General features: G+C 66.7%; 55 protein-coding genes. 23 read left to right on the forward strand and 32 right to left on the reverse strand.

All coding sequences use genetic code 11. The features are described from left to right. The 8 genes from HMPREF3014_RS16825 to bioB form a co-directional block, all read right to left on the reverse strand. A partial coding sequence (locus tag HMPREF3014_RS16825; protein ID WP_177344424.1) for an acyl-CoA dehydrogenase family protein occupies nucleotides 1–782 on the reverse strand: 782 nt, incomplete at its 3' end. Nucleotides 783–994: 212 nt separating this feature from the next. After that, nucleotides 995–2,800, reverse strand: coding sequence for a phenylacyl-CoA dehydrogenase (locus tag HMPREF3014_RS16830; protein ID WP_003103341.1), 1,806 nt, complete (start codon nucleotides 2,798–2,800; stop codon nucleotides 995–997). Between the two features lie 339 nt (nucleotides 2,801–3,139). Beyond that, nucleotides 3,140–3,370 (reverse strand): hypothetical protein, encoded by a 231-nt coding sequence (locus HMPREF3014_RS16835; RefSeq protein ID WP_003113246.1) that lies wholly within the window; start codon nucleotides 3,368–3,370, stop codon nucleotides 3,140–3,142. Between the two features lie 108 nt (nucleotides 3,371–3,478). Next, on the reverse strand, nucleotides 3,479–4,165 hold the full coding sequence (gene bioD / locus HMPREF3014_RS16840; RefSeq protein ID WP_023086919.1) for a dethiobiotin synthase: 687 nt from the start codon (nucleotides 4,163–4,165) through the stop codon (nucleotides 3,479–3,481). Between the two features lie 3 nt (nucleotides 4,166–4,168). Next, nucleotides 4,169–4,993, reverse strand: coding sequence for a malonyl-ACP O-methyltransferase BioC (gene bioC, locus HMPREF3014_RS16845; protein ID WP_003113247.1), 825 nt, complete (start codon nucleotides 4,991–4,993; stop codon nucleotides 4,169–4,171). Then, nucleotides 4,986–5,708 (reverse strand): alpha/beta fold hydrolase, encoded by a 723-nt coding sequence (locus tag HMPREF3014_RS16850; RefSeq protein WP_003117932.1) that lies wholly within the window; start codon nucleotides 5,706–5,708, stop codon nucleotides 4,986–4,988. Before HMPREF3014_RS16850 ends, bioC begins: the two co-directional genes overlap by 8 nt. Next, nucleotides 5,701–6,906 carry an 8-amino-7-oxononanoate synthase gene (bioF, locus tag HMPREF3014_RS16855; protein ID WP_003084826.1) on the reverse strand — a complete coding sequence of 402 codons (1,206 nt, stop codon included), beginning with the start codon at nucleotides 6,904–6,906 and terminating at the stop codon, nucleotides 5,701–5,703. Before bioF ends, HMPREF3014_RS16850 begins: the two co-directional genes overlap by 8 nt. A gap of 105 nt (nucleotides 6,907–7,011) precedes the next feature. Further along, nucleotides 7,012–8,070, reverse strand: a complete 1,059-nt coding sequence (gene bioB / locus HMPREF3014_RS16860) for a biotin synthase BioB (RefSeq protein ID WP_003103330.1) — start codon at nucleotides 8,068–8,070, stop codon at nucleotides 7,012–7,014. 565 nt (nucleotides 8,071–8,635) lie between these two features. Between bioB and HMPREF3014_RS16865 the strand changes: the two genes are divergently transcribed. From HMPREF3014_RS16865 to HMPREF3014_RS16875, 3 genes are all read left to right on the forward strand, one after another. Continuing rightward, nucleotides 8,636–9,337, forward strand: coding sequence for a fimbrial biogenesis chaperone (locus HMPREF3014_RS16865; RefSeq protein WP_003118852.1), 702 nt, complete (start codon nucleotides 8,636–8,638; stop codon nucleotides 9,335–9,337). 15 nt (nucleotides 9,338–9,352) lie between these two features. Continuing rightward, on the forward strand, nucleotides 9,353–10,360 hold the full coding sequence (locus HMPREF3014_RS16870; RefSeq protein WP_003118851.1) for a fimbrial protein: 1,008 nt from the start codon (nucleotides 9,353–9,355) through the stop codon (nucleotides 10,358–10,360). Nucleotides 10,361–10,437: 77 nt separating this feature from the next. Then, complete coding sequence (locus HMPREF3014_RS16875) at nucleotides 10,438–11,439, forward strand: fimbrial protein (RefSeq protein WP_003117930.1); 1,002 nt, start codon at nucleotides 10,438–10,440, stop codon at nucleotides 11,437–11,439. Nucleotides 11,440–11,485: 46 nt separating this feature from the next. Here the strand turns inward: HMPREF3014_RS16875 and HMPREF3014_RS16880 are convergent, their stop codons facing one another. The 5 genes from HMPREF3014_RS16880 to HMPREF3014_RS16900 all read right to left on the reverse strand — a co-directional run bounded on the left by HMPREF3014_RS16880 (nucleotide 11,486) and on the right by HMPREF3014_RS16900 (nucleotide 15,803). Next, nucleotides 11,486–12,463, reverse strand: a complete 978-nt coding sequence (locus HMPREF3014_RS16880; protein WP_003084819.1) for a 5-oxoprolinase subunit C family protein — start codon at nucleotides 12,461–12,463, stop codon at nucleotides 11,486–11,488. Further along, on the reverse strand, nucleotides 12,453–13,331 hold the full coding sequence (locus HMPREF3014_RS16885) for a 5-oxoprolinase subunit B family protein (protein WP_003117928.1): 879 nt from the start codon (nucleotides 13,329–13,331) through the stop codon (nucleotides 12,453–12,455). The genes HMPREF3014_RS16880 and HMPREF3014_RS16885 overlap by 11 nt, the downstream gene beginning before the upstream one ends. Nucleotide 13,332: 1 nt before the next feature. After that, entirely contained in the window at nucleotides 13,333–14,709 is a 1,377-nt protein-coding gene (locus HMPREF3014_RS16890; protein ID WP_003113254.1) for an acetyl-CoA carboxylase biotin carboxylase subunit, read from the reverse strand. Between the two features lie 10 nt (nucleotides 14,710–14,719). Continuing rightward, nucleotides 14,720–14,968, reverse strand: coding sequence for an acetyl-CoA carboxylase (locus HMPREF3014_RS16895; protein WP_003084813.1), 249 nt, complete (start codon nucleotides 14,966–14,968; stop codon nucleotides 14,720–14,722). Between the two features lie 76 nt (nucleotides 14,969–15,044). Then, on the reverse strand, nucleotides 15,045–15,803 hold the full coding sequence (locus HMPREF3014_RS16900; protein ID WP_003103315.1) for a 5-oxoprolinase subunit PxpA: 759 nt from the start codon (nucleotides 15,801–15,803) through the stop codon (nucleotides 15,045–15,047). 117 nt (nucleotides 15,804–15,920) lie between these two features. Between HMPREF3014_RS16900 and HMPREF3014_RS16905 the strand changes: the two genes are divergently transcribed. From HMPREF3014_RS16905 to rarD, 7 genes are all read left to right on the forward strand, one after another. After that, nucleotides 15,921–16,847 carry a LysR family transcriptional regulator gene (locus HMPREF3014_RS16905; RefSeq protein WP_003118849.1) on the forward strand — a complete coding sequence of 309 codons (927 nt, stop codon included), beginning with the start codon at nucleotides 15,921–15,923 and terminating at the stop codon, nucleotides 16,845–16,847. Nucleotides 16,848–16,900: 53 nt separating this feature from the next. After that, complete coding sequence (locus tag HMPREF3014_RS16910) at nucleotides 16,901–17,194, forward strand: hypothetical protein (RefSeq protein ID WP_023086814.1); 294 nt, start codon at nucleotides 16,901–16,903, stop codon at nucleotides 17,192–17,194. Between the two features lie 138 nt (nucleotides 17,195–17,332). Beyond that, nucleotides 17,333–18,058: a ComF family protein gene (locus tag HMPREF3014_RS16915; RefSeq protein WP_003117927.1), complete on the forward strand. Its 726-nt coding sequence runs from the start codon at nucleotides 17,333–17,335 to the stop codon at nucleotides 18,056–18,058. Between the two features lie 41 nt (nucleotides 18,059–18,099). Further along, a complete protein-coding gene (locus tag HMPREF3014_RS16920) occupies nucleotides 18,100–18,420 on the forward strand; it encodes a YfiM family lipoprotein (RefSeq protein WP_003103307.1) in 321 nt (106 codons plus the stop codon). A gap of 67 nt (nucleotides 18,421–18,487) precedes the next feature. Beyond that, complete coding sequence (locus HMPREF3014_RS16925; RefSeq protein WP_003103305.1) at nucleotides 18,488–19,246, forward strand: TOBE domain-containing protein; 759 nt, start codon at nucleotides 18,488–18,490, stop codon at nucleotides 19,244–19,246. A gap of 61 nt (nucleotides 19,247–19,307) precedes the next feature. After that, nucleotides 19,308–20,282, forward strand: a complete 975-nt coding sequence (locus HMPREF3014_RS16930) for a serine/threonine protein kinase (protein WP_003084794.1) — start codon at nucleotides 19,308–19,310, stop codon at nucleotides 20,280–20,282. Between the two features lie 202 nt (nucleotides 20,283–20,484). Next, a complete protein-coding gene (gene rarD, locus HMPREF3014_RS16935; protein WP_003103301.1) occupies nucleotides 20,485–21,381 on the forward strand; it encodes an EamA family transporter RarD in 897 nt (298 codons plus the stop codon). A gap of 689 nt (nucleotides 21,382–22,070) precedes the next feature. Here the strand turns inward: rarD and HMPREF3014_RS16940 are convergent. Both HMPREF3014_RS16940 and HMPREF3014_RS16945 read right to left on the reverse strand, forming a co-directional pair. Further along, nucleotides 22,071–22,586 carry a glycine cleavage system transcriptional repressor gene (locus tag HMPREF3014_RS16940; protein WP_003084789.1) on the reverse strand — a complete coding sequence of 172 codons (516 nt, stop codon included), beginning with the start codon at nucleotides 22,584–22,586 and terminating at the stop codon, nucleotides 22,071–22,073. Nucleotides 22,587–22,617: 31 nt separating this feature from the next. Then, the gene (locus HMPREF3014_RS16945) at nucleotides 22,618–23,061 is read right to left on the reverse strand and encodes a GNAT family N-acetyltransferase (protein ID WP_034016703.1); all 444 of its coding nucleotides are present in this window, start codon (nucleotides 23,059–23,061) and stop codon (nucleotides 22,618–22,620) included. A gap of 305 nt (nucleotides 23,062–23,366) precedes the next feature. On the opposite strand from HMPREF3014_RS16945, the gene HMPREF3014_RS16950 reads away from it, so the two are divergent. Further along, complete coding sequence (locus HMPREF3014_RS16950; protein WP_003105217.1) at nucleotides 23,367–25,544, forward strand: malate synthase G; 2,178 nt, start codon at nucleotides 23,367–23,369, stop codon at nucleotides 25,542–25,544. A 47-nt stretch (nucleotides 25,545–25,591) separates the two neighbouring features. Here HMPREF3014_RS16950 and HMPREF3014_RS16955 read toward each other — a convergent pair whose 3' ends face one another. Both HMPREF3014_RS16955 and pcaD read right to left on the reverse strand, forming a co-directional pair. Next, entirely contained in the window at nucleotides 25,592–26,035 is a 444-nt protein-coding gene (locus HMPREF3014_RS16955) for a hypothetical protein (RefSeq protein WP_003105223.1), read from the reverse strand. A gap of 42 nt (nucleotides 26,036–26,077) precedes the next feature. After that, nucleotides 26,078–26,875 carry a 3-oxoadipate enol-lactonase gene (pcaD, locus tag HMPREF3014_RS16960; protein WP_003105224.1) on the reverse strand — a complete coding sequence of 266 codons (798 nt, stop codon included), beginning with the start codon at nucleotides 26,873–26,875 and terminating at the stop codon, nucleotides 26,078–26,080. Nucleotides 26,876–26,978: 103 nt separating this feature from the next. Between pcaD and HMPREF3014_RS16965 the strand changes: the two genes are divergently transcribed. After that, nucleotides 26,979–27,929: a LysR family transcriptional regulator gene (locus HMPREF3014_RS16965; protein WP_003160882.1), complete on the forward strand. Its 951-nt coding sequence runs from the start codon at nucleotides 26,979–26,981 to the stop codon at nucleotides 27,927–27,929. Nucleotides 27,930–28,007: 78 nt separating this feature from the next. Here the strand turns inward: HMPREF3014_RS16965 and HMPREF3014_RS16970 are convergent, their stop codons facing one another. Continuing rightward, complete coding sequence (locus HMPREF3014_RS16970; RefSeq protein ID WP_023086917.1) at nucleotides 28,008–28,484, reverse strand: GNAT family N-acetyltransferase; 477 nt, start codon at nucleotides 28,482–28,484, stop codon at nucleotides 28,008–28,010. Between the two features lie 87 nt (nucleotides 28,485–28,571). On the opposite strand from HMPREF3014_RS16970, the gene HMPREF3014_RS16975 reads away from it, so the two are divergent. Continuing rightward, nucleotides 28,572–29,498: a LysR substrate-binding domain-containing protein gene (locus HMPREF3014_RS16975; RefSeq protein ID WP_003105226.1), complete on the forward strand. Its 927-nt coding sequence runs from the start codon at nucleotides 28,572–28,574 to the stop codon at nucleotides 29,496–29,498. Nucleotides 29,499–29,845: 347 nt separating this feature from the next. Continuing rightward, nucleotides 29,846–31,573: an NCS1 family nucleobase:cation symporter-1 gene (locus HMPREF3014_RS16980; RefSeq protein WP_003117922.1), complete on the forward strand. Its 1,728-nt coding sequence runs from the start codon at nucleotides 29,846–29,848 to the stop codon at nucleotides 31,571–31,573. 33 nt (nucleotides 31,574–31,606) lie between these two features. Here HMPREF3014_RS16980 and HMPREF3014_RS16985 read toward each other — a convergent pair whose 3' ends face one another. The 3 genes from HMPREF3014_RS16985 to HMPREF3014_RS16995 all read right to left on the reverse strand — a co-directional run bounded on the left by HMPREF3014_RS16985 (nucleotide 31,607) and on the right by HMPREF3014_RS16995 (nucleotide 33,519). After that, nucleotides 31,607–32,176 carry a TetR/AcrR family transcriptional regulator gene (locus tag HMPREF3014_RS16985; protein ID WP_003084771.1) on the reverse strand — a complete coding sequence of 190 codons (570 nt, stop codon included), beginning with the start codon at nucleotides 32,174–32,176 and terminating at the stop codon, nucleotides 31,607–31,609. Nucleotides 32,177–32,225: 49 nt separating this feature from the next. After that, the gene (locus tag HMPREF3014_RS16990) at nucleotides 32,226–32,630 is read right to left on the reverse strand and encodes a PaaI family thioesterase (protein ID WP_003118845.1); all 405 of its coding nucleotides are present in this window, start codon (nucleotides 32,628–32,630) and stop codon (nucleotides 32,226–32,228) included. 139 nt (nucleotides 32,631–32,769) lie between these two features. Next, a complete protein-coding gene (locus HMPREF3014_RS16995) occupies nucleotides 32,770–33,519 on the reverse strand; it encodes a glutathione S-transferase family protein (protein ID WP_003105233.1) in 750 nt (249 codons plus the stop codon). Between the two features lie 168 nt (nucleotides 33,520–33,687). Here HMPREF3014_RS16995 and HMPREF3014_RS17000 point away from each other — a divergent pair, with 168 nt between their 5' ends. The 3 genes from HMPREF3014_RS17000 (at nucleotide 33,688) to HMPREF3014_RS17010 (ending at nucleotide 37,692) form a co-directional block, all read left to right on the forward strand. Continuing rightward, entirely contained in the window at nucleotides 33,688–34,206 is a 519-nt protein-coding gene (locus tag HMPREF3014_RS17000) for an RNA polymerase sigma factor (protein WP_003084762.1), read from the forward strand. Next, complete coding sequence (locus HMPREF3014_RS17005; protein ID WP_003113263.1) at nucleotides 34,203–35,174, forward strand: FecR domain-containing protein; 972 nt, start codon at nucleotides 34,203–34,205, stop codon at nucleotides 35,172–35,174. The genes HMPREF3014_RS17000 and HMPREF3014_RS17005 overlap by 4 nt, the downstream gene beginning before the upstream one ends. A 103-nt stretch (nucleotides 35,175–35,277) precedes the next feature. Beyond that, nucleotides 35,278–37,692: a TonB-dependent siderophore receptor gene (locus HMPREF3014_RS17010; RefSeq protein ID WP_003142701.1), complete on the forward strand. Its 2,415-nt coding sequence runs from the start codon at nucleotides 35,278–35,280 to the stop codon at nucleotides 37,690–37,692. A 172-nt stretch (nucleotides 37,693–37,864) separates the two neighbouring features. Here HMPREF3014_RS17010 and HMPREF3014_RS17015 read toward each other — a convergent pair whose 3' ends face one another. Next, a complete protein-coding gene (locus tag HMPREF3014_RS17015) occupies nucleotides 37,865–38,722 on the reverse strand; it encodes a PP2C family serine/threonine-protein phosphatase (protein ID WP_003099950.1) in 858 nt (285 codons plus the stop codon). 85 nt (nucleotides 38,723–38,807) lie between these two features. On the opposite strand from HMPREF3014_RS17015, the gene HMPREF3014_RS17020 reads away from it, so the two are divergent. Both HMPREF3014_RS17020 and HMPREF3014_RS17025 read left to right on the forward strand, forming a co-directional pair. Further along, complete coding sequence (locus HMPREF3014_RS17020) at nucleotides 38,808–39,758, forward strand: Vgb family protein (RefSeq protein ID WP_003099948.1); 951 nt, start codon at nucleotides 38,808–38,810, stop codon at nucleotides 39,756–39,758. An 18-nt stretch (nucleotides 39,759–39,776) separates the two neighbouring features. Continuing rightward, nucleotides 39,777–40,397 carry a glutathione S-transferase gene (locus tag HMPREF3014_RS17025; protein ID WP_003113265.1) on the forward strand — a complete coding sequence of 207 codons (621 nt, stop codon included), beginning with the start codon at nucleotides 39,777–39,779 and terminating at the stop codon, nucleotides 40,395–40,397. Here the strand turns inward: HMPREF3014_RS17025 and HMPREF3014_RS17030 are convergent. The 6 genes from HMPREF3014_RS17030 to HMPREF3014_RS17055 form a co-directional block, all read right to left on the reverse strand. Next, nucleotides 40,360–40,545: a hypothetical protein gene (locus tag HMPREF3014_RS17030; RefSeq protein WP_003084739.1), complete on the reverse strand. Its 186-nt coding sequence runs from the start codon at nucleotides 40,543–40,545 to the stop codon at nucleotides 40,360–40,362. The genes HMPREF3014_RS17025 and HMPREF3014_RS17030 overlap by 38 nt on opposite strands. Next, nucleotides 40,542–40,844: a hypothetical protein gene (locus HMPREF3014_RS17035; protein ID WP_003084737.1), complete on the reverse strand. Its 303-nt coding sequence runs from the start codon at nucleotides 40,842–40,844 to the stop codon at nucleotides 40,542–40,544. The genes HMPREF3014_RS17030 and HMPREF3014_RS17035 overlap by 4 nt, the downstream gene beginning before the upstream one ends. Before the next feature lie 49 nt (nucleotides 40,845–40,893). Continuing rightward, nucleotides 40,894–42,252 (reverse strand): cell envelope integrity protein CreD, encoded by a 1,359-nt coding sequence (gene creD / locus HMPREF3014_RS17040; protein WP_023086916.1) that lies wholly within the window; start codon nucleotides 42,250–42,252, stop codon nucleotides 40,894–40,896. Between the two features lie 102 nt (nucleotides 42,253–42,354). Then, the gene (gene creC / locus HMPREF3014_RS17045; RefSeq protein WP_003123892.1) at nucleotides 42,355–43,779 is read right to left on the reverse strand and encodes a two-component system sensor histidine kinase CreC; all 1,425 of its coding nucleotides are present in this window, start codon (nucleotides 43,777–43,779) and stop codon (nucleotides 42,355–42,357) included. After that, nucleotides 43,779–44,468 carry a two-component system response regulator CreB gene (gene creB, locus HMPREF3014_RS17050; protein WP_003084734.1) on the reverse strand — a complete coding sequence of 230 codons (690 nt, stop codon included), beginning with the start codon at nucleotides 44,466–44,468 and terminating at the stop codon, nucleotides 43,779–43,781. Before creB ends, creC begins: the two co-directional genes overlap by 1 nt. Before the next feature lie 84 nt (nucleotides 44,469–44,552). Beyond that, the gene (locus HMPREF3014_RS17055) at nucleotides 44,553–45,062 is read right to left on the reverse strand and encodes a retropepsin-like aspartic peptidase RloA2 (protein ID WP_003113269.1); all 510 of its coding nucleotides are present in this window, start codon (nucleotides 45,060–45,062) and stop codon (nucleotides 44,553–44,555) included. Nucleotides 45,063–45,204: 142 nt separating this feature from the next. On the opposite strand from HMPREF3014_RS17055, the gene HMPREF3014_RS17060 reads away from it, so the two are divergent. Further along, complete coding sequence (locus tag HMPREF3014_RS17060; RefSeq protein WP_003099939.1) at nucleotides 45,205–46,092, forward strand: acyltransferase; 888 nt, start codon at nucleotides 45,205–45,207, stop codon at nucleotides 46,090–46,092. 197 nt (nucleotides 46,093–46,289) lie between these two features. Here HMPREF3014_RS17060 and HMPREF3014_RS17065 read toward each other — a convergent pair whose 3' ends face one another. Continuing rightward, nucleotides 46,290–46,868 carry a DUF2780 domain-containing protein gene (locus HMPREF3014_RS17065; protein WP_003084725.1) on the reverse strand — a complete coding sequence of 193 codons (579 nt, stop codon included), beginning with the start codon at nucleotides 46,866–46,868 and terminating at the stop codon, nucleotides 46,290–46,292. A 101-nt stretch (nucleotides 46,869–46,969) separates the two neighbouring features. Beyond that, a complete protein-coding gene (gene clpG / locus HMPREF3014_RS17070; RefSeq protein ID WP_003117917.1) occupies nucleotides 46,970–49,768 on the reverse strand; it encodes an AAA family protein disaggregase ClpG in 2,799 nt (932 codons plus the stop codon). 373 nt (nucleotides 49,769–50,141) lie between these two features. Between clpG and mdtD the strand changes: the two genes are divergently transcribed. Together mdtD and HMPREF3014_RS17080 are read left to right on the forward strand one after the other, a co-directional pair. Then, nucleotides 50,142–51,575 (forward strand): multidrug transporter subunit MdtD, encoded by a 1,434-nt coding sequence (mdtD, locus tag HMPREF3014_RS17075; RefSeq protein ID WP_003084717.1) that lies wholly within the window; start codon nucleotides 50,142–50,144, stop codon nucleotides 51,573–51,575. A gap of 1 nt (nucleotide 51,576) precedes the next feature. After that, entirely contained in the window at nucleotides 51,577–51,951 is a 375-nt protein-coding gene (locus HMPREF3014_RS17080) for a YkvA family protein (protein WP_023086915.1), read from the forward strand. Here HMPREF3014_RS17080 and HMPREF3014_RS17085 read toward each other — a convergent pair. After that, nucleotides 51,945–52,469 carry a retropepsin-like aspartic peptidase RloA3 gene (locus HMPREF3014_RS17085; protein ID WP_003099931.1) on the reverse strand — a complete coding sequence of 175 codons (525 nt, stop codon included), beginning with the start codon at nucleotides 52,467–52,469 and terminating at the stop codon, nucleotides 51,945–51,947. The two genes, HMPREF3014_RS17080 and HMPREF3014_RS17085, sit on opposite strands and share 7 nt — an antisense overlap. Before the next feature lie 150 nt (nucleotides 52,470–52,619). Further along, nucleotides 52,620–52,829, reverse strand: coding sequence for a cold-shock protein (locus HMPREF3014_RS17090; protein ID WP_003084710.1), 210 nt, complete (start codon nucleotides 52,827–52,829; stop codon nucleotides 52,620–52,622). A gap of 347 nt (nucleotides 52,830–53,176) precedes the next feature. On the opposite strand from HMPREF3014_RS17090, the gene dbpA reads away from it, so the two are divergent. After that, a complete protein-coding gene (dbpA, locus tag HMPREF3014_RS17095) occupies nucleotides 53,177–54,553 on the forward strand; it encodes an ATP-dependent RNA helicase DbpA (protein ID WP_003113273.1) in 1,377 nt (458 codons plus the stop codon). Nucleotides 54,554–54,567 lie beyond the last annotated feature (14 nt).

The raw sequence follows: 54,567 nt of genomic DNA on the forward strand, positions 1-54,567 counted from the left end.
GCCTTGATCCCCATCTTGTGCTCGATGGAGCCACAGGAGACCGCATTGCGCGCGCCCACGTTACCTTCGGCGTCGGGAAGGAACTTCGGCACGATGAACAGCGAGATACCCTTGGTCCCGGCCGGCGCATCGGGAAGCTTGGCCAGCACCAGGTGGACGATGTTCTCGCTCAGGTCGTGCTCGCCGGCGGAGATGAAGATCTTCGTCCCGCTGATCGCATGGCTGCCGTCGGCGTTCGGCACCGCGCGGGTCTTGATGATGCCCAGGTCGGTGCCGCAGTGCGGCTCGGTCAGGCACATGGTGCCGGTCCAGGTGCCGGCGGTCATCCGCGCCAGGTAGAGGTCCTTCTGCGCCTGGCTGCCGTGGGCGTGGATCGCCGACATGGCGCCGCGGGTCAGGCCCGGGTACATGCCCCAGGAGACATTGCTGGCGCCGATCATCTCGCTGAGCAGCAGACCCAGCGAGTGCGGCAGGCCCTGGCCGCCGTACGCGGGATCGCTGGCGACACCGTTCCAGCCACCCTCGACGTACTGTGCATAGGCTTCCTTGAAACCCTTGGGCGTGGTCACCACGCCGTTGTCGAAGTGGCAGCCCTCTTCGTCGCCGGAGCGGTTCAGCGGCGCCAGAACCTGTTCGCAGAATTTCGACCCTTCATCGAGGATCGCCGCCACCATGTCCGGGGTCGCGTCGCTGGCGCCGAGCGCCTGGTAGCGCCCATGGAAGTCGAATACCTCATCGATCAGGAAGCGCATGTCGCGCAGCGGAGCCTTGTATTCCGGCATCTCTGTTCTCCTCGGCAGGGGCGCCCCACAGGCGCGAATCCCTCGAAGCTACTGCGCCGGGCGGGCGCCTACAATCACGCTGCGGACGCTGAATGCAACGCCATAACCCCGAGGTCGGAAGGCCAGGATGCAGCGGATCGCAGGCATGAAAAAGCCCGCCGAAGGGCGGGCTCTTTCTCACCTGGGGAACGGGCCGCCAGCGGCCCGTGCCATCAGTAACCGAGGGCGAAATCTTCCTCGGCCATCTCCATCAGGTTGCTGGCGCCGGACAGCATGGCGGCGACGTGGGCGCGGGTACGCGGCAGGATGCGCTGGAAGTAGAAGCGCGCGGTCTGCAGCTTGGCCTTGTAGAAGGCTTCCTCGCCGGTGCCGGCGGCCAGCTTCTCGGCGGCCAGGCGCGCCATGTCGGCCCAGAAGTAGGCCAGGCAGGCGTAGCCGGAGTACATCAGGTAGTCCACCGAAGCGGCGCCGACTTCCTCGCGATCCTTCATGGCGGCCATGCCGACCTTCATGGTCAGGTCGCCCCACTCCTTGTTCAGCTGCGCCAGCGGAGCGACGAATTCCTTGACGGCTTCGTTGGCTTCGTTGGCCTGGCAGAACTTGTGCACGATCTTGGTGAAGCCCTTCAGCGCCTCGCCCTGGGTCATCAGCACCTTGCGACCCAGCAGGTCGAGGGCCTGAACGCCGGTGGTGCCTTCGTACAGCATCGAGATGCGGCTGTCGCGGACGTTCTGCTCCATGCCGTGCTCGGCGATGAAACCGTGGCCACCGAAGATCTGCACGCCGTGGTTGGCGGACTCGAAGCCGACTTCGGTCATGAACGCCTTGGCGATCGGCGTGAGGAAGGCCAGCATCGAGTCGGCGGCTTTCTTCTGCTCTTCGTCCTGGCTGCGCTGGACGATGTCGACCTGCTTGGCGGCGAAGTACAGCATCGCGCGGTTGCCTTCGGCGAAGGCCTTCATGGTCAGCAGCATGCGGCGCACGTCAGGATGCACGATGATCGGGTCGGCGGGCTTCTCGGGCGCCTTCGGACCGGTCAGCGAGCGCATCTGCAGACGCTCGCGAGCATAGGCGATGCCGCCCTGGAAACCGACTTCGGCATGGGCCAGGCCTTGCAGCGCGGTACCCAGGCGAGCGGTGTTCATGAAGGTGAACATGCAGTTCAGGCCCTTGTTCGGCGGGCCGATCAGGAAGCCGGTGGCGGCGTCGAAGTTCATCACGCAGGTGGCGTTGCCGTGGATGCCCATCTTGTGCTCGATGGAACCGCAGGAAACCGCGTTGCGCTCGCCGGCGTTGCCTTCGGCGTTGGGCAGGAACTTCGGCACGATGAACAGCGAGATGCCCTTGGTGCCCTGCGGGGCGTCGGGCAGGCGGGCCAGGACGATATGGACGATGTTGTCGGCCATGTCGTGCTCGCCGGCGGAGATGAAGATCTTGGTGCCGGTGACCTTGTAGCTACCGTCGGCCTGCGGCTCGGCCTTGGTGCGCAGCATGCCCAGGTCGGTGCCGCAGTGCGGCTCGGTCAGGCACATGGTGCCGGTCCACTCGCCGGAGACCAGCTTGGTCAGGTAGGTTGCCTGCTGCTCGGCGGTGCCGTGGGCATGCAGGGTGTTCATGGCGCCGTGGGACAGGCCCGGGTACATGCCCCAGGACCAGTTGGCCTGGCCGACCATCTCGCTGATGGCCAGGCCGAGGGATTCCGGCAGACCCTGGCCGCCGTGCTCGACGTCATGGGCCAGGCTCGGCCAGCCGCCTTCGACGAACTGCTGGTAGGCCTCCTTGAAGCCGGTCGGGGTCTTCACGCCGTCGGCGCTCCAGGTGCAGCCTTCCAGGTCGCCGACGCGGTTCAGCGGAGCGATCACCTGTTCGCAGAACTTCGCACCTTCCTCGAGGATGGCGTTGACCATGTCGGGAGTCGCGTCTTCGGCGCCCGGCAGGCTCTGGTAGTGCGCTTCGTAGCCCAGCAGCTCGTCGCGAACGAAACGGATATCACGCAAGGGGGCCTTGTAATCAGGCATAGCAGTCAACCTCTACGAAGGGTTCTGGTTAATCGGCGACCGGACGGATGTCCAGAGTCTGCGGTCGCAGTGCGGGATCGCTCCCGGTCGCCTTGCCGGACGCACTCATGCGTCCCGGCTCTCAAACAGGCGTTTGAAACATACGTTTACGCCAATCCCTTGTCAAGCATCCGAACCGACCGCTCGGTCATGCCCGAAATCACTGGCAGCCACGTCCTTCCAAAGCACTTTCGTCTCTCTCAGTAAAGCCCATGGCGAAGCGCCCGGCAGGCTTCAGGGGCCGCCGGGTGACAGTCGGAAAAGGAAGGGTCGGGGCGGCCGCTGCCGGCCGCCAGGAAGTCAGGCGTGGGTATCGATCAGGGTACCGAGGGTCTCGTCGGCTACCTCGATGACCCGGGCGCCGCTCTGCGCCTCGAGCTTGCCGCGGGTCAGTTCGACCATCTGCTCGGCCTGGGCCGAACGGGCCTCCACGGTATTGCGGGCGATCTCGCTGCCGGCCTGGGCGACGCGGGCGCTGCCCGACTGCACCGCGTTGAGACCACTGACGAAAGCGTTGCCGGAAATTTCCACCCTCTACTCCTGGGGACGCGCACGCGCCACTGCGATAGCAAGTGGCTTCTATTCAAGCAGACTTGGCCGGCGCTGGGTACCGCCCGTTGGTTATGGACGGCCCGCTGTTTATAGCCCGATACCCAGGGGCCGCAGGTCGAGGTGCGCGGCCACGGCCGCGGGAGTGGCTTCCTCCAGGCGCGGTACCCGACCCAGGCAGGGCGCCGGCAGGCGTTCGGCGAGGGTCGCCAGGTTCTCTTCCAGGCGCGAGGTAGGCGGGTCGACGACGTTGGCCACCCAGCCGGCCAGCGCCAGGCCGTCGCCCAGGATCGCCTCGGCGCTGAGCAGCGCATGGTTGATACAGCCCAGGCGCACGCCGACCACCAGCACCACCGGCAGCGCCAGCAGGCGCGCCAGGTCGGACAGGTTCTCGCGGCCCAGCAACGGCACGCGCCATCCGCCGGCGCCCTCCACCAGGGTGAAGTCGGCCTGTAGCGCCAGCACCTCGCGCACCGCCTCGTGCAAGCGTGCGGCGCTCAGTTCGACGCCAGCCTCGCGCGCCGCCAGGTGCGGGGCGATGGCCGGTGCGAAGGCCAGCGGGTTGACCTGCTCGTAGGCCAGCGCCAGCGAGCACTGGCCGAGCAACACCAACGCGTCGCCATTGCGCAGGCCTTGCGCCGTGGGCTCGCAGCCGGAGGCCACCGGCTTCGCCGCGGCGGTGCTCAGGCCGGCACTCCGGGCCGCGTGGAGCAGGCCGGCGGCGATGGTGGTCTTGCCGATCTCGGTGTCGGTACCGGTGACGAAGAACGCCGGCATGGTTCAGGAATCCTTGCGCAGCACGCCGAAGACGACGCGGTAGGTAGCGGGCAGCCCCTCGGGCTGGCGGAAACGCTCGTAGGCGGCGACCAGCGCGCGGATGCGCTGGCGCCCGGTCAGGCCGTCGGGCCGCCCGGGGTTGAGGTTGTGCGCGCCCAGGGCCTTGAGTTCGTGGGTCAGGCTGCGCAGGTCGGGGAAATGCAGGAGCCGGTCCTCGTGGCGCAGGGTCAGCGGCAGCAGGCCGCTGCCGGCCGCGTGTTGCAGGTAGTCGGCGAAGGCGCGGAAGCGATTGACGTGGACGAAGCCGTCCACCACCCGCCAACTGTCGCGCAACTCGCCCAGGGTACCGACGCACAGGCTGCTGAACGCCAGCACGCCGCCCGGCCGCAGGACCCGCCGCGCCTCGGCCAGGACCGCCGGGAGGTCGGCGCACCACTGGATCGCCAGGCTGGAGAACAGCAGGTCGCAACTGCCGTCGCGCAACGGCAGCCTCTCGGCGTCGCCGCCGATGAAATGGCTGGCGCCGCCGCGCGCGCGGGCATGCCGCAGCATGCCTTCGGCGATATCCACGGCTAGGCCCTCGGCCGCACCGAAGCGTCGTTCCAGGGCCCGGCTGAAATAACCGGTGCCGCAGCCGAGATCGACCCAGCGGCGCGGCGAGAAGCCTTCCGGCAATGCCGACAGCAGGCTCTCACCGACGCCGCGCTGGAGTTCGGCCACCGCGTCGTAGCTGGCCGCCGCGCGGGAAAACGACGCGGCGACCTGGCGCTTGTCGGGCAGCGCGGCAACGCCATGGGGCGCCAGCAGCGGCGAGGAATCGTCAGGCATCGTCACCCTCGCGAAGGAATCTCAGGATTGCGCCGGCCACCTCGTCCGGGCATTCCAGCGGCAGGCCGTGACTGGCCGCCAGGGTCGAGACCTCGACGTCCGGCAGCCACTCGAGCAGGGCCTCGGCGGCGGCCAGCGGCACCAGCGCATCGGCTTCGGCGAACAGGTGCAATTGCGGCCCGCGGAAGTTTTCCAGGGCGGCCCGGGTATCCAGTTGGCCGAGCAACTGCAGGCCGGCGACCAGCGCCTCGCGCTCCAGTTGCGGCAGCGCCACCTGCAGTTGCCGCGCCAGGGTCCGAGGGTCGCGCGCACCCTGGCTGACCAGCAGGGTGAAACGCTTGCGGGTCAGGTGCGGTTCGAGCAGGAAAGCCTCGAAGAAGTCCTCGAAGGTTTCCGCCGGCATCGCGTTCGGCCAGTCCTCGCGCACGCGGAAGCACGGATTGCTGGCCAGGGTCAGCAGTCCCCGGCAATCGTCGCCGCGGCGCGCCGCCAGTTCGCCGGCGAGCATGCCTCCCAGCGACCAGCCGGCCAGCCAGCTATCGCGCGGCAGGTTATCGTCGAGTTCGTCGAGCCAGTCGGCGGCGGCGTCCAGCGACGGCAGCGGCTCGATCAACACGTTCAGGTGCGGCTCGCGCTCGTGCAGCGCGTCGCGCAGCGGTTCCAGCGGTGCGCTGCCCAGGCCCCAGCCCGGCAACAGGATCAGGTGGTCACGCATCGTCTCCCTCCTCGGCTTCGATCTCTGCCAGAAGGCTAGACGACAGCTGTCGCCAGCTTTCGCCGAGGGCTTCGAGCAAGCGGTCGACCTGCGCTTCGCTGTGCGCGGCGGACAGCGTGACGCGCAGCCGCGCGCTGTTGGCCGGCACGGTTGGCGGGCGGATCGCGCCGACCATGATGCCACGGGCTCGAAGCATGCCGGCCAGGGCCACGGCCTGGCGGCTGCCGCCGACCAGGATCGGCTGGATCGGCGTGAAGCTGTCCATCAGGGTCAGGCCAAGCGCCTCGGCGCCATGGCGGAAACGGGCGATCAGCGCCGCCAGGTGTTGCCGCCGCCAGCTTTCGCGGCGCAGCAGCTCCAGGCTCTTCAGGGTGGCGCAGGCCACCGCTGGCGGCTGGCTGGTGGTGTAGATGTAGGGCCGGGCGTACTGGATCAGGGTCTCGATCAGTTCCTCGCTGCCCGCTACGAAGGCGCCGGCGGTACCGAAACCCTTGCCGAGGGTGCCGATCAGCACCGGCACCTGCTCCTGGCCGAGGCCGAAATGTTCGACGATCCCGCCGCCGCTGGCGCCCAGCGGGCCGAAGCCATGCGCGTCGTCGACCATCAGCCAGGCGCCGCGGGCCTGCGCGACGGCGGCCAGGGCCGGCAGGTCGGCGAGATTGCCGTCCATGCTGAAGACCCCGTCGGTGACCACCAGGGTATTGCCCTCGGCCTTGTCCAGGCGCGCGGCGAGGCTTGCCGGGTCGTTGTGCAGGTAGCGCGAGAAACGCGCGCCGGAGAGCAATCCGGCATCCAGCAGCGAAGCGTGGTTGAGGCGGTCCTCCAGCACCGTGTCGCCCTTGCCGACCAGCGCGGTCACCGCGCCGAGATTGGCCATGTAGCCGGTGGAGAACAGCAGCGCACGGGGCCGCCCGGTGAATTCGGCGAGGGCCAGCTCCAGTTCGTGGTGCGGGCCGCTGTGGCCGACCACCAGGTGCGAGGCGCCACCGCCCACGCCCCAGCGCTCGGCGCCGGCGCGCAGCGCGGCGATCACCTCGGGATGGTTGGCCAGGCCGAGGTAGTCGTTGGAACAGAAGGCCAGAAGCGGCTGGCCGTCGACCACGACGTCCGGGCCCTGGGCCGACTCCAGCAGCGGCCGCTGGCGGTAGAGGTCTTCCGCGCGCCGGCTGGCGAGGCGGGAAGCGAGATCGAAGGACATGGCAGGTCGCTCGTGTTGCTGGACGGACGCAGGCGCACCCGTCCACGCAGGGCCGACATCAGCGGCTGCAACGAAGGGACGGCGGCGCCCTCCCTTCCAGTATGGTCAGGCGGAAGCGGCGTTATAGAACAGCTTCGATTCGCGTTGTTCCACCAACGCCTGCTCGATGGCGGCCTGGTGCACTTCGTCGGCGTGCTCTTCGCGCTCTTCCGGCTTGATGCCGAGACGGGCGAACAACTGCATGTCCTTTTCGGCCTGCGGGTTCTTCGTGGTCAGCAGCTTTTCGCCGTAGAAGATCGAGTTGGCCCCGGCCATGAAGGCCAGCGCCTGCATCTGCTCGTTCATCTGCTCGCGGCCGGCGGACAGGCGCACGTGGGACTTCGGCATCATGATCCGGGCCACCGCCAGGGTGCGGATGAAGTCGAAGGGATCGACGTCCTTCTCTTCCGCCAGGGGCGTGCCCTTGACCTTCACCAGCATGTTGATCGGCACCGACTCCGGGTGCTCCGGCAGGTTCGCCAGTTGGATCAGCAGGCCGGCGCGGTCGTCCACCGACTCGCCCATGCCGAGGATGCCGCCGGAGCAGATCTTCATCCCCGCCTCGCGCACGTAGGCCAGGGTCTGCAGGCGCTCGCTGTAGGTGCGGGTGGTGATGATGTTGCCGTAGAACTCCGGCGAGGTATCCAGGTTGTGGTTGTAGTAGTCGAGGCCGGCGTCCGCCAGCGCCTGGGTCTGTTCCTGGGTCAGGCGACCGAGGGTCATGCAGGTCTCCAGGCCGAGCTTCTTCACGCCCTTGACCATCTCCAGGACGTAGGGCATGTCCTTGGCCGACGGGTGCTTCCAGGCAGCGCCCATGCAGAAGCGGGTCGAACCGATGGCCTTGGCCTCGGCCGCCGCCTCGAGGACCTTCTGCACCTCCATCAGCTTCTCCTTGTCCAGGCCGGTGTTGTAGTGGCCGGACTGCGGGCAGTACTTGCAGTCCTCGGGGCAGGCGCCGGTCTTGATCGACAGCAGCGTCGAGACCTGCACGCGGTTCGGGTCGAAGTGCGCGCGATGCACCGTCTGCGCCTGGAACAGCAGGTCGTTGAACGGTTGCTCGAACAGGGCACGGACTTCGGCGAGGGACCAGTCGTGACGGGTGGCGACGGAAGCGGTTGCACTCATGGGGAAGATTCCTTCGACGCTTGTATGGCGCCTTTTGTCGGGGAGCCCCGGCACGCCGGGGGTCAGGCTCAAGGGCATCATAAGTGGCTGTATGACGCTGTCAACCCAACCCAGGGCACAGGACTACATCTGATCAATATTTGATCATTCATGTAGAAGCCAGTAGTCATCGACTGCTCCAATCGGCCTCGTCCTCTATGTGGCATTCGGCTCCCTAGAAGAAACGGCGCAACTACCTCGGAAAACTACAAGTAATGCTTAGGATATTTCCTACAAGAAATAGGAAATATCTTATTTATATATTCCCTGGCAGGTTTCTAACATGGAGAAACATTGAATCTCTTGCCACCCTAGCGGTGCGCAACGAAAACAAGTTATCCAGACTTGAACCATGAACGCAACCAACCACCCTAAATATAGCCATTCAAAGCGCAGCGGAAGTATAACGAAAAATATATTCGACCCTTCCGACCAACCACTTTCCAAAACACGATACGGGTTTCATTCGGGCACATTCAGGAATATGAATGGAAAGCGCCTCTTCCAGGTCCGAAGTTGGCTTCGGATGGTTCTTGCATCGATATTCGCCTGGCTGTGCATGTCCGCCCATGCCGATCTCTCGTTCGACGGCCAGAACCGTTTCGTGATGAAAGGCAAGCGCCTGCCGATCACGCTGGTCAACGAGGGCAAGGAGCCGGCCCTGGCGGAAATCTCCCTGGATTGGGGTACCGACGGCAAGGGGCAGGCGCTGCCCTTCGCCGTGTCCAGGCCGCTGCTCCGCCTGGGCGCCGGCCAGCGGGCCAAGGTGGAGGTGCTCTACCAGGGCCAGGGCCTGCCCACCGACCGCGAGACCTACCTGCTGTTGAGCGTGCTGGACGTGCCGCACGCGCCCAGTACTCCCGAGACCCTGCAGATCGCCCTACGCCATCGCTTCAAGCTGTTCTATCGGCCGCCCCTGGAAGCCACCGTCGAGCAGGCGAACGAGGGCGTGACGTGGACGCTCGGCACCAGCGGCAATCCGAAGGCACACAATCCTTCGCCCTACCACATCACCTTCAGCCAGTTGGAGTTCCTCGACGCATCGGAGCGGAGCTGCGGCGAAGCCATCGAACACCTGATGCTGGCGCCCTTCTCCAATCACCAGTTCGACATCGCCGCCTGCCATCCCGACAAAGTGCGTTACGCGATCGTCAGCGACGGAGGGAACCTCCACCCTTATCACGGCGCATTGAAATCAGGCGTAGAGACCAACGCCAAACACCCATGAGGCCCGGAATACACCATGAATGCAATTACCCGAACACTACTTGTGGGAATGCTGGTTGCGTTGGCGCAGAAAGGTTATGCGCTGACCTGCGAAAGAGCGGACAACAAGGCAACGATCGACTATGTCAACATCGACACGAGCATCGCCGTGCCTTCGGCTCTGCCCAAGGACACCGTGCTCTGGCGCTCTCCAACCTACGATTTCTCCGTCAGGTGTTACCAGGAGCGCGAAAACACCGGACCTGAGGACGTCTATTTCTATCTCAGTCCGGACGGCCAGGGCGCATTGGGCTCGGACCTGGAGGTGGGCATCAACCTGAACGGCGAGGACCTCCGTTGTTCCTCGCTCCCCGGCTGCCGGCAGAAGATAGGCATGCATTTCGATGGTTGCTGGACAGGAGGACGGGGGGGATGCGAAGGCATGGCTCAGACCAAGCAGGTCCGTTTCCAGATCTTCCTCTCCAAACTCGCCGCCCCCACTCCCGGCAAGGAAGGTCCCATCACGGGCGTAAACTCCTACGCACTGTTCCAGTTCGATGGAGTGGGAGGCATCAACAACCTGGGGGGCCGGAACCTACGTATGTATGCCCTTGGCATGAACAACCTCCGCTACGTCGCCTGCACCTCCACGCTAAGCATTTCTCCAAAGACCCTCAACTTCCAGATACTGCAATCGCAATTTGCCGCACAGAATCTGGTCATCAAAGAACTTCCCTTCAGCATCACCGCCAATAAGAGCTGCAACAGCGCCTATGGCCTGAACGCTATGTTCATTCCCGCCAGCAATACCACCCTGTCGAGCACGGATACGTTGCTGGCCAAGGACAATCCAACAGTGGGCATCAGGCTCCTCAATGAGGATCGCAGCGTCATCAGTATCGGTAAGGAGTTCGAGTTCATTCCCTACGCCCCAACCCAGACGACGGTGACGAAGAACTTTCTCGCCCAACTGAGGTGGATGACGAGCAGACCCATTCTAGGCCCGTTCAACGCCACCGCCGCGATAGAGGTCTATTACAAGTGACCGCTAGGCCGCACCTGCAACAGGCGCGGCATGCTCTGCAAAAACAAGAATCGATTAACAACCTGCAGAAGAACCCCATGAATGCCTTCATCCGTTACATGCTTGTCGCAATGCTGCTCGTCCTGTCGCAGAAAAGCTTCGCCTTGATGTGCTGGAAATCGGACAACAAGCAAACCGAAGATTATGTCTACATCGATACGAGCATCGCTGTTCCATCGGTCCTCCCCAAGGACACCGTACTCTGGCGGTCTCCGAACTACTCCATATCGATCACTTGCTTCCAGGATCGCGACTGGGGGCCAGAGCAGGTCTATTTCTACCTGAGTCCAACCGGTCAGGGCGCGCTGGGTTCGGACCTGGAGGTGGGCATCAACCTGAACGGCGAAGACCTGCGCTGCTCGACACTCGACAAGTGCCGAAAGGAGATCGGCATGCACTTCGATGGTTGCTGGACGGGACGAGGTTGCGAAGGCAGGGCGAAGAAGATGACCGTCAACTTCAACTTCTTTCTCTCCAAGCGGGCAGGTCCCAGTACCGGTAAGGAAGGTCCTATCACAGGGGTAAACGCCTACCCGATTTTCCAGTTCGATGGCGAGAGCGCTATCAATAACATAGGGGGGTACAACTTCCGCATGACCCTCCACGGCTTGAATAACCTTCGCTACGTCGCCTGCGCGTCCACAATCAGCCTTTCTCCGAAAACCGTCGACTTCCAAAGCCTGCAGGCCTATTTCGCCAGCCGGGACCAGATCCTCAAGGAACTTCCGTTCAGCGTCACCGCCAATAAGAACTGCAGCAGCGCCTATGGCCTGAACGCGATGTTCCTCCCCTCCGGCAACACCTCCCTGTGGGGTTCGGACACTCTTTTGGATAACAACAACAAGTCCGTGGGAATCCGACTTCTCAAGCAGGAAGACCGCAGCATCATCGATATCGGCAAGGAGTTCGTACTGGTGCCCAATAGCCAGAACCAATTGGTGGTCATAAGAAACTTCCTCGCCCAGGTGAGGTGGATGACGGGCACTCCAACGCCAGGCCCCTTCAACGCCACCGCCGCGATAGAGGTCTACTACAAGTGACCGCCCGGGGCCGCTTCGCAGACCGAAGCGGCCCGGTATCGACGACTCAGCGCAGGAAGAAGTGCTGGAGTCGTTGCACTTGCCAGTTGTAACGGCGACGCGCCTCGAGACCTTCCTCCAGGCTGACGGCGACGAAACGCGCCTTCTGGTTCGGTTGCATCTGCGCCAGCCGGTTCAGGTCGGGGCTGATCACCGTGCCCAGCGTGGCATATCCCCCACCGGACACCGCATCGCGATGCAGGACGATGGGTTCGAGCCCGCCCGGTACCTGGATCGAGCCGATGGGATAGCAGGCGTCGACGATGTTGGACGGGTCCGAGCCTGCGCCGAATGGCTGTTCGCGCGGCTCGAACCGGAGCGCCGTGCCGCCCTTGAAGCGGTAGCCGGTGCGGTCCGCCTCCGAACCGACGGTCCAGGTCTCGGCGAAGAAACGCTCGACCGCGTCGGGGGTCAGGCGATGGACGTAGAGTCCGGGAACTACCCGCAAGCTCACCTCGCCGCCGACCTCCACCTGCAGCGAACGCGGCAGCGCCAAGCCCTCCACGGCAGAGGGCGAGGCAGGCCCCAGGGGCAGCAGGTCGCCCTCCGCCAGCCGTCGTCCCTGCAAGCCACCGATCGCCCCCAGACCGTAGGTCGAACGGCTGCCCAGCACCTCGGGCACCGCGATGCCGCCGTCGATGGCGAGATAGCCACGGGCGCCGGCACGGATGAAATCGAACCCCAGGACCTGGCCGGCGCGAACCCGGAAGGAAGTATCCAGCGGCATCTCCGCGCCCTCCAGACGAGGCGTCATGCGCGCCCCGCACACGGCCACCAGGGCGTCGCGCTGGAACTCCAGCTGCGGCCCCAGCAACGCGCACTCCAACACGGCGGCGGTCGGTGCGTTGCCCACCAGCAAGTTGGCAGCGCGCAGGGCATACTGGTCGAGCGCGCCGGACGGCGGGATGCCCAGGTGATAGTGGCCTTCGCGGCCGGCGTCCTGCACCGAGGTGGCGAGGCCGGGCTTGAGCACCTTAATCGACATGCAGTACCTCCTGCAGATGTTGCGTGCAGCCTCGCGGATCGGCGAGGAACGCGTCGAGATCGAAACTCACCGGACGGATGCGCAGGTCGAATGTGCCCGATTCGACTTCGGCCGCCATGCGCTCGTACTCGGTCCGCTCGATGGGGCGGAACTGGACGATGTCGCCAGCGCGGAAGAACACCATAGATTCCTCGAGATAGGGCAGGCCCTGGCGGGGATCGAAGATCGGCGCCGGAGTCACGCCGAACATCTGATAGCCGCCGGCACCGCGCACCGAATAGATGCAGCCGAAGCAACCGCCGTGGCCGAGGGTCAGCTTCGGCGTGTCGATGCGCGGACGCAGGTACTTGGGCACCTGCAACTGCCGTTCGCGCTCGACCATCTGGTACATGAACGGCAGGCCGGCGACGAAACCGACCATCGAGACGAACCACGGCGTGCCGCTGTGCGCCTGGATGAACGCCTGCACGTCGGCGTAGCCGTTGATCCGCGCGGCGTACTCGAGGTCGGTGGAGTCCGGGTCCTGGTGACGGTCGCGGAAGCGCATCAGGGTCTCGTGGGTCCAGGGATCGTTGTACAACACCGGCACTTCGACGATACGCGTCTCGATGCTGCGCGCGGCGACCGCCTCGGCTTCCAGGCCGCGCACGGTCTCCAGCAGCGCCTGCGGGGCCAGCCGGTCGGGGTCGAAGCGGACCTGGAACGAGGCGTTGGCCAGGCACACGTCGAGCACCCCGGGCAATTGCAGGGCCTCGATCGCGCGGGTGATCGCCATGCCGCGAAAGAAGGCTTCCAGCGACATGGCTTCGGCGACCTCGGCGAACAGGTGCTCGTCGCCGCCGAAGCTGTAGCGGATGTTGGCGTGCATCTCAAACCTCCTGCGCGGCGGCGGTCCGCTCGGCGAGCCAGGTTTCCAGGGTAGCGGTATCGAACTGCGCGGCCTGTACCCGCGCATCGGCGAGCAGCCAGCGGTGCAGCGGCAGGGTAGTGGCCATGCCGGCCAGCACGGTGCGCTCCAGCGCCTGGCGCGCGCGGGCGAACGCTTCGTCGCGGTCGCGACCATGGACGATCAGCTTGGCCAGCAACGAATCGTAGTACGGCGGCACCCGGTAGCCGGGATACAGGTGGCTGTCCACTCGCACGCCCTCGCCCTGCGGCCATTCCAGGCGCTCCACGGTGCCGGGGCTGGGGAAGAAATTGCGCGCCGGGTCTTCGGCGTTGATCCGCATCTCCAGCGCCGCGCCGTTCAGGCGAATGTCCTCCTGGCGCCAGGGCAGCGCCTCGCCGGCGGCGATGCGCAGCATGGCCTGGACCAGGTCGATGCCGGTGACCATCTCGCTGACCGGATGCTCGACCTGGATACGGGTGTTCATCTCGATGAAGAAGAACTCGCCGCTGTGCGCGTCGAACAGGTATTCCAGGGTGCCCGCGCCACGATAGCCGAGACTCTGCGCCAGGCGCACCGCGCTCTCGCAGAGGGCCTGGCGCTGCGCGCCGTCCAGCGCCGCCGAAGGTGCCTCCTCGAAGACCTTCTGGCGCCGCCGCTGCAGCGAGCATTCGCGTTCGAACAGATGCACCGCGCGCTCGCCATCGCCGAGGATCTGCACTTCGATGTGCCGTGCCTGGCGGATGAAGCGCTCCAGGTACACCGCCGGCGAACCGAAGGCGGCCTGCGCCTCGCGCTGGGCGATGGGGAATTCCCGACGCAGTTCGTCGGCGTCGTGGGCGATACGGATGCCACGCCCGCCGCCGCCGGCGGAGGCCTTGACCAGCAGCGGATAGCCGACCTCTTCGGCGCAAGCCAGCGCCGCGTCGAGGTCGCCCAGCTCGCCGGGCGAGCCCGGCACCACCGGCACCCCGGCGGCCATCGCGGTACGCCGCGCCTCGGCCTTGTCGCCCATGCGGCGGATGGTCTGCGCCTCCGGACCGACGAAGACCAGGCCGGCCGCCTGCACCGCTTCGGCGAAGGCGGGGTTCTCGGAGAGGAAACCGTAGCCGGGATGGATCGAGTCGGCACCGGTTTCCCGCGCCGCCATGAGAATCGCCTCGATATCCAGGTAGCTCCGGTCGGCCCGCGCAGGGCCGATCAGGCGTACCTCATCGGCCAGCCGCGCGGCCAGCGAATCGCGATCCGCCTCGCTGCACACCGCTACCGTGGGAATGCCCAGTGCCTGCGCGGCGCGGATGATGCGCACGGCGATCTCGCCGCGATTGGCCACCAGCAGCTTGTTCAGTCGCTTGTGCATGGCATCCTCCTCAGGTAGCGCTGGCGATCACCGCCAGCACCTGGCCCGGCTCGATGGCCTCGCCATCTTCCACGTGGAACGCCTGGAGTATGCCGGCCTGCCCGGCCTGCACTTCGGAAAACTGCTTCATCACCTCTATCAGCCCGATCACGCTGCCGGCCTCGACCGCCTGCCCGACCTCCGCGTAGGGCGGCGCGTCGGGGCTGGCCTTGCGATAGAAGGTGCCGGGCAAGGGGGACTGCACGTTATGTTCGGCCATGACGAATCCTCATTATTCGAACGTTGTAGGAAATGGCAGAAAAGCTTGTCGCGAGGCTCGCCGAGGCGAGCGGTGCTCAACGCGGCGCCTTGATGCGGATGCCGGCGCCCTCCAGGCGCGCACGGGTGCTGGCGACCAGCTCCAGGGCACCGGGGGTATCGCTGTGGATGCACACCGAGTCGAAGGCGATGTCGAGGTCCTCGCCCTCGACGGTGCGCACCTTGCCCTCGCGGCAGGCGCGCAGGACCTTGTCGGCGACCTGCTGCGGATCGAGGGCGGCGACCCGCCGGGTGAAGACGATGGAGCCGCTGCGGTCGTAGTCGCGGTCGGCGTAGAACTCGCGCACCAGCGGCTGGCCCAGTTCCCGGCCGATGCGCCAGGTGGCCGAACCGGGCATGCAATAGAGCAGCAGTTCCGGTTCCAGGCGTTGCAGGGTCTCGACGAACAGGCGCGCGGCGACCTCGTCCCGCGCCAGGTGCATGTAGAGCGCGCCGTGGGGCTTGACGTGTTGCAGCGACAGGCCCTGCAGCCGGGCGAATTCGCGCAGTGCGCCAAGCTGGTAGAGCATGTCGTTGACCAGCTCGATGGCCGGCGCGGCGATGTGCCGACGCCCGAAGCCGACCAGGTCGCGGAAGCCCGGATGGGCGCCGATGGCCACGCCATGCTCGGCGGCCATCTCCACGGTGCGGCGCATGCTGCTCGGGTCGCCGGCATGGAAACCGGTGGCGATGTTGGCGCTGCTGATCAGCGGCATGATCGCTGCGTCCACGCCATCGCCGATGGTCCATGGGCCGAAGCCTTCGCCCATGTCGGAATTGAGGTCGACTTCAGTCATTGCCCGCAGGCCTCATCTGTCTTGTTGTTGGATGGAGCCACGGTAAAAGCCGGGAAAGGTATTGGGTAGATTTATTATTCGATAGACTGGTTTCTGAAAAACAGATACCTCCTCCGGATGCTCCCCATGGCCCTGACCCTCCGCCAGGTTCGCTACTTCATCGCCACCGCCGAGTTCGGCCAAATATCCCAGGCCGCCATCCACCTGAACATCTCGCAGTCGGCGGTGACCAGCGCGATCCAGGAACTGGAGGGCATGCTCGGCGTCGCCCTGTTCACCCGCACGGCCCAGGGCATGAACCTGACCGACAGCGGCCGGCACTTCCTCAACCACGCCTATTCGATCCAGCGCAGCGTCGACGACGCGCTCAACAGCCCGCAACCGGACACCCGGGTCGAAGGCACCCTGAAGGTCGCCGCCAGCTATACCGTGATGGGCTATTTCCTCCCCCACCACCTGCAACGCCTGGCGCAGTGGTACCCGGAACTGGAGCTACAACTGTTCGAGGACGAGCGCGCCAGCATCGAGCGCGGCCTCCTCGACGGTCGCTACGACATCGCCGTGCTGCTCACCGGCAATCTCACCGAGCCCGGGATCGCCGCCGAAACCCTGTTCAACTCCGAGCGCCGGTTGTGGCTGCCCAGCCGCCATCCGCTGGGCGAGAAGGCCGACCTGGGCCTTGCCGACGTGGCCGGCGAGCCCTACATCATGCTCACCGTCGACGAGGCCGGGCAGAGCGCGCTGCGCTACTGGCAACAGAGCGGACACCGGCCACAGGTGATCCTCCATACCAGTTCGGTGGAAGCGGTGCGCAGCATGGTCGCCAACGGCTCCGGCGTGGCCATCCTCTCCGACCTGGTGTACCGGCCCTGGTCGCTGGAAGGCAAACGCATCGAGACGCTATCGCTGGTCGACCCGGTGCCGTCGATGAGCGTCGGCCTGGCCTGGCGCCGCGACACCGAAGCGAGCGCCGGGATGCGCGCGTTCCGCGAATACTTCCGCCAGTCGTTCCTCGCTCCGCAGCAAAGCAGCAGCCGGCGCTGAACCCGGCGGCTAATCTCTGATCCAACGCTGGGAACACTCAGGACAGGACACTCATGGGTACAGAAGGCTTTTTCGACGGACTGGGCGAGATGCTGGGCAGGGCGATCCGCTTCGTGGTGGACCTGCTCTCCGGCCTGCTGGGCGGCATCTGGGGCGCCATGGACGACTTCCTCCACGGCCTGGCCAGGGCCATCGGCATGGACGCATCGCTGTTCAGCTTCGTCTTCCTGGTGCTCGGCCTGTTGCTGCTCTACAGCGGTATACGCGCCTTCTTGCGCCGCTCGATAGTCGGCGGGGTGATCTGGACGGTGCTCGGCCTGATCGTCATGAGCTGGCTCATCCACTGATCCACGTGTCGGCCGTTTCCGCAAGGAGCGAAGGAAGGTTTCGGTTATCCACAGGCGAGTTCCGAACCCGCTGGCAACGGCTGGTCGGCGGCGCGCGCCTGCGGTTGCATGGTGCGACATCCGCCAGGAAGTCCCGCCATGTCGTTCCCGCTTCGTCCTCTCACGCGCTGGCTTTTGCCGCCGCCGGCCTGCCTGCTCTGCGCCGCCCGCAGCGACCAGCCGGCCCGCCCGCTGTGCCGCGCCTGTGCCGCCGACCTGCCCTGGTCGCGCCAGCAGTGCCGGCGCTGCGCCCTGCCCCTGCCGCTGGACGGCCAGGTGTGCGGCGAGTGCCTGCGCCGCCCGCCGGCCTATGAACAGGCGATCGCGCCCTGGCGCTACGCCTTTCCGCTCGACAGCCTGATCAACCGCTTCAAGCACCAGGCGGCCTGGCCGCTGGGGCGGCTGCTCGGCGAGTTGCTGGCGGAACACCTGCGGCAACGCTACGCCGAAGGCCTGCCGCGCCCGGCACGCCTGCTGCCGGTCCCGCTGGCGCCTCGGCGCGAACGTCGTCGCGGCTTCAACCAGGCGCAACAGCTCGCCGAGCGACTGGCTGGCGAGCTGGACCTGCGCTGCGATCCGCACAGCCTGCGGCGAGTGCTGGATACTCCGGCCCAGCAGGGGCTGGACGCGACGGTGCGGCGGCGCAACCTGCGCCACGCCTTCGCCCTGGCGCCCGCCAGCGATGTTCGCGGGCTGCACCTGGCACTGGTGGACGACGTGCTCACCACCGGGGCCACCGCCGAGCGCCTTTCCCGCCTGTTGCGCCGGGCGGGCGCCGCGCGGGTCGACGTCTACTGCCTGGCGCGCACGCCGAAGCCCGGCTGAGCTGGGCTAAACTGCCGCGCAACCGATACGGGAGAGGATCCATGCGCGCACTGCTGGTCGCGGCCTGCCTGTTGCTCGGCGGTTGCAGCCATTTCGCCGAAGACGACTGGCTGGGCGAAGACAAGGCCCTGCATTTCGCCAGTTCCGCGGCCCTTGCCGCGGCGGGCATGCAGATGGCCCACGACCGCGGCCTGCGCGGCGCTCGCCAGGCACGCTTCGGCCTGAGCTTCTCGCTCGCCTTCGGCGTCGGCAAGGAGTTCTACGACAGCCGTTCCGCCGGCAGCGGCTGGAGCTGGAAGGACCTCGCCTGGGACCTGGCCGGCGCCGCCGCCGGCTACGGTCTCTACCAGGCCGCCGAGTGACGCCCTTGCGTTTTGCCCATGGCTGTTGGAGCCTTCGCCGTATACGTCCGCTCATAGCGAAGCCTCCATGTCCGCACTCTCCACTCTCGCCCAGCACGTCACCCGTCGCCCGCAACGCATCGCCCTGCTCGCGCAGATCGCCGAACTGGGCTCCATCACCCGTGCGGCGAAGGCCGTGGGCATCAGCTACAAGGGCGCCTGGGACGCCATCGACGAACTGAACAACCTGGCCGAGCGTCCGCTGGTCGAGCGTAGCGTCGGCGGCAAGGGCGGCGGCGGCGCCCGGCTGACCGCCGAGGGCGAACGCCTGCTGGCTCTCTACCGGCGCCTGGAAGCCTTGCAAGCGCAGGTGTTGCAGGCCGCGGAAGACGCCGAGGACCTCAACCTGATCGGCCGCCTGATGCTCCGCACCAGCGCACGCAACCAATTGCACGGGCGGGTCCTGTCGATCCATGGCGAAGGCTTCCACGACCGCATCGCCATCGAGCTGCCAGGCCAGCAACGCATCGAGGCGCTGATCACCCGCGCCAGCACCGAGCAACTCGAACTCGGTCGCGGCCGCCCGGTACTGGCGCTGATCAAGGCCGGCTGGCTGGACGTCGGGCTGGAACCGCGCGAGGACCAGCCGAACCAGTTGCAAGGCACCCTGGAGGAAATCCTCGCGGCCAAGGCCGGTCCCAGCGAGGTGCGCATCGCCCTGGGCAGCGGTCTTACCCTCTGCGCGCTGCTGTCCGGCGAACGCCTGGCCAGCCTGGGGCTGAAGAAGGGCCAGAAGGTGATCGCCTCCTTCGATCCAGCCCAGGTCCTGCTCGGCACGCCGCTGTGAACCTGCCGGCCCGCGCCGGCTTGCGTACACTAGGGGTCTTTCGAGCTTTGGATGCCCCGTCATGTCCCATCCCTTCGACCAACTGACCCCCGACCTCGTCCTGGATGCCGTGGAAAGCCTCGGCTATCTCAGCGACGCACGGGTGCTGGCGCTCAACAGCTACGAAAACCGCGTGTACCAGGTCGGCATCGAGGACGGCGAGCCGCTGATCGCCAAGTTCTACCGACCGGACCGCTGGAGCGACGCGGCGATCCGCGAGGAGCACGCCTTCTCCGCCGAGCTGGCGGAATGCGAGGTGCCGGTGGTGGCGCCGCTGTCGCGCGACGGCGAAAGCCTGTTCGCATTCTCCGGCTTCCGCTTCGCCCTGTTCCCGCGGCGCGGCGGGCGCGCGCCCGAGCCGGGCAATCTCGACCAGCTCTACCGCCTCGGCCAGTTGCTCGGCCGCCTGCACGCGGTCGGCGCCACGCGGCCGTTCGAGCACCGCGAGGCGCTCGCTGTGGATAACTTCGGCCACGCCTCGCTGGCCACCCTGCTGGAAGGCAATTTCATCCCCAGGAGCCTGCTGCCGGCCTACGAGTCGGTCGCCCGCGACCTGCTGAAACGCCTCGACGCCCTGTTCGCCGAGGTGCCCTACCAGCCGATCCGCCTGCACGGCGACTGCCATCCGGGCAACCTGCTGTGCCGCGACGAGGTCTACCATATGGTCGATCTCGACGACTGCCGCATGGGCCCGGCCCTCCAGGACCTGTGGATGATGCTCGCCGGCGAGCGCCACGAACGCCTGGCGCAGATTGCCGAACTGGTCGACGGCTACAACGAGTTCCACGACTTCGACCCGCGCCAGCTACCGCTGCTCGAAGGCCTGCGCAGCCTCCGCCTGATGCACTACAGCGCCTGGCTCGCGCGGCGCTGGGACGACCCGGCGTTCCCGCCGAGCTTCCCCTGGTTCGGCAGCGAACGTTACTGGGGCGAGCAGGTGCTGGTGCTGCGCGAACAACTGGCGGCGCTGGACGAGGAACCGCTGCGACTGTTCTGAGCCTCCTGCGGACGGGGCGAATGGCGCGCGGCGCTATCCGTCCCGCCGCGGGGCAGGCGAGGGAACGGCAAGTGTGCCGGTGCTTTTCCGCGGGAACTGTGCGCAGACAAGCTCGCCACCCCCCTACTAGAATTCACAGGTCATCCGCGCGTGCATACCGTGCACGGCCATTCTTACCTGCCTGACGTTTCAAGGATTCTCCATGGCGACCGCCAACCTCCGTCGGGGCTATGTCCTCGGCCTGACGGCTTATGTGATCTGGGGACTGTTCCCGCTCTACTTCAAACTGCTCGAACGCATTCCCGCGGTGGAAATCATCGTCCAGCGCGCGGTCTGGTCGGCCCTGTTCGGCGCCGTCCTGCTGCTGTTCTGGAAGCACCCGGGCTGGTGGCGCGAGCTGCGCCAGAATCCGCAGCGCTTCGTCGTGCTGGCCGCCAGCGGACTGCTGATCGCCAGCAACTGGATGACCTATGTCTGGGCGGTGAACAACGGCCACATGCTGGAAGCCAGCCTGGGCTACTACATCAATCCGCTGATCAACGTGATGCTCGGCATGTTGCTGCTCAAGGAACGCCTGCGTCCCCTGCAATGGCTGGCGGTGGCCCTGGCTTCGCTGGGCGTGGCGCAGCAGGTCTGGCAACTCGGCAGCCTGCCCTGGGTGTCGCTGGTGCTGGCCCTGACCTTCGGCTTCTACGGCCTGATCCGCAAAAAGGCGCCGGTCGCCGCGCTGCCCGGACTGGTGGTGGAAACCTGGCTGCTGCTGCCGCTGGCGCTGGTCTGGTTGCTGTTTTTCGCCGACGGGCCGACCAGCGAAACGGCTTTCTGGAGCACCCCGGAAGCCCTGTGGGTGGTCGCCGCGGGCCCGGTGACGCTGGTTCCGCTGGTCTGCTTCAACGCTGCGGCAAGGCACCTGCCCTACGCCACCCTGGGCTTCCTGCAATACCTGGCGCCGACGCTGGTCCTGCTACAGGCGATCCTGCTGTTCGGCGAGCATCTGGACTCCAGCCGCCTGACCGCCTTCGCTTTCATCTGGCTCGCCCTGGCCGTCTACAGCTTCGACGCCTGGCGCAGCCTGCGCCGCCTTCCCCAGCCGGGCTGACGTTATCCCCAGGCTTGCGGAACTCCGCAAGCCTGGCGAAAAAACACGCACTCCTTCCTATCCCCCGCCAATACTGACGCTCAGCGATCCACCCCAGGCTTTTCCACAGGATCATGCACGCACTTTGTGCATAGACCTGCCTTCTCCTCTCCGCAGGCACGTGGATAACTCTTCGGAAGAGGCCCTGCAAAGCGCCTGATCAGTCTTTGAGCATACCGCTGCATGCCAGGCTTACCAAGGGTTACAACGATATACACAAGGCTTATCCACAAAGCTGCCCAAGGCTTTTGTGAGCAACTGTGGATGAACCGGAAAAGCCATCGATCAAAAAACGTACGGATACCTGTAATACCGATGAATAAAGGCCTGCATGGATTTTTCCCCGGCTTACCCACAGACTGCTCCACGTTATTTGTGCACAGGGGCAACGATAGCGGCGAAGGTTAATCCACAAGCAAAAGCGCAAGAGAGGCTGCTCAGAAAACGACCAAACCCTTGTATCGCCCATGGATAAAGGCCTGCAAGGTTATCCACACAGAATACCCACAGGCTGGTCCACCTGGTTTGGGAATAACCGCAACGCAGCTGGTCAAAAAACGCGCTACGACCTCCAAGCCTCGCGGCGCCTGGGCTTCAGGGTTTCACCCAAGGCTTTTCCACAGGCCCGTCCCCGGCTTTCCTGAACAACTTCAGGACGCGTCCAGCACCAATTCCACCATCAGGTCGTCGGCCAGGTCTTCCAGTCGCTCGCGCAGGGTGTCCAGCGACAGGGTCAGCGGCACCGCCAGCAGCGCATCGGCATGGAACAGCGGTTCGCTGCTCATCGGCGCCGGGCGCACTTCGGTGGACAGGCTCTCCAGGTTCACCCCGTGCTCGGCCAGCAGCCGGGTGATGTCACGCACGATACCGGGGCGGTCGTTGCCCACCAGGTCGAGGTGGATAGGCTTCCAGTTGCATACCGGCTCGATCCCGCTTTCCGCCAGGAGCACGCGGATACCGTGGCTGGACAGGCCCTGTAGCCCTTCCACCAGTTCGTCGTAGCCTTCCGCCGGCACGGCCACCCGCAGTATCCCGGCGAACTGCCCGGCCATCCGCGACATGCGGCTTTCCAGCCAGTTGCCGCCGTGGGAGGCGATGCATTGGGCGATGCGCTCGACCAGGCCGGGATGGTCGGTGGCGATCACGGTCAGGACCAGGTGATCCATGAGCTTGCCTCCTGCTGGGACGAATGGGAGTTCAGAGCTGCAGCCAGTAAGTGTAGAACTGTTCGTCACGGACATAGCCGAGGCGCTCGTAGAGCGACTGCCCGGCGTGGTTGGTCTTCGCCGTCTCCAGTTGCAGGCCGCAGGCGCCCATGCTTTCGGCGAAACCCCGGGCCTGGTTCATCAGGGCCTCGCCGACACCCCGGCGACGCGCCTCCGGGCGGACGTAGAGATCGCTGAACAGCCACGAAGGTCGTAGCGCCAGGGAGGCGAACAGCGGATAGAGTTGGACGAAGCCCAGCGCCCGCGCCTCGGCATCCCTGGCCAGGAACAGGGTCGAATCGCCCTGGCGCAGGCGCTCGGCGAGGAATGCGCGAACCTGCTCTTCCGGCGCCGGCACTTCGTAGAAGTCGAGGTAGGCGGAAAACAGCGGAACCAGGTCGGCGAGATCGGCGAGGGATGCGGCATGGACGGGCATGGCGAGGCTCCTGGGGCGATTCCGGAGTATAGGCAAGGCGCTCGCAGCGCAGTGAAACATCCTGCGACGCCGCGCCGCAGTTGGGCTCGCGATAAATCGTGTACTGTTTTTAGATTTATCTGGAACAAAGTACAGTTTTTTTGCGAACATTGAGCCTGGCCAACGTGACCGTGAAGCGTCATCCAGTCGTAACGCGACGCGTAACCACTGATTTTTCCCGCAGCATCATGTAGTATGCCGCGGCTCGGACTACAAGGCCGTGCGGCCCGGGTCCAGAGCTGGTCTAGAGCAGAGTGAGGCAAACAATGACTGAACGCGTTCAAGTCGGTGGCCTGCAGGTCGCCAAAGTCCTGTTCGACTTCGTGAACAACGAAGCCATCCCCGGAACCGGCGTCTCTGCCGACACGTTCTGGACCGGTGCGGAGGCCGTGATCAACGACCTGGCGCCGAAGAATAAAGCCCTGCTCGCCAAGCGCGACGAACTCCAGGCCAAGATCGACGGCTGGCACCAGGCTCGCGCCGGCCAGGCCCACGACGCCGCTGCCTACAAGGCCTTCCTCGAGGAAATCGGCTACCTGCTGCCCGAGGCGGAAGACTTCCAGGCCGGCACCCAGAACGTCGACGACGAGATCGCCCGCATGGCCGGCCCGCAGCTGGTGGTGCCGGTGATGAATGCGCGCTTCGCCCTCAACGCCTCCAACGCCCGCTGGGGCTCGCTGTACGACGCACTCTACGGCACCGACGTGATCAGCGAAGAAGGCGGCGCCGAGAAAGGCAAGGGCTACAACAAGGTTCGCGGCGACAAGGTCATCGCCTTCGCTCGCGCCTTCCTCGACGAGGCCGCGCCGCTGGAGTCCGGCTCCCATGTCGACGCCACTTCCTACAGCGTGAAGAACGGCGCGCTGGTCGTCGCGCTGAAGAACGGCAGCGAAACCGGCCTGAAGAATGCTGGCCAGTTCCTTGCCTTCCAGGGCGACGCCGCCAAGCCGCAAGCGGTACTGCTCAAGCACAACGGCCTGCACTTCGAAATCCAGATCGACCCGAGCAGCCCGGTCGGCCAGACCGATGCCGCAGGCGTGAAGGACGTGCTGATGGAAGCCGCCCTCACCACCATCATGGACTGCGAGGACTCGGTCGCCGCGGTCGACGCCGACGACAAGGTAGTGATCTACCGCAACTGGCTGGGCCTGATGAAAGGCGACCTGGCCGAGGAAGTCAGCAAGGGCGGCAGCACCTTCACCCGCACCATGAACCCGGACCGCGTCTACACCAGGGCCGACGGTTCCGAACTGACCCTGCACGGCCGCTCGCTGCTGTTCGTGCGCAACGTCGGCCACCTGATGACCAACGATGCGATCCTCGACAAGGACGGCAACGAAGTGCCGGAAGGCATCCAGGACGGTCTGTTCACCAGCCTGATCGCCATTCATGACCTGAACGGCAACACCAGCCGCAAGAACAGCCGCACCGGCAGCGTGTATATCGTCAAGCCGAAGATGCACGGTCCGGAAGAAGCCGCCTTCACCAACGAGCTGTTCGGCCGCGTCGAGGACGTCCTCGGCCTGCCGCGCAACACCCTGAAGGTCGGCATCATGGACGAGGAGCGCCGCACCACCGTGAACCTGAAGGCCTGCATCAAGGCGGCCAAGGATCGCGTGGTGTTCATCAACACCGGCTTCCTCGACCGCACCGGCGACGAGATCCACACCTCCATGGAAGCCGGCGCCGTGGTGCGCAAGGGCGCCATGAAGTCGGAGAAGTGGATCGGCGCCTACGAGAACAACAACGTCGACGTCGGCCTGGCCACCGGCCTGCAAGGCAAGGCGCAGATCGGCAAGGGCATGTGGGCCATGCCCGACCTGATGGCCGCCATGCTCGAGCAGAAGATCGGCCATCCGCTGGCCGGCGCCAACACCGCCTGGGTCCCGTCGCCGACCGCCGCGACCCTGCACGCCCTGCATTACCACAAGGTCGACGTGTTCGCCCGCCAGGCCGAGCTGGCCAAGCGCACCCCGGCCTCGGTGGACGACATCCTGACCATTCCGCTGGCGCCGAACACCAACTGGACCGCGGAAGAGATCAAGAACGAGGTGGACAACAACGCCCAGGGCATCCTCGGCTATGTCGTCCGCTGGATCGACCAGGGCGTCGGCTGCTCCAAGGTGCCGGACATCAACGACGTCGGTCTGATGGAAGACCGCGCCACCCTGCGCATCTCCAGCCAACTGCTGGCCAACTGGCTGCGTCACGGCGTGATCAGCCAGGAGCAGGTGGTCGAGAGCCTCAAGCGCATGGCCGTGGTGGTCGACCGGCAGAACGCCAGCGACCCGTCCTACCGGCCGATGGCGCCGAACTTCGACGACAACGTCGCGTTCCAGGCCGCCCTGGAGCTGGTGGTGGAAGGCACCCGGCAGCCGAACGGCTATACCGAGCCGGTCCTGCATCGCCGCCGCCGTGAGTTCAAGGCGAAGAACGGGCTGTAGGCCGTTCGCCGCAGCGCAACGAAAAGCCGCCCCGAGGGGCGGCTTTTTCATTTCTTCGGGTAGCCATGCACACGCTCCCAACAGTCGTCGCGCAGCTCCTCGGCGTGGCTACGGATGCTGTCCCAACCGTTCTGCCGCAGCGCCTCCCGGGCCTCTCGACGTACCGCCTGCCATCCGGGGTGGGCATAGATGTCGAAGTCGAAGCAGCCCAGCGCTTCCTCGGGCAGCTCGTTGCACAGCGCCCAGACACGCCTCAAGGCATCGCGAAAACTCCCGGCCTGGTGACCCGGACAGCCTTCGAGCCACTCGTGCAACGGCACGACCTTCTCCGACCAGGTAGAGCAGCCCGGGCAACTGCCGATGGTCTCTCTCTGCATGGCACCGTCAAGGGCCAGGAAATCGAGCGCCAGGAACGCCTCTGCGCTGAGCAGGACCCATCGATGCTCATCCTGCCCGTACCACGTCCAGATGAAACTGCCCGGCTCGTTCATGTCGGCTCCTGCGCCGAGGGAAAAGGCGCGACGATAGCGTAATCAGTCTGCGCCGAGAAAGCTCAGCACCGCGCCTTCGAACGCCTGCGGGAACTCGACGTTCGACAGGTGCACCGCCGGCAGCGTAACCAGCCTGGCCCCGGCAATCGACGCGGCGATCAGCTCGCCGTGGCTGGCGGCGGTGACCGTGTCGTACGCCCCTGCGATCACCAGGGTCGGCCGCTCGATCCGCGCCAGTTGCGCGCGCAGGTCGGTATCGCGCACCGCCGCGAAGGAGCCGGCCAGGCCGTGCCGGTTGGTGGCCATGAGCATCGCCCGGAAGCGCTCGACGACGGGCTCGGCGCGCTCCAGCAGCGCCGGCGGAAACCAGTTGCCGAGGAAACCCGCGGCGGTCTCGCTCATGTCCTCGGCCTGCAGCACCGCGGCGATGCGCTCGTCCCACTGCGCCGCCGGGCCGAGCCAGGCCGAGGTGTTGGCCAGCACCAGCCGCTCGATCCGCTGCGGCGCATGCAGCGCCAGCCACTGGCCGACGATCCCGCCCAGGGACAGGCCGAGGAAATGCGCGCGCCGTACCTCCAGCGCGTCGAGCAGCTCCAGTACGTCCTCGCCCAGCCGGGCCAGGGTGTAGGGCCCCGGCGGCACGCTGGAGGCGCCATGGCCGCGGGCGTCGTAGCGCAGGACGCGGAAGTGCCGGGTCAGTGCCGGGAGTTGCGCATCCCACATGTGCAGGGTGGTGCCGATGGAGTTGGAGAGCGCCAGCAGCGGTTTCTCTGCCGCACCATCCAGGCGATAGGCGAGGCTGGCGCCGTCGCTGGTAGCGAGAAAAGACAGGTTGCCCATGGGAGCCTCCGGGGTCAGGGTGATTGCCATGCACGCCAGGCTAGTTGCGACGGTCCCTGGGAAAAACTACAAAGAATGGAACGACTCTGTCAGGGAAGCTGACATGCACGACTTCACCCTCCACGACCTCCAATGCTTCGACGCGGTGGTCGACGCCGGCGGCTTCCAGGCCGCCGCACAGCGCCTGCACCGCTCCCATCCGGCGGTGTTCGCCGCCGTTGCCCGGCTGGAGCGCCAGCTCGGCCTGGTGCTGCTGGAACGGGGCGGCTACCGGGTCGGCCTGACCGCCGCCGGTCGCTCCTTCCACCAGCGTGCCCAGGCCCTGCTCTACGAACTGGAAGGGCTGCGTGGCCACGCCGCGCACCTGGCCCAGGGCGAGGAAAGCGAGCTGCGCGTGGTACTGGGCGACCTCTGCCCGCCGCGCCCGGCCCTGGCGCTGCTCGCAGGGTTCTTCGGCAGCCAGCCGCAGACCCGCCTGCAATTGCTGTTCGAAACCGTCAGCGGCCCGCTGGAGCGCCTGCTGGACGGCGAGGCCGACCTGATCCTGCATCGCGTGGACAAGTCCGACCCACGCCTGGAATGGCTCGACCTGTGCAGGGTCGGGCTGGTCCCGGTCATCGCGCCGGGCCTGCTCGGCGATCCTCCGCCGCGACCGGTGCGCCCGGAACAACTGCGCCCCTTCGCCCAGTGTGTGATGCGCGACAGCGCCCGCCATTCTCCGCCGACGGACTATTTCATGCTCGCCGGCGCGCGACAGTGCAGCGTGCCGGACCAGCGAACGAAGAAAGAGGTGATCCTCCAGGGCCTCGGCTGGGGGCACCTGCCGGACTTCCTGGTCGACGAGGAACTGGCCGACGGCCGCCTGCTCGCTCTGGCCGGGCCGCATCTGCCAGGACGCAGCGAAGAGGTGGTGGCGGCGCGCCGGCGCGATCGCGCGCAGGGCCCGGTAGCGGAACGCCTGTGGGCGTTCCTGCGGGACAACGCTACAGCGCTACGGGAGAGCGGCATGGATACCGGTGGCGATGACTCGGCAGGCGCCAGGCGTCCTCGGTGAGAAACTGGCGGATATCGCCAGGCGCTATTCGCCCTACCCCCACGCACTCCCCCGGCATCAACGCCGGCTTGCCGCCAGCTACTCCGCCATCTTGCGCAACGCCTCGCCATCCAGCCGGTAGCGCACCCACTCGTCCTGCGGCAGCGCGCCGATGGAGCGGTAGAAGTCGATGGCCGGCTGGTTCCAGTCCAGCACGCTCCACTCCAGGCGTCCGCAGTCGTTGGCCACGGCCTCGCGGGCCAGCTCGCGGAGCAGCCGGCGACCGGCGCCGACGCCACGGTACTCAGGGGTGACGTAGAGGTCTTCGAGGTAGATGCCGTTGCGCCCCAGCCAGGTCGAGTAGCTGTAGAAATACACCGCATAGCCGATCGGCCGGCCTTCGCTCAGGCACATCAGCGCGCGGGTCGGCGAGCCTTCGGCGAACAGGCTGCGGCGGATGCCTTCGACATCGGTGACCACCTCATGGCGGGCGCGCTCGTAGTCGGCCAGTTCGATGATGAAGGCAAGGATCTGTTCGGCGTCGGCCGGTACGGCGGGACGGATTTTGAGAGTCATGGGCAACCTTCCGGTGGGGGATCCGGCCATCCTAGTGCGCCTGCTAAGATGCATGAAGTGCATTCTTATCATCGGCAACTGAATAACATGCATCCCCTGCTGCGCCGTCTCGATCTCAACCTCCTGCTTGTCTTCGACGCCCTGTATCGCCACCGCAACGTCGGCACCGCAGCCAGCGAACTGGCGATCAGCGCCTCGGCCTTCAGCCATGCGCTGGGGCGCCTGCGCCAGGGGCTGGACGACGAACTGTTCCTGCGCCAGGGCAATCGCATGCAGCCGACCCAGCGTGCCGAGCACCTGGCCGCTGCGGTGGCCGCCGCCCTGCGCGCCCTCGGCGAGGGGCTGGAAGAGTGGCGGCCGTTCGTACCGGGACAGAGCCAGCGCACCTTCGTCTTCGCCGCCACCGACTACACCGCTTTCGCCCTGCTTCCGCCGCTGATGAACCGCCTGCAGCACAGCGCGCCCGGAGTGCGCCTGCGCCTGGTCAATGCGGAACGCAAGCTGTCGGTGGAGGCCCTGGCCAGCGGGCGGATCGATTTCGCCCTCGGCTACGACGAGGAACACGAGCGCCTGCCCGAAGGCATCCAGGCCCATGACTGGTTCGCCGACCGCTACGTGGTGGTAGCGCGGCGCGACCACCCACGCCTCGCCGGGGCGCCGACGCTGGAGGGCTACCTGGCCGAACGGCATGCGGTGGTGACGCCGTGGAACGAGGACAGCGGGGTGATCGACCGGCTGCTGGCCCGCTCCGGCCTGCGTCGCGAAGTGGCGGTGCAACTGCCGACGGTGCTGGCGGCGCTGTTCCTGGCAGGCTCCACCGATTTCCTGCTCACCGCTCCGCGACATGCCGCACGGGCCCTGGCGGAAGCCGCCGGCCTCGCCCTGTATCCCGCTCCGTTCGACATTCCGCCCTACGTGCTGCGGCTCTACAGCCACGTCCAGCATGTCGGGCGTGACGCCCATGCGTGGATGATCGGGCAGTTGAAGGGCCTGGATATTTCCCGGACGGGCTGAGCTTCGCGCCGCGCACCGTCGACGGGCGCAGCGGTAACACTGGGCACAATTATTGTGCACAATTTTCCCAATGCGACCTCCTGGCGTCCCGCTTTTTTTCCCTCTCCCTCGTCCGTCCGCATAAGCCTATGAATCGGTTCGAAATTCTTACCTGATCGAAGCGACAGCTTTTTCCCAAGCGGTTTCAGGGGCTTGCCGCCGAAAGGCCGGTTTCCGCAGAGCGCGGAAAATTCGGTCGAGGATCGGTTGGCACATAACTGGCTTAAATCTTCGAAATTCTTGTATACAAAAACAACAGACGAACCCGACCTCGCGCCGAGTTCTTCCGACTGCCGGAGGAGACCGCCATGTCCAGCACCCCGAAGCCGCCCGCCTCGCCCCGCGAGTTTTCTCCCTCGCTGCTCGACCTCGGCACCCTGGAAAGCCTCGACAGCCTGCCGCGCGCCGGTCAGCGGAGCGCGGAGTTCTCCGCCTCACTGCTCGACCTGGGCACTCCGGCCAGTCTCGACTGCCTGCCACGCGCCGGGCTGCGCGCAGCGGAGTTCTCGGCGGCGCGCCTGGACCTGGGCACTCCCGCCAGTCTCGATTGCCTGCCCCGCGCCAGCCATCACGCCGGCCCCGAACTGCCGCCGCTGAGCCCGCGCCTGTACAGCGCCGATCTCGCCCCGACCAAGGCCGAAGGGCGCCGCTGGGGACGCTACAGCCTGTTCGCGCTGTGGACCAACGACGTGCACAACATCGCCAACTACTCCTTCGCCATCGGCCTCTTCGCCCTCGGCATGAGCGGTGCGCAGATCCTCGCCGCGCTGGCCCTGGGCGCGCTAATGGTCTACGGACTGATGAACCTGTCCGGCTACATGGGCCAGAAGACCGGGCTGCCCTACCCGGTGATGTGCCGCATCGCCTTCGGCATCCACGGCGCGCAACTCCCCGCGCTGATCCGCGCGGTGATCGCCATCGCCTGGTTCGGCATCCAGACCTATCTCGCCTCCATCGTCCTGCGCGTGCTGCTGACGGCGATCTGGCCGGGGCTCGCAGCCTACGACCAGGACGCCATCCTCGGCCTGTCGAGCCTGGGCTGGGCGACCTTCGTCGCCATCTGGTGCGTGCAACTGCTGATCTTCGCCTACGGCATGGAGATGGTGCGTCGCTACGAATCCTTCGCCGGACCGGTGATCCTGCTCACCGTCGCCGCCCTCGCCGCCTGGATGTACCTGCGCGCCGGCGCCTCCATCGCCTGGTCCAGCGGCGAACCCATGAGCGGTTCGCAGATGTGGTTGAAGATCTTCGGCGGCGCGGCGTTCTGGGTGACCCTGTACGGCACCATGATCCTGAACTTCTGCGACTTCGCCCGCGGCTGCCCGGACCGCCGCACCATCAGCGTCGGCAACTTCTGGGGGCTGCCGGTGAACATCCTGCTGTTCGGCCTGTTCGCGGTGGTCCTCGCCGGCGCCCAGTTCAGGATCGACGGCCAGCTCATCCAGAGCCCCACCGACATCGTCGCCGCGATCCCCGACACCCTCTTCCTGGTGCTGGCCAGCCTGGCGCTGCTGATCGTCACCGTGGCGGTGAACATCATGGCCAACTTCGTCGCCCCGGCCTACGTACTCACCAACCTGGCGCCGAACCTGCTGAACTTCCGCCGCGCCGGGCTGATCAGCGCGACCATCGCAGTGCTGATCCTGCCCTGGCACCTGTACAACAGCCCCGGGGTGATCCTCTACTTCCTCGGCGGCCTCGGCGCGCTGCTCGGCCCGCTGTACGGGATCATCATGGTCGACTACTACCTGGTGCGGAAAGGCCGGGTGAACCTGCCGGAGCTGTACACCGAAAGCCGCGCCGGCGCCTATCACTACGCGGGAGGGGTGAACCCGCGGGCCATCGCCGCGTTCGTCCCGGCGGCGATCATCTCCACCCTGCTGGCATTGTTGCCGGCATTCGCCGAGCTATCGCCGTTCTCCTGGTTCTTCGGCGCCGGCCTGGCCGGCCTGATCCACTACGCCCTGGCCAAGCGCCGCACGGCCTACCGCGAAGTTTCCGGCGAAGCGATCGCGGTGGACAGCGTGCAGCACTGACGGATACCTGGCCGGCCTGGGCGCGACACCCGCCTAGGCCGGCAGTAGCGCCTGCAATTCTTCCTCGATCGCATCCAGCGCCTGGAACGACCGCTCGACGCGGGCCACCGCGACCGCCCCCTCCAGCGCCGCGAGGATCAGCCAGGCACGCGAGGCGGCGAGCTTTTCCGCCAGTCCGTCGGCGCGCAACGCACGCTCGATGCTGGCGTGCCAGGCGCGGAGCGCCCGGCGGCATTCAGCGTGCACCGGGGCCAGCTCGGCGTCGATGCTCAGGCTGGTGGAAAGCACCGGGCAGGCCTCTTCGAAACGCGAATGCTCCAGCCAGCCACGCAGGGTCGCGGTGAACTGGCGGAGGACGTTGCGCGCATGGGGGGCCTGGGTCCCGGCGCGGTCGAGGAAGGACGCCACCTCGTCGGCGACGAAGCCGATCGCGGCGCTGGCGATCTGCGGCTTGCCCTCGGGGAAATAGTGATAGAGCGAGCCTTTCGGCGCCTCGGCGCGAGCGATGATATCGCTCAGCCCGGTGCCGAAATACCCGCGGCTGGCCAGCAGCGAGGCGGTGGCATGGACGATCCGTTCGGCGGCATTGGACTTCTTCGGCAAACCTGACTCCCCAACTCACGGCAGACGACCGGGCAAGCATGCCCGAGCCTCAGGGCAGATGAAACACGCCGCTGGCGCTGGCCACCAGGCGCTCGCCGCTGTGCAGCCGGGCCGAGGCGAAGGCCATGCGCTGGCCGAGCTTGTCGACCCGGGTATGCACCTCCAGCCAGTCGCCGACCCGCGCGACCCCGCAGAAGTCCAGGCGCAGGCCGACGGTGACCATCGGCTGCGGCGGTTCGCGGGAGAACGCCATGGCGTAGCCGAGGCCAACGTCGGCCAGGGTCGAGAGCAGGCCGCCGTGGGCGGTGCCACCGTGGTTGCAGTGCTTTTCGTCGATGCGCAGCGCCACCACCAACTGGCGCTGGGCGTCCTGCCGGCAGAAGAAAGGACCGAGCAGGTCGAGCAACGGACTGCTGCGGAACAGCGGCTGGAACCCTTCGGGGACGTTCATCACGGTGCGGCCTCCGCTTTATACAGACTGGTCTATATAAAATATGCCCGGACGCTGGATCCACCAGCGCCGCGAAGGTCTTATCGAGGCGCTGAATGGCGCTTCATCAGGACGGCGCCCTGGGCGCCGCCCGCACTCCCTCTCAGCGGCTCATCGGACCGCGCACCGGCCGCTCGCGGGCGTGGCTGGTCGCGCTGAGCGGCGCGCCGGCCTCGCGCAGCGCCTGGCGCTGTTCGGCGACCGGGGTCTGCGCGGTGGCCTTCTCGAAACGCGCCAGATGCTGGAAGGCCGGCAGGGCGAAAGCGTCAGCCAACAGGCGCGCCAGGCGCGGCCAGCGCTCGCCGTCGACCTGGTAGCGCGCCAACTGGGCATTGCGGAACAGGCAGGCGACGGCGACATCGGCGATGGACAGCTCGCCGCACAGCCAGCCGCTTGGCGGGACCCGCCCTTCCAGGTAGTTGCAGATCGATGGCAGGTCTTCGTCGTAGGTGCGTTGCAGGATCGCCTGGTCGGGTTCGCGCTGCCAGATGCCACGGTTGATCACCAACTGGTGGAACAACTGCCAGATGATCACCTGGCCCAGCCGCGAATCGGCGTACTCCTCCAGCCAGCGGGCCTGGGCGCGCTGGCCGATGTCGACGGGATACAGGCTCGGCTGCGGGTAGCGCTCCTCCAGGTACTGGCAGATCACGCTGGAATCGTTGAGGACGAAGTCACCGTCCACCAGCACCGGTATCTGGCGCAACGGACTGAGGCGCTCGAAGGCCTCGTCGCCGAAGAACGGCACGATGGGGTCGATGCGGTAGGCGATGCCTTTCAGTTCCAGCAGCACCAGGACCTTGCGCACATAGGGGGACAGATAGGAACCGATGATCAGCAAAGGTTCGGCCACGGCGAGACTCCTGTTCTTGTTATGGGAACACCGATCCTCCGGCAAACCAGCGGGACGACTCAAGTGGCTTCCCGACGGACGCCAATTGCAGGGATAGTCGCACTTTGCGATCATTTGCGAATAATTCTCGTTTTTCCATTCAATCCCGTTTCGGGATGGGGAGCGGTCGTGTCGGCGGGTGACGTCAGCAACAGCGAATTCGTGGGTAGCCTGTACCGGGACCACCGCGGCTGGCTGCTTGCCTGGCTGAACCGCAACCTCGGCTGCCGCCAGCGCGCCGAAGACCTCAGCCAGGACACCTTCGTTCGCCTCCTCGGCCGCCCGGAGCTGCCCGGCCTGCGCGAACCGCGCGCGTTCCTGGCGAAGGTGGCGCGCGGTCTGATGATCGACCACTTCCGCCGCGCCGCCCTTGAACAGGCCTATCTCGCCGAACTGGCGCTGGTTCCGGAAGCGGAGCAGCCTTCGGCCGAAGAGCAGTACCTGATTCTCGAGGACCTCCGCGAGATCGATCGCCTGCTTGGCACGCTGTCGCTGAAGGCGCGTAGCGCGTTTCTCTATAGCCGCCTGGACGGCATGCCCCACGCGGAGATCGCCGAGCGTCTCGGAGTCTCGGTGCCGCGCGTGCGCCAATACCTGGCCCAGGGTCTGCGCCAGTGCTACATCGCCCTCTACGGAGAGCCCCGGTGAGCGCCGACGATCGTCATTCGCCGGTACGCGCGCGGGTGCTCGACGAAGCCATCGCCTGGCAATTGCTGCTCGACTCCGGCGAAGCCCATCCCGACGATCACCGCGCCTTCCACCGCTGGTACGCGGCGCATCCCGAACACGAACGCGCCTGGGAACAGCTCGGCGGCCTCGACCGGCACCTGGCGAGAGCCGCCAACGGGCCGGCACGCAACGCCCTGCTGTCCGGCAACGCACGCTTCAAGCGCCGCCTGCGCCGGCTCGGCGGCAGCGCCCTGGGGCTAGTGCTGGCGCTAGGCGTCGGGCTCGGCGTGGCCAACCGCTACGTCCCGGTCCGCTACCTGCTGGCCGATGCCTACAGCGCCACCGGCGAGCAGCGCGAGCTGACCCTCCCGGATGCCACTCATGTGCGCCTGAACAGCCGCAGCGCCATCGACGTCCGCTTCGACGGCGAACGCCGCCAGGTCGTGCTACTGGCCGGCGAGATCCTGGTGGAAACCGCCCATGGCGACCCGCGCCCCTTCGTGGTCAGCAGCGCCGATGGCGACATGCGCGCCCTCGGCACGCGCTTCCTGGTGCGCCGCGAGGAACCCGGCACGCGCCTCACCGTGTTGCAGTCGGCGGTGGCCGCGCGCGCGGAAACGCTCAGCGAAGAGCGTGTGATCAAGGAAGGCCAGCAGGTGCTGATCCTGCCGCAAGGCCTGCAGGCCAGCGAAGCGGCCCCGGCCCTGGCCGGCGCCTGGGCACAAGGCATGCTGGTGGTGGAGAACGCCCGGCTGGCCGACCTGGTGGCGGAACTGGGGCGCTATTCGCCGGCGCTGCTGCAGGTCGACCCGAGCATCGCCGACCTGCGCGTCACCGGCAGTTTCCCGCTGAAGGACACCCGCCTCGCCCTTCAGGCTTTGGAGCCGAGCCTGCCGGTGCGCAGCGTGAGGCACAACGCCTGGTGGTTCGAAGTGGTGCCACGCTGAACCGAACGGGCCGGCGAAAAATTTTTCCCGCCGGCCCTATCACTTTTTCCGACTCGTCCGGCAAGGAGGCATTGAGACTCGTTTCCATCCAGGAGCCCCGCACATGCCTCGCCCGACGTTCCGTCCCGGCCTGCTCGCCCTAGCCATCGCCCTCGCCGTTCCCGCACCGTTCCTCCACGCCGCCCCGGCCGAACAGGCCAGCGTGCGCGACTACCGCATCGCCGCCGGGCCGCTGGCAGGCACCCTGAACCGCATCGCGGCCCAGGCCGGCCTGGTCCTCACCCTGGATCCGGCGCTCGCCGAAGGACGCAGCGCCCACGCCGTGCAAGGTCGCTTCGACGCGCCCGGCGCATTGCGCGAAGCGCTCAAGGGCAGCGGCCTGGAACTGGTGGAAAATGCCGGCGGCACCTACAGCCTGCGCAAGGTGCCGGAAGACACCCTGTCGCTGCAGGCGATGACGGTCAGCGGCGCCGAGGAAGACCCACTGGGGCCGACCAGCGGCTACGTGGCCAAGCGCAGCATGACCGGCACCAAGACCGATACGCCGATCCTCGAGACCCCGCGTTCGATCTCGGTGGCGACCCGCCAGCAGATGACCGACCGCGCCGTGCACAACCTCGACGACGCGGTGCGCTACATGCCCGGCGTCGTCGCCAGCAGTTTCGGCAGCGACTCCCGTTCCGACTGGTTGAAGGTGCGCGGCTTCAAGCCGACCCAGTTCCTCGATGGATTGCCGATGGCGACAGGCTCATACAACAACCCGAAGCTGGAGACCTGGAATCTGGAGCGCCTCGCCCTGCTCCGCGGCCCGGCCTCCTCGGTCTACGGCCAGACCCCGCCCGGCGGCATGCTCGACATGGTCAGCCTGCGCCCGCAGGGCATCGCCAGCCATGAACTGAAGGCCGAGATCGGCAACTACAACCACAAGCAGGTCAGCTTCGACAGCACCGGCCCGATCGACGACGAGGGGCGCTTTCTCTATCGCCTCTCCGGCGTGGTGCGCGACAGCAACACTCAGGTCGACCATATCGACGACAAGCGCTACAACATCGCCCCGAGCCTGACCTGGAACATCGACGACGATACCCGGCTGACCTTCCTCAGCCAATTCAACCGCGACGATACAGCCGCCACCAGCCAATTCTTGCCGTTACGCGGGACCAAATACGATGCTCCATTCGGAAAGATTTCCCATCACAAAAACCTCGGCGATCCGGACTGGGACTTCTACGACCGCACCTACTATTGGTTGGGCTACTCCTTCGAACGGCGCATCAACGATGTCTGGCAGTTCCGCCAGAACCTGCGCTACCTGCGCAACGACCTGTCGTTCCAGACGCTTACGCCAACCAGCAGTATCGATGCGGCCAGCGCCGACGGCACCTTACAGCGCATGACGACCTCGGTGGACGAGGACATCAGTCAGTTCGTGGTAGATAACAATTTCCAGGCTGACTTCGAGACCGGTGCGCTGCGCCATACTCTCCTGCTGGGTATCGATCACAACCGCACCCGCACCGACTACACCTCGATCTACAACTTCACCGGTGTGCCGCCGACCAACGTCAACAACCCGATCTATGGTCAGCCAATTCCCAAGCCATCGCGCTCTAGTGCGTTCTATGACTACCGACAGAAGACTTATCAGACCGGGCTCTACGTCCAGGATCAGATCGCCCTCGACAACTGGCGCCTGACCCTCGGCGGCCGCGAGGACTGGGTACATGCCGGCGCCACGTTCTACAATCAGAACGATGCCACCAACACCAGCCGCGACAAGAAATTCAGCGGTAACGCAGCTCTGAGCTACATCTTCGACAACGGCCTGGCGCCCTACCTTTCCTATGCGGAGTCATTCCAGCCAAGCACCGGCGCCGACGATATAGGCTCCAACAAGATGTTCAAACCCACCGAAGGCAAACAATGGGAACTGGGCGTCAAGTATCAACCCGTAGGCTCCGATTCGCTGTTCACCGCAGCCGTCTACGACCTACGCCAGGAGAACGTGAGGGTCACCGACAACGTCAATGGGACACCCACTACCTCGCAGGCTGGCGAGGTTAAGGTCACCGGCTTGGAGCTGGAAGCCACCAGCAACGTCACAGACAATCTGAAAGTGATCGGCTCCTATAGCTACGCCGACACCGAAGTGAAAAAAGGCCAGTACGCAGGCAACCGCCTGCAACAGGCGCCGCGCAACCAGGCCTCGCTATGGGCCGACTACACCTGGCACGAGGGTACGCTGAACGGTTTCAGCGTGGGTGCCGGCGCCCGCTACGTAGGCTCGACCTACGGCGACCAGGCCAACACCTACGACGGCTACGCCGGCTCGTACACCCTGTACGACGCCGCCGTGCGCTACGACCTGGGCCAATTGAACGGCAGCCTGAAAGGCGTCAGCGTGGCGGTCAATGCCAACAATCTGTTCAACAAGGACTACCTGGCGTCCTGCGACGGCTACTACTGCTACTACGGCGACCAGCGCAGCGTGGTGGGCAGCGTCAGCTACAAGTGGTGAGCGACGCGTCACAGGTGCGTAACGGCGGATAACCGCTTCGCGGTTATCCGCCCTACCGCAGAACGTACCTTCCGGGCACCGGATGCCCTCCTCCCGCCTGAGGGAGAGGGCCGGGATATCGGCAGCCGGCGCAATGGGGAGGACCTGCATTCCGGGCGCCGGAGATCATCGTTCACCCCGCGATCCGACCCCACAGCGCGCTGGCGTCGTCGTGGATCTTGAAACGCGGGAAAGCCAGGGCCTGGTCGTCGCCCTGTTCGATCTCGCGCAACTCGTCGAGCATGGCGCTCACTCCGACGTCCTCGAGGCGCCGCAGCAACTGTTCGTCGGTATAGCGGCGGAAAGGCTCGACCAGCCGGTCGAAGCCGTCGGTCATCAGCACGAAGGAACGCAACGCGGCGAGCGGCAAGGTCTCGCGCTGCACCTGGCCGAGCCAGCGGTCGCTGATGTCCAGCGCCCAGTAGCCCTCGGGCTTGTTCATCAGCAGGCGGTTCTGCCGCACGCGCGGGCGGCTGGCCTTGAACAGTTCGGCGTGATCCCACTGCGGATGTTCCTCGCGCATCCGGCAGAAATGCGCCAGGGATTGCCGATCCAGTTCGTGTAGGGCCGAATCGCCGAAGCTGCGTACCTGGCCGTCGGCGCCTTCGACGAGGATCCGGCTGTCGCCGATGTTGAGCAGTTCGATTTCTCCGCCGCGAATCCGCAGCAGGCTCAGGCAGGCCGCCGGCATGTCTTCGAGGTCGTGCCAGTCGCGGCCGCTCTGGGCGCGGAAGTCGCCCTGGATATCGTTGAGCAGGCGCCGCAGCAGGGTCTCGCTGGATTGCTCGGGCTCGACTTCCAGCAGCAACCGCAGGTGCCGGTCCACCGCCTGGGCCAGCCAGCGCGCGTCGCTTTCCACGCCCAGCACGCTGCGACCGATGCTGGTGGCACCGTCGATCACCCAGGCGGCCTGCGCCGTGCAGCCCAGCGCATCGTCGTTCACCGCGCCCCCCGCGCGGCATTCCGCCCCGAGTATTTCCACTGTGGCCATTCGCAGTTCCTCCTATGCTCAATGCGCTGCCAGAATAGCAAGACAGAGCCTTTCCACGTTCCGCTCGTCGTTCCGGGAGAACCGTATGCGTCACCTGCCCTACCCGCTGCTGGGCCTGTTCCTGGCCCTGTCGTCGACCGGCGCCGCCCTGGCCGGCGAACAGTACTACCCGCTGGACAAGGGCTCCGCGCCCTACGCGGTCGCGCCCAGTGCACAGGGTGCGGTCTGGTACGGCGCGGACGGCGGGCATTCGCTGGGGCGCCTCGACCCGACCAGTGGCGAGAGCGTGCAGGTGCCGCTCGGCGAAGGCGCGCGGCCGCGAGCCATCGTCAGCGACGAGAGCGGCAACGCCTGGGTGCTCGACAGCGGCCTCAACGCCATCCTTCGCATCGGCGGCGAGCGCCTGGGCAGCGAACGTTTCCCGCTACCGGCCAAGGCCGCGCCGGCCGGGCTCGAGTCCGCGGTATTCGACGACGACGGGCGCCTCTGGTTCACCGGCAGCCGCGGCTTCCACGGTCGCCTCGACCCAGCCAGGCGCCTGGTGGAGGTCTGGCCCTCGCCCCAGGGCAAGGCGGCGAACGGCATCTGCGTCACCCCGGACGGCGAGGTCTGGTACGCGCAGGACGACGCGCTGGTGCATGTCGATCCGCTCGACGGCAGCGCCGAGCGGTTGCCCGCGCCTGAAGGCACGAAGGCCTTGCGCGGGATCGGCGCCGACTCCATCGGCAGGCTCTGGGCCAGCGACAGCGGTGGCGCCCGGCTGTACCGCTACGATCCCAGCGATGCCTCGTGGCAGAGCTGGCCGCTGCCGGACAGCCAGGCCCGCCCGGACAGCCTGCGGGTCGACGCCATGGACCGTGTCTGGCTGCACGACGCCGCCAGCGGGGCGCTCTTGCGTTTCGACAGTGAGCAGGCGACATTCCGCGTCCTGCCCAGCGACCGGCCGGCGCCCGGCAACGCCCTGCTCGGCGGTCGCCCCGGAGAAACCTGGAGCGCCGAGCCTGCCGCCGATCGTCTGCGCGTCGTCCGCGACTGATCCTTCCAAGGAGCCCGCATGAGCGCTACCCATACGCTGTTCTACGCCGCCGCCTCGCCCTTCGTGCGCAAGGTCCTGGTCCTGCTCCACGAAACCGGCCAACGCGAGCGCGTGGCGCTCGAGGAAGTCACGCCGACGCCGGTCGCGCCCATCCGGCAGCTCAACGCCAGCAACCCGGCCGGCAAGATTCCCGCCCTGCGCCTGCCGGACGGCCAGGTGCTGCACGACAGCCGGGTGATCTGCGACTACTTCGACCAGCAGCACGTCGGCGAACCGCTGATCCCCCGCGAAGGCAGCGCCCGCTGGCGACGCCTGACCATCGCCTCGCTGGCGGACGCCGTCCTCGACGCCGCGGTGCTGTCCCGCTACGAAACCTTCGTCCGCCCCGAGGAGAAGCGCTGGGACACCTGGCTCGAAGCACAGCGGGAAAAGATCGGGCGGTCCCTGGCGTGGCTGGAGGGCGACTGCATCGCCGAACTGCAGGCGCGCTTCGACATCGCCGCCATCGGCGTCGCCTGCGCCCTGGGCTATCTCGACCTGCGCCAGCCGGAGTGGGACTGGCGCGGCCGCTACCCGCGACTCGCCGCCTGGTTCGCCGAAGTCAGCCAGCGCCCGTCGATGCAGGCCACCCGCGCCTGACCCCGAGGCCCGCCGACGCCTGCTGCCGCCGCAGGCGCTCGGCGCGTTGCAGCCAGGCCGCCGAGGGGCCGGGGAACAGCAGGCCGATCCGCGCCGCCAGGCGCTCGCCGTCGCGACGGTCGTCGCGCAGGCCGACATAGCCGTTCATTTCCAGCACACCAGGCGGAACAGCAGCAGGCCCAGCAACAGCGCGCTCTGTCCGAGCCCCATGCAAAGCTCCAGGAAGGAGCGCACGTGCGGATTGCCGGCGGCGCCCTCGATGCCGCTGAGGCCTTCCCAGAATCCGTCCGGCATCAGCACCAGCATGGCGTGGGCCAGGGGCTTGCCGCTGGCGATCCAGTACTCGATCAGGCCGAACTTGCCGAAGAACAGCAGAAAGATCAGGATCACGCCGCTGACCAGCAGGCCGAGGGCGGCACAGAGGGTGAACTCGAAGAACAGGCGCATGCTTTTCCTCCTTGGAAATCGGCGGCGGCCGGCGCCGCCGCCTTCGTCGTCAGGCCCTGGCGGGTACCGCCGGGAAGTCCTTGCGGCCGACCCCGTACCAGTCCAGGCGGCGGGTCAGCACCATCACCGCGGCAAGCACCGCGAACAGCAGCAGCGAGCCCATCAGCAAGGCGTAGTCCTCCGCGCTCAGCAAGCCGTAGAGCAGGCCGTACAGCCCTGCCAGGCCGGCGCTGAAGCCCAGCCCTCGGGCCACGCTGCGCAGGACGAAGCACAGGTAGAAGCCGATCAGGCCGACGCAGGCTCCGGCGGAGACCAGGTAGGCCAGCTCGAAGCCGACGTGCTCGGCCAGCGACAGCAGCAGCAGGTAGAAGAACGCCAGCGCCAGGCCGACCAGCGCGTACTGGACCGGGTGTACCGCCAGGCGCTTGAGCACCTCGAAGAGGAAGAAGCCGGCGAAGGTCAGGGTGATGAACAGCAGCGCGTACTTGATCGCGCGGTCGGCCTTCAGGTACTGGTCCACCGGATCGACCAGGCCGACGCCGAAGGCGCGCGCCTGGAAGCCGTCGCAACGCTGCTCCTCCACGCAACTGCGCAGCGCCTCTTCCATGTTGGTGGCGAAGAAGCTGGTCTGCCAGCGCGCGGTGAAGCCCTGGGCGGTGATCTCCCGCTCGCTGGGCAGGAACTCGCCGCCGAAGCTCGGGTGCGGCCAGTCGGCCTTCAGGATGACCTGGCTGTCGCGGCCCACCGGCACGATGTCCAGCCGCTCGCTGCCGAGCAACGACAGGTCGAAGGCGTACTCCAGGCGCTGCGCCTGGCGCCCGTCGACGCCTTGCAGCGGTGCGTGCACACCGCTGCCGAGCAGGCCGACCCGGCTACCCGGCTCGAAGTCGACGCTGGCACCGTTGAGGGACAGGCGCAGGGCATTCTCGATGCCGCGGATGTCGCTGACGCCCATCGCCAGGAACGGCGTTTCGAACTGGTAGTCCTCCAGGTCTTCTTCGATGCCATAGTGCGCAGGCACCTGGAAGTAGCCGGCAACCTTGTTGTCGACGTGGTACAGGCGCGCCTGGTAGATGCCGCGGTAGCGCAGCTCGGTGCGCATCTGCCCGTCGAGGGCGAAGCGGTCGGGCAGGAAGTACAGCTCGCCGCGCTGCTCGCGCTCCTGCAACACGCGCTTCTCGGTCTTCTCCTCGGTGACCCACTCGCGCACCGTCCTGCGGTACGGCACCACCAGCAGCGGGCCGGTGAGGCGCTGGCTGTAGCTGGAGCTGCGGGCGATATCCTGCAGCACGCCGTCACGAACCTCCTGGCGATCGCGGATCAGGCCGTCGATCATCAACAGGGGAATCAGCAATAGCAGGATGAGTAGGGCGATGGCGCCGAGCTTGTAGGCCAGCGTGCGGTTCATGGGGGGACTCTCCGTCGGGGTGATGGCGGAAAGTCTGCGGCGCCGCGATGGCGGGCTTCGGGTCGCCGTGTGGAGAGTCGATGGAGTTTCCGTGGAGGCGCCTCAGCCGCGCGGCAGCCAGAGCAGCGCCTCGACGCCGTCGTCGCGGTTGCCGACCTGCAACCGGCCGCCATGCAGTTGCGCCACCTCGGCGACGAAGTTCAGTCCCAGCCCGGTGCTCTTGCGCCCGCTGGCCGGGCGCGGCAGCGAGTAGAAGCGTTCGGTGAGGCGCGCCAGGGCGTAGTCGGGAATCGCCGGCCCCTGGTTGAACAGGCGCAAGGCGATACCCTCGCCGTCGACCTCGGCGAGCAGGCGAAGGATGCCGCCGGGCGGGGTGAAGTCGAGGGCGTTGTCGAGCAGGTTGGCCAGCGCCTGGCGCAGCAGGAACTGCTCGCCGCGAACCTCGCAGGGACCTTCCAGGCGGTTCTCCACCCGCAATCGCTGGCGCTGGATACGCGCCGCCTGGCCTTCCAGCAGGGACGCGGCGATCTCCCGCAGGTCGACCTTGCCGACCTCCTCCAGGCCTTGCCGCTGCTCCACCTGGGCCAGGCTCAGCAGGCGCTCGATCAGTTGTTGCAGGCGCTCGCTCTCGCCGGCGATGTTGCCGACGAAGCGCGCCCGCTGCTCGGCCGGCATCTCGCCGTCGAGCAACTCGGCGGCGCCACGGATCGCCGCCAATGGGCTCTTCAGTTCGTGGGTCAGGGTATGCACGTAGCGCTCGACGTAGTCCTTGCCTTCCAGTTGCGTGCGCATGCGTTCCACCGCGTCGGCCAGTTGCGCCATCTCGCCGCCGCGATAGCGCGGCAGCTCGGCGCGGCGCCCCTCGCTGACCGCCTGTGCGTACTGGGTGAGGCGCCGCAGCGCGCCGCTGAGCCACCAGGAGAGCAGGCCGCCGACCAGCAGCCCGAGGGCGATCAGCCCGGCACCGAGCCAGGCCAGGCGCCGCTGCGAGCGGTCGATGTAGGGTTGCAGGCTGCTGTTCGGCTTGGCCACCGAAACCACCCCGATGATCTTCCCGCCATCCTTGATCGGCGCCGCCACGTACATCACCGAGGAATCCGGGTCGTCCGGGTCTTCGCGGCTGGAGCGCGCGCCGTACTGGCCCCGGAGAGTCAGGTAGACGTCGTTCCAGCGCGAATAGTCCTGGCCGACGGCCACCCCGGCGGAGTCCAGCAGCACCTTGCCGCTGGCGTCGGTGACGTAGATGCGGTGGTTCACCGCCTCCTTGCGCAAGCCCCAGATATCCGCCTGCGGCACCCGCTTGCCGTAGTCCTCGAGCATCTCCGGCAGGTCGCTCTGTGCCAGGGTGCCGTTCTTCACGTCCTGGCGGAGGATCTCGGCGAGCAGGTTGGCGGTGTCCACCAGGGTTTCCTCGGTGGACTGGCGCACGCCGGGGCGCACTTCGTCCATCACCGTGCTCAGCACGAAGTAGCCGGTGAGACCGACGAACAGGAAGTAGACCAGGAAGATCCGAACGCCGAGCGGCATCAGGCGTGGTCCGGGCTGTAGCTGTAGCCCAGGCCGCGATGGGTCTGGATCGCTTCGCCGCGTTCGTTCACCTGGCGCAGCTTGGCGCGCAGGCTCTTGATGTGGCTGTCGATGTTGCGCTCGTAGCCGGCCTCGCTGGCGACGCCGAGGGCGTCGAGCAACTGCTCGCGGCTGAATACCCGCTCGGGCTGCCCGAGCAGCGTCTGCAACAGGCGGAACTCGTGGCGGGTGAGGTTGAGCGGGGTGTCGCGGTAGTGGATCCGCACGCGCTCCTCGTCGACCTGGAACGGCCCGCTCGGCGCGGCCCCTTCCAGCGCCGCCGGGCGCGGCGCCATGCGCTTGAGGATGGCCTTGACCCGAGCCGCCACCTCGCGCGGGCTGAACGGCTTGACCACGTAGTCGTCGGCGCCGATCTCCAGGCCGACCACGCGGTCGATCTCGGCATCGCGCGCGGTGAGGAAGATCACCGGCACCTCGGAGAACCGCCGCAGGCGCTTGCAGGCCTCGAAACCGCTGATGTCCGGCAGACCGACGTCGAGGATCAGCAGATCCGCCGGCTGGCGCTCCTGCAACGCCAGCGCCTCGCCGGCGAGGGTCACCCAGGTGGTGGCGAAGCCTTCGGCCTGCAGGGCGTAGAGCAGGGTGTCGGCAATCGCGGCTTCATCTTCGACGATCAGGATATGCGGCATGGCGTGACGGCGGCTGACGGGAATGCCGGAACGGTGCCGCAAGCCGGCGCGCGCGTCAATCGCGCCGCCGGTGGCGTAGGACGCTTACTTGCAGGTGGGCTTGTCGGCGACGAAGCGCTCGGAGGGATCGACCGCGACGTGGAATTTGCGCAAGCCCTTGGTGCCCATCAGGAACGGATAGTTGAAGGCGCTGCGGTCGGTGAGGTTGACCTCGATGGTCTTCATCGCTCCGCCCAGGCAGACCTGCAGGTCGATCACCGGGCGTTCGCTCAGGCGGTCCTCATCCTCGTCCTCGCCGCTGCGGTTGTCGGCGCGGTTCTTGATCTTGCCGATGCGCGCCAGCTTGTGCTCGAACACCGAGCCGTCGGCCTCCTTGGTGGCCAGCCGGAAGCGCACCCACTCCTCGCCGTCGCGCTGGAACAACTCGATGTCCTTGGCCGACAGCGAGGAGGTGTAGGCGCCGGTGTCCATCTTCGCCTGCAGGGTGCGGTCCAGCTCCGGCAGGGAGACCCATTCGTAGCGGCCGTAGAGGTTGGGTTCGGCGGCGAGGACCGGCAGGGCGAACAGCGAGAGCAAGGCAAGGGCACGCTTCACGCGGGCATCTCCTGAAGTGATACGAGGTCCACATAGGACTAGCACGGCGCGGTTTCGTTCGCCACGCCGGCGGCTTGGGCGGCGCGGCGCGGATGCGTATGATGGGCCGCGTCGACCCACACCCAGGACAGGGAAACCAACCATGCGGGAACTGTTGACCGGCCTGACCAGCAGCCTTCTGCTGCTTCTCAACACGCTGATCCTGATCGGCCCGATGATGCTGATCGCACTGCTCAAGCTGGTGCTCCCCGGCCAGCGCCTGAAAGACCTCTGCTCCAGGGGCGTGATGTGGATCGCCGAGACCTGGGCGGAGATCGACAAGTGGATCTTCGCCACCTGCACGCCGACGGTCTGGGACGTGCGCGGCGCCGGCGACCTGCGCCAGGACACCTCGTACCTGGTGGTGAGCAACCACCAGTCCTGGGTCGACATCCCCGCGTTGATCCAGGTGTTCAACCGGCGCACCCCGTACTTCAAGTTCTTCCTCAAGAAGGAGCTGATCTGGGTGCCCTTCCTCGGCCTGGCCTGGTGGGCGCTGGAGTATCCGTTCATGAAGCGCTATTCCAAGGCCTTCCTGGAGAAGCACCCGGAACTCAAGGGCAAGGACCTGGAGATCACCAAGGCCGCCTGCGAGAAGTTCAAGCGCATCCCGGTGACCGTGGTGAACTACCTGGAAGGCACGCGCTTCAGCGAGCAGAAGAAGGCCCGGCAACAGTCGCCCTATCGCCACCTGCTCAAGCCCAAGGCCGGCGGGGTGGCCTTCGTCCTCGCCGCGCTGGGCGAGCAGCTGGACGCCCTGCTCGACGTCACCGTGGTCTACCCGAGCGACAAGGTTCCGGGATTCTGGGACCTGCTCTGCGGACGGGTGCCGAAGGTGATCGTCGACATCCAGACCCGGCCGATCGATCCCGCCCTGTGGCAGGGCGACTACGAGAACGACCCGGTGTTCCGCCAGTACGTGCAGGAATGGGTCTCGCGCATGTGGGAAGAAAAGGACGAACGCATCGCCCGCTTGCGGCAACTGCGCTGAAGTACCGGCCGAAGCACACCCATCTCGTAGGGCGAATAACCGCAACGCGGTTATCCGCCGTTTCCACGGCGCAGCGGCGGATAACGCCGGGGGCGTTATTCGCCCTACCGGTGCGGGCAACGAATATCCGGGCGCCGCACCCACTTCGTAGGGCGAATAACCGCAACGCGGTTATCCGCCGATCCGCTGGCGGCAGATCAGAGCAGCGACGAGCCGCCCGCCTTGCTCACTCCCCAGAGATTGCTCAGGCTGCCCAGCAGCTCGCTGTTGGCGCCCTGCTTGCCGAAGTAGTCGACCAGCACCTGGGCGAACTTCTCGGTCATCCCGCTATCCATGCCCAGGGTGCCGAAGGCCTTGTTCACGTCGCCCATGCTGTCCGCATTGCCGAGCAGCGAACCGAGGCCCTTGCTGTCGCCGCCGCTCTTGCCGAGCACGTTGCCGAGCCCGCCGAGACCGGCCAGGGCGTTGTTGCCGGCCAGCTTGTCGAGGCCGGGGATGGTCTTAACCAGTTGCGAATAATCGTTGCCGGCCAACTGGTTCTTGGCCAGGCCGAGCAGGGCGCCGGTACCGCCGACCGCCTGCTCCTGGCTGACCCCGAGCTGGCCGGTGAGTGCGCCGAGCAGACCGCTGGTCTGCGGGGTGGTGGCTACCTGGGCGGAGTCGCCCTGGGATGCCCCGGCGACCGCCTTGGCGGCATCCCCGAGATTGAAGGCGAACGCGGAGGCGGCGCTGAGCAGCAGGGCCGCGGCCAGGGTAGCGTGGGTGGTGACGCGCATCGGCAATTCCTCATGAGATATCGAACGCCCCGGCCGCATTCGCAGGCCGGGGTGAGATTTCGACCGACCGGCCGGTGCCTTGTTCCCCAACCTTGGTCGGGTCACTTGGCCTTCGGCTTGTCGGCCTTGCCCTTGGCGGCGGCGCCTTTCTTCGCCGCCGGCTTCCTCGCCGCCGTCGCGCGGCCCTTGGGCGTCTCGCCGGCGCCGGATTTCTTGCGTGCCGCCGGCTTCGGCGCGGCGCCCTTGCGGTAGCCGACGCCGTCCTTGGCGTCGTAGAAGAAGGTGACCGTCTCGCCCTCTTTCACCTCGCCCTTGAGCATCGCCGTGGCCAGGCGCGTCTCCAGTTGCTGGCGGATCTGCCGCTTCAGCTCGCGGGCGCCGAACTCCGGCTGGTAGGCCTCTTCGGCGAGGTGGCCGACCAGGCTGTCGTCGATGTGCAGGTAGATGTCCTGAGCGTGCGCGGCGCGCTTCACCCGCTCCAGTTGCAGGCGCACGATGTCCTCGATCTGCGCCTTGCTCAGCGACTCGAAGACGATCACCTCGTCGAGGCGGTTGAGGAATTCCGGGCGGAAATGTCCGCGCAGGGTAGTCATCAGTTCGCGCTTGAGCTTCTCCGGCGGCTGGGCGAACTCGCCGGCCTGGGCGTTCTTCATGATCAGCTCGGAGCCGAGGTTGCTGGTGGCGATGATGATGGTATTGGTGAAGTCCACCACGCGCCCCTTGCCGTCGGTCAGGCGGCCGTCGTCGAACACCTGCAGGAGGATGTTGTTGACGTCGGCGTGGGCCTTCTCGATCTCATCGAGCAGGATCACGCTGTACGGCCGCCGGCGCACCCGCTCGGTGAGCTGGCCGCCCTCGTCGTAGCCGACGTAGCCCGGCGGCGCACCGATCAGCCGGGACACCGCGTGGCGCTCCATGTATTCGCTCATGTCGATGCGGATCATCGCGTCTTCGTCGCCGAACACCACCTCGGCCAGGGCCTTGGCCAGCTCGGTCTTGCCCACCCCGGTCGGGCCGAGGAACAGGAAGGTGGCGATCGGCCGGCTGCCCTGGCGCAGCCCGGCGCGGGCCAGGCGCACGGCGTCGCTGACCGCGGTGATCGCTTCCTGCTGGCCGATCACCCGCTGGTGCAGGCGCTCTTCCATCTGCAGGAGCTTCTCGCGCTCCTCGGCGGTCAGTTCGGTGACCGGGATGCCGGTGAGCCTGGAGATGATCTCGGCGATGTCCTCGACCCGCACCTCCTCGGTCTTCGACCCCTGGGTCTGCTGCCAGCGCTCGGTGATCTGCTCGAGGTGTTCCTTGCGTTCCTGGATGCGTTTCTCGAAGACCTTCGCCTCGTCGTACCACTTGCGGCTGGCGGCGTAGTCCTGCTCGCGCTTGAGCTGCGCCAGCTCGGCCTCCAGTTCCTGGATCTCGGCCGGCCGCGAGGTGCTGGCGATGCGCACGCGGGCGGCGGCCTGGTCGATCAGGTCGATGGCCTTGTCCGGCAGGAAGCGGTTGCCGATGTAGCGATCGGACAGCTCGGCGGCGGCGACGAAGGCCTCGTCGCGGATGGTCACCTTGTGGTGGCCTTCGAGCTTGTCGCGCAGGCCACGGAGGATGGAGATGGTCTGCTCCACCGTCGGCTCGGGGACGAACACCGGCTGGAAGCGCCGCTCCAGCGCGGCGTCCTTCTCGATGTACTTCTGGTACTCGTTGAGGGTGGTGGCGCCGATCAGGTTCATCTCGCCACGCGCCATCGCCGGCTTCAGCACGTTGGCCACGTCCAGCCCGCCTTCGCCGCCGCCCTGGCCGGCACCGACGATGGTGTGCACCTCGTCGATGAACAGGATGATCTCGCTCTGCGCCGCCTGCAGTTCGTCCATCACCTGCTTGAGGCGTTCCTCGAACTCGCCGCGGTACTTGGCGCCGGCGACCATGGCGTTGATGTTCAGTTCGACCAGGCGCTTGTCGCGCAGCACCTCCGGCACCTCGCCCTGGACCATGCGCTGGGCCAGGCCTTCGACGATGGCGGTCTTGCCGACGCCGGGCTCGCCGATCAGCACCGGGTTGTTCTTCTTGCGCCGGGCGAGAACCTCGATGGTGGTCTCGACTTCCTTCGAGCGGCCGATCACCGGATCGAGCTTGCCTTCGCGGGCCAGCCGGGTCAGGTCGCGGCTGAACTTGTCCAGTTGCGGAGTGTTGCTCGGGCCGTCCACGCGGCCGTCCTCGGCGCCCTTGCCGACCACCTTGACCGCTTTCTGCCGTAGCGCCTGCTCGGTCAGGCCGTACTTCTTCAGGAGCGTCCCGGCGAAGCTGTCCGGCACCGCCGCCAGGCCGAGCAACAGGTGCTCGGGGCCGACATAGCTGTGGCCGAGTTCGCGGGACAGGGCGAAGGCATGCTGCAAGGCGCTCTTCACCCGCGGCGAGATGGTCATGTCCTCGCTCGCCTCGCCCTTGCTGGCGCCGCGCACGGCGTTGGCCTCGATGTACTGCTTGAGGTCGGCCGGCGACAGGCCGAACTGCTTGAGCACCGCCTGCACCACGTCGGCGTCGGCCAGGGCGTAGAGCAGGTGCTCGGTGTCCACTTCGCGCTTGCCGAATTCGGCGGCGACCTGCGCGGCGCGTTGCAGGTACTCGGTGGTCTGCTTGCTGAAGTACTCGGCGATGTCCACCGCCTCCGGCTCGCGGGCGCGCACCGGGGTGACCGGGCTCTGCTCGCCGAAGCCGGAGAAGATCTCGTCGAACGGGCTGCCGCCGCCGAACAGCGACTCCAGCGGCGAGCGCATGCGCTGCTGGCGCATCAACTGGCGGTAGTGCAGTTCGCAGAGGGCGAGTTCGCGGCGCTGGCCGTTCTGTACCAGGCTGACGCGGGCGACGGCGGGACGTTCGTGGCAGATAGCGCAAAGTTCCTGGGCCATGGGAGGACTCCTGTTTCCACGGAAGGTGGGCTTCGGCGACGGCAGCGGCGACCGGGGTCGCCGAGCGCTGCGTGGAGAACATCGCGACAAGGCGGTGAAGCACGCGCCGTCGAGCATGCAACGCGGGACATGTCCGTGCGATGACGAAGCGCCGACGTCGCATCCGCAGCCACTGACGGGGTGACTCTTGAGTACTAGCACAGCAGCCGGCGAGCGCCAGCGCTTCGGCTTGACCCAGGACAATGAAAGGCGACCTCTCTGGCCGCGACTTCCGCCGCAATGCCCGCTGTTCGCCCCGATCCGGTCGCCGGCCGTCCCATCGCGGCGAGAACTTCTCTATGCTTGGGCCCTGTCCGCCCGAGGGAGCCCGTCCATGAGCGAGCCGTTCCAGCTCACCCCCCGCATCGCCCGCCAACTGCCCTGGCTGGTCGCCGTCGCCTTCTTCATGCAAGCCCTCGACGGCACCATCCTCAACACCGCACTACCGAGCATGGCCAGTTCGCTGAACGAAAACCCGCTGCGCATGCAGGCGGTGGTGATCGCCTACCTGCTCACGGTGGCCCTGCTGATACCGGCCTCGGGGTGGATCGCCGACCGTTTCGGCACACGCCGGGTATTCCTCGGCGCGGTACTGCTGTTCAGCCTCGGCTCGTTGCTTTGCGCGCTGTCGCCGAGCCTCGAACTGCTGGTCGGCGCGCGCATCGTACAGGGCGTCGGCGGCGCGCTGATGATGCCGGTGGGACGGCTGGTGATCCTGCGCGTCTACCCGCGCCAGGACCTGGTGCGGGTGCTCAGCTTCGTCACCATTCCCGGCCTGCTCGGCCCGCTGGCGGGACCGACGCTGGGCGGCTGGCTGGTGGAGTACGCCTCCTGGCACTGGATCTTCCTGATCAACCTGCCGGTCGGCCTGCTCGGCTGCCTGGTGGCGATGAAGCTGATGCCGGACCTGCGCAGCCCGGTGCCGAGCCGTTTCGACAGCATCGGCTTCCTGCTCTTCGGCGGCTCCATGGTGCTGATCTCCATCGCCCTGGAAGGACTCGGCGAGCTGCACCTGTCGCACCTGCGCGTGGTCCTGCTGCTGATCGGCGGACTGGTCCTGCTCACCGCCTACTGGCTGCGCGCGCTACGCATCGACAAGCCGCTGTTCCCACCGAGCCTGTTCAAGGCGCGGACCTTCGCCGTCGGCATCCTCGGCAACCTGTTCGCCCGCCTGGGCAGCGGCGCCCTGCCCTTCCTCACCCCGCTGTTGCTGCAGGTGGGACTGGGCTACCCGCCCTCCACCGCGGGCATGACCATGATCCCGCTGGCGCTGTTCGCGATGGTCGCCAAGCCGATGGCCAAGCCACTGCTGGACTTCTTCGGCTATCGCAAGCTGCTGGTCGGCAACACCCTGATCCTCGGCTGCCTGATCGCCGGCTTCGGCCTGGTCGACCAGGACACCCCCTACGTCTGGCTGCTGCTGCACCTGAGCCTGCTCGGCGCGGTGAACTCCCTGCAATTCACGGCGATGAACACCCTCACCCTGATCGACCTGCAGGACAGCAACGCCAGCAGCGGCAACAGCCTGATGTCGGTGGTCGTGCAGTTGTCGATCAGCCTCGGCGTGGCTTGCGCGGCGGCATTGCTGGGCGGTTTCCAGACCGACCTGGATACGGGGCAGGACACCGTACTCGGCGCCTTCCACGCCACCTATGTCAGCGTCGGCCTGATGTCGATGCTGGCCGCGGCGATCTTCTTCCAGCTCGGCAGCGAGGACGGTCGCACCAGCCCGCGCCGGGTCGATCCGGAAAAGGACCCGGACCTCTAGGATGGCCTGGATCGCTACGCTCAAGCGCTGGGCTCGCGAGCTGAAGACCGAGGTCATCGCCCTCTGGCTGTGCAGCCGCCATCCGCACATGCCCTGGCTGGCCCGACTGGTGGCTCTGCTGGTGGTGGCCTATGCGCTGAGTCCGATCGACCTGTTCCCGGACTTCATACCGCTGCTCGGCTACCTCGACGACCTGTTGCTGGTGCCGCTGGGGATCTGGCTGGCGATCCGCCTCACCCCACCCACGCTGCTCGCCGAGTGCCGCGCGCGGGCTCGCGAGGTCGAGACGCACCCGCGCAACCTGTGGATGGCTGCGCTGATCGTGCTGTTCTGGGTGGCGCTGGGCGCTGGACTGCTGCGCTGGTTCTTCTACTGAGCGGCGAGCGCGCTGCAGGTAGGTTTGCGGGTAAAGGTTCGGGACACGTCGACCGCGCCGAGGTGTTCGAGCGTGCGGCGACCGAGCAGCACCGGATAGTTCATGTTGCCGCGGTCGCGCAGGGAGAACTGCTCGCGCAGCAGCTTGGCGCCCAGGCAGATGTCCATCGCCACCACCGGACGGCTGTCGCTGCCGCCGGCGCCGCGTACCTTGATCAGCCGCAGCACCTTGCGCTCGAAGGTCACGCTGACCGGCGCCTTGCTGTCGGCGGTGGGCAGCACGACATCGAAGCGCACCCAGCGCTCGCCGTCCTTCCTGTAGCGATGGATATTCCTCGCGTCCAGCGACGAGGTCAGCGCGCCGGTATCCAGCTTGGCCTTGGCCTGCATGCGCTCGGGCATCAGCCAGGACTGCTCGATCCAGCCCCAGTGCTCGGTGGCGGCATGGCAGGACGCGGAAGAGAACGACAGCGACAACAGCGCGGCGAAGGCCAGACGACGGGATTGCACAGGCTTCATCGAAACGACTCCGAACGGGACCGGGCCACTCTGGGCGGGAACTCGTCAAGACAGGGTGAACGGCAGGCGAAGACAGTGTGACGGTTTTCTCCGGGCAATAAAAAACCCGGATGCTTCCATCCGGGTTCTTCGGGCTGGGGCCCAGGGATCTTAGTTGATCACCTGAACGCGCTCGGCCTGCATGCCTTTCTGGCCTTGTACGACTTCGAAGCTGACCTTCTGGCCTTCGGCCAGGGTCTTGAAGCCGTTACCTTCGATGGCACGGAAGTGAACGAAAACGTCCGGGCCGCTTTCCGGGGTAATGAAGCCGTAGCCTTTGGTTTCGTTGAACCACTTAACGGTGCCGTTCTGACGGGACATTGCAAGTTCTCCTTGGAACTATGGGTATTGATTTAGCCACGAAATCGTAGCCGGTAACTGAGTTGCAAGGAGTTACAAGGAGTCGAGCAGGACGGGCTGGAATTTCCGACCGCATCAGGTCACGATCGACGGCGACCCATGCAAACACAGTGTCAGCACTCTACGACAAAAAACTGAGGAAAGCGAACCTGTATAAAAATACAGAAACGCGCTTTTTTCGTTTTTCGGACGAACGGTACTGGCCAAAGATACATTGCCTGTCGCTGCTGCTCCGGCGGCGATCGCACGCGGCAAGCCGCCGCAGGCTGCTAGACTAGCCGCTCGTATCGCCTGCCGAGCCCTGCCCCGTGACCTCCACCGCTTTCTCCTCGCTGCCGCTTTCCGCGGACCTCCTGGCCAATCTCGACTCCCTCGGTTACCGGGAGATGACGCCGATCCAGGCGCAGAGCCTGCCGCTGATCCTCCAGGGCCACGACCTGATCGCCCAGGCCAAGACCGGCAGCGGCAAGACCGCGGCCTTCGGCCTCGCCCTGCTCAGCCCGCTGAACCCGCGCTACTTCGGCTGCCAGGCGCTGGTGCTGTGCCCGACCCGCGAACTGGCCGACCAGGTCGCCAAGGAGATCCGCCGGCTGGCCCGCGCCGCCGACAACATCAAGGTCCTGACCCTCTGCGGCGGCGTCCCCTACGGCCCGCAGGTGGCTTCGCTGGAGCACGGCGCGCACGTGGTGGTCGGCACCCCGGGGCGCATCCAGGAGCACCTGCGCAAAGGCACCCTGGTCCTCGACGGGCTCAATACCCTAGTCCTCGACGAAGCCGACCGGATGCTCGACATGGGCTTCTACGACAGCATCGCCGAGATCATCGGCCAGCTCCCCGAGCGCCGGCAGACCCTGCTGTTCTCCGCCACCTACCCGGACGGCATCGAGAAGCTGGCGAAGACCTTCATGCGCGATCCGCGACAGGTGAGGGTCGAGTCGCTGCACGCCGACAGCCAGATCGAGCAGCGCTTCTTCGAGATCGATCCGAAGCAGCGCATGGACGCCGTGGTACGCCTGCTCCAGCATTTCCGGCCGCAGTCCTGCGTGGCCTTCTGCCAGACCCGCCAGCAGTGCCAGGAGCTGGCCGACGCACTGAAGGCGCAGCGGATTTCCGCCCTGGCCCTGCACGGCGACCTGGAGCAGCGCGAGCGCGACCAGGTCCTGACGGTGTTCGCCAACCGCAGTTGCAACGTACTGGTGGCCACCGACGTGGCCGCCCGCGGGCTGGACATCGCCGCCCTGGAAACGGTGATCAACGTCGAGCTGGCGCGCGACCCGGAGGTCCACATCCATCGCATCGGACGCAGCGGTCGCGCCGGCGAGAAAGGCCTGGCCCTGTCGCTGGTGGCGCCGGCCGAGGCCAGCCGCGCGCAGGCCATCGAGGACCTGCAGAAGCAGCCGCTGGCCTGGTACGCCCTCGGCCAGTTGAAGGCCAGCCCGGAGCCATTGCTGCCGCCGATGAGCACCCTGTGCATCGCCGGCGGACGCAAGGACAAGGTGCGCCCCGGCGACCTGCTCGGTGCCCTCACCGGCGACGCCGGGCTGCCCGGCAGCGCGGTGGGCAAGATCGCCATCTTCGACTTCCAGGCCTTCGTCGCCATCGAGCGCGGCCTCGCCCACCAGGCCCTCAAGCGCCTGAGCGAAGGCAAGATCAAGGGTCGCTCGTTCAAGGTCCGCCTGCTTTAGCGCGCCGCCGCTTC

This window comes from Pseudomonas sp. HMSC065H01 (assembly GCF_001815235.1).
In the GTDB taxonomy this organism is placed as follows: domain Bacteria; phylum Pseudomonadota; class Gammaproteobacteria; order Pseudomonadales; family Pseudomonadaceae; genus Pseudomonas; species Pseudomonas aeruginosa.

Bases quoted from the DNA above. Each gene is read 5' to 3' on its own strand.
- HMPREF3014_RS16875 (WP_003117930.1), top strand. From the start codon at position 10,438: ATGAATGCCTTCATCCGTTACATGCTTGTCGCAATGCTGCTCGTCCTG.
- HMPREF3014_RS17015 (WP_003099950.1), bottom strand. From the start codon at position 38,722: ATGGCCACAGTGGAAATACTCGGGGCGGAATGCCGCGCGGGGGGCGCG.
- HMPREF3014_RS16920 (WP_003103307.1), top strand. From the start codon at position 18,100: ATGCGCGCACTGCTGGTCGCGGCCTGCCTGTTGCTCGGCGGTTGCAGC.
- HMPREF3014_RS17060 (WP_003099939.1), top strand. From the start codon at position 45,205: ATGCGGGAACTGTTGACCGGCCTGACCAGCAGCCTTCTGCTGCTTCTC.
- HMPREF3014_RS17085 (WP_003099931.1), bottom strand. From the start codon at position 52,469: ATGAAGCCTGTGCAATCCCGTCGTCTGGCCTTCGCCGCGCTGTTGTCG.
- HMPREF3014_RS16955 (WP_003105223.1), bottom strand. From the start codon at position 26,035: ATGAACGAGCCGGGCAGTTTCATCTGGACGTGGTACGGGCAGGATGAG.
- HMPREF3014_RS17010 (WP_003142701.1), top strand. From the start codon at position 35,278: ATGCCTCGCCCGACGTTCCGTCCCGGCCTGCTCGCCCTAGCCATCGCC.
- HMPREF3014_RS16850 (WP_003117932.1), bottom strand. From the start codon at position 5,708: ATGCGTGACCACCTGATCCTGTTGCCGGGCTGGGGCCTGGGCAGCGCA.
- HMPREF3014_RS17030 (WP_003084739.1), bottom strand. From the start codon at position 40,545: ATGAACGGCTATGTCGGCCTGCGCGACGACCGTCGCGACGGCGAGCGC.
- creB (WP_003084734.1), bottom strand. From the start codon at position 44,468: ATGCCGCATATCCTGATCGTCGAAGATGAAGCCGCGATTGCCGACACC.
- HMPREF3014_RS17035 (WP_003084737.1), bottom strand. From the start codon at position 40,844: ATGCGCCTGTTCTTCGAGTTCACCCTCTGTGCCGCCCTCGGCCTGCTG.
- pcaD (WP_003105224.1), bottom strand. From the start codon at position 26,875: ATGGGCAACCTGTCTTTTCTCGCTACCAGCGACGGCGCCAGCCTCGCC.
- HMPREF3014_RS16945 (WP_034016703.1), bottom strand. From the start codon at position 23,061: ATGCCCGTCCATGCCGCATCCCTCGCCGATCTCGCCGACCTGGTTCCG.
- HMPREF3014_RS16900 (WP_003103315.1), bottom strand. From the start codon at position 15,803: ATGACTGAAGTCGACCTCAATTCCGACATGGGCGAAGGCTTCGGCCCA.
- bioB (WP_003103330.1), bottom strand. From the start codon at position 8,070: ATGAGTGCAACCGCTTCCGTCGCCACCCGTCACGACTGGTCCCTCGCC.
- HMPREF3014_RS17090 (WP_003084710.1), bottom strand. From the start codon at position 52,829: ATGTCCCGTCAGAACGGCACCGTTAAGTGGTTCAACGAAACCAAAGGC.
- HMPREF3014_RS16895 (WP_003084813.1), bottom strand. From the start codon at position 14,968: ATGGCCGAACATAACGTGCAGTCCCCCTTGCCCGGCACCTTCTATCGC.
- HMPREF3014_RS16910 (WP_023086814.1), top strand. From the start codon at position 16,901: ATGGGTACAGAAGGCTTTTTCGACGGACTGGGCGAGATGCTGGGCAGG.
- creD (WP_023086916.1), bottom strand. From the start codon at position 42,252: ATGAACCGCACGCTGGCCTACAAGCTCGGCGCCATCGCCCTACTCATC.
- HMPREF3014_RS16930 (WP_003084794.1), top strand. From the start codon at position 19,308: ATGTCCCATCCCTTCGACCAACTGACCCCCGACCTCGTCCTGGATGCC.
- HMPREF3014_RS16880 (WP_003084819.1), bottom strand. From the start codon at position 12,463: ATGTCGATTAAGGTGCTCAAGCCCGGCCTCGCCACCTCGGTGCAGGAC.
- HMPREF3014_RS16950 (WP_003105217.1), top strand. From the start codon at position 23,367: ATGACTGAACGCGTTCAAGTCGGTGGCCTGCAGGTCGCCAAAGTCCTG.
- HMPREF3014_RS16865 (WP_003118852.1), top strand. From the start codon at position 8,636: ATGGTTCTTGCATCGATATTCGCCTGGCTGTGCATGTCCGCCCATGCC.
- bioF (WP_003084826.1), bottom strand. From the start codon at position 6,906: ATGTCCTTCGATCTCGCTTCCCGCCTCGCCAGCCGGCGCGCGGAAGAC.
- HMPREF3014_RS16970 (WP_023086917.1), bottom strand. From the start codon at position 28,484: ATGACTCTCAAAATCCGTCCCGCCGTACCGGCCGACGCCGAACAGATC.
- HMPREF3014_RS16915 (WP_003117927.1), top strand. From the start codon at position 17,333: ATGTCGTTCCCGCTTCGTCCTCTCACGCGCTGGCTTTTGCCGCCGCCG.
- HMPREF3014_RS17025 (WP_003113265.1), top strand. From the start codon at position 39,777: ATGAGCGCTACCCATACGCTGTTCTACGCCGCCGCCTCGCCCTTCGTG.
- mdtD (WP_003084717.1), top strand. From the start codon at position 50,142: ATGAGCGAGCCGTTCCAGCTCACCCCCCGCATCGCCCGCCAACTGCCC.
- HMPREF3014_RS16905 (WP_003118849.1), top strand. From the start codon at position 15,921: ATGCTCCCCATGGCCCTGACCCTCCGCCAGGTTCGCTACTTCATCGCC.
- HMPREF3014_RS16870 (WP_003118851.1), top strand. From the start codon at position 9,353: ATGAATGCAATTACCCGAACACTACTTGTGGGAATGCTGGTTGCGTTG.
- creC (WP_003123892.1), bottom strand. From the start codon at position 43,779: ATGCCGCTCGGCGTTCGGATCTTCCTGGTCTACTTCCTGTTCGTCGGT.
- HMPREF3014_RS16890 (WP_003113254.1), bottom strand. From the start codon at position 14,709: ATGCACAAGCGACTGAACAAGCTGCTGGTGGCCAATCGCGGCGAGATC.
- HMPREF3014_RS17065 (WP_003084725.1), bottom strand. From the start codon at position 46,868: ATGCGCGTCACCACCCACGCTACCCTGGCCGCGGCCCTGCTGCTCAGC.
- HMPREF3014_RS16980 (WP_003117922.1), top strand. From the start codon at position 29,846: ATGTCCAGCACCCCGAAGCCGCCCGCCTCGCCCCGCGAGTTTTCTCCC.
- rarD (WP_003103301.1), top strand. From the start codon at position 20,485: ATGGCGACCGCCAACCTCCGTCGGGGCTATGTCCTCGGCCTGACGGCT.
- HMPREF3014_RS16885 (WP_003117928.1), bottom strand. From the start codon at position 13,331: ATGCACGCCAACATCCGCTACAGCTTCGGCGGCGACGAGCACCTGTTC.
- HMPREF3014_RS16830 (WP_003103341.1), bottom strand. From the start codon at position 2,800: ATGCCTGATTACAAGGCCCCCTTGCGTGATATCCGTTTCGTTCGCGAC.
- HMPREF3014_RS16965 (WP_003160882.1), top strand. From the start codon at position 26,979: ATGCACGACTTCACCCTCCACGACCTCCAATGCTTCGACGCGGTGGTC.
- HMPREF3014_RS16940 (WP_003084789.1), bottom strand. From the start codon at position 22,586: ATGGATCACCTGGTCCTGACCGTGATCGCCACCGACCATCCCGGCCTG.
- HMPREF3014_RS16925 (WP_003103305.1), top strand. From the start codon at position 18,488: ATGTCCGCACTCTCCACTCTCGCCCAGCACGTCACCCGTCGCCCGCAA.
- bioC (WP_003113247.1), bottom strand. From the start codon at position 4,993: ATGCCTGACGATTCCTCGCCGCTGCTGGCGCCCCATGGCGTTGCCGCG.
- clpG (WP_003117917.1), bottom strand. From the start codon at position 49,768: ATGGCCCAGGAACTTTGCGCTATCTGCCACGAACGTCCCGCCGTCGCC.
- bioD (WP_023086919.1), bottom strand. From the start codon at position 4,165: ATGCCGGCGTTCTTCGTCACCGGTACCGACACCGAGATCGGCAAGACC.
- HMPREF3014_RS17080 (WP_023086915.1), top strand. From the start codon at position 51,577: ATGGCCTGGATCGCTACGCTCAAGCGCTGGGCTCGCGAGCTGAAGACC.
- HMPREF3014_RS16975 (WP_003105226.1), top strand. From the start codon at position 28,572: ATGCATCCCCTGCTGCGCCGTCTCGATCTCAACCTCCTGCTTGTCTTC.
- HMPREF3014_RS17020 (WP_003099948.1), top strand. From the start codon at position 38,808: ATGCGTCACCTGCCCTACCCGCTGCTGGGCCTGTTCCTGGCCCTGTCG.